At 38.4% G+C, this 57,671-nt stretch carries 37 protein-coding genes and 1 pseudogene (1 of these 38 running past the window's edge); 20 read left to right on the plus strand and 18 right to left on the minus strand.

Going from position 1 to position 57,671, the window contains the following annotated elements:
• Positions 1 to 386: 386 nt before the first annotated feature.
• The gene (locus VB733_RS14410) at positions 387 to 2,084 is read left to right on the plus strand and encodes a response regulator (RefSeq protein ID WP_323340751.1); all 1,698 of its coding nucleotides are present in this window, start codon (positions 387 to 389) and stop codon (positions 2,082 to 2,084) included.
• Between the two features lie 25 nt (positions 2,085 to 2,109).
• Here the strand turns inward: VB733_RS14410 and VB733_RS14415 are convergent, their stop codons facing one another.
• Together VB733_RS14415 and VB733_RS14420 are read right to left on the minus strand one after the other, a co-directional pair.
• On the minus strand, positions 2,110 to 3,381 hold the full coding sequence (locus VB733_RS14415; protein ID WP_323340752.1) for a tetratricopeptide repeat protein: 1,272 nt from the start codon (positions 3,379 to 3,381) through the stop codon (positions 2,110 to 2,112).
• A 381-nt stretch (positions 3,382 to 3,762) separates the two neighbouring features.
• A complete protein-coding gene (locus tag VB733_RS14420) occupies positions 3,763 to 4,491 on the minus strand; it encodes an AIM24 family protein (RefSeq protein ID WP_323340754.1) in 729 nt (242 codons plus the stop codon).
• A 215-nt stretch (positions 4,492 to 4,706) separates the two neighbouring features.
• On the opposite strand from VB733_RS14420, the gene sfsA reads away from it, so the two are divergent.
• The 8 genes from sfsA to VB733_RS14460 all read left to right on the plus strand — a co-directional run bounded on the left by sfsA (position 4,707) and on the right by VB733_RS14460 (position 13,276).
• Positions 4,707 to 5,447 carry a DNA/RNA nuclease SfsA gene (gene sfsA, locus VB733_RS14425; RefSeq protein WP_323340755.1) on the plus strand — a complete coding sequence of 247 codons (741 nt, stop codon included), beginning with the start codon at positions 4,707 to 4,709 and terminating at the stop codon, positions 5,445 to 5,447.
• Between the two features lie 227 nt (positions 5,448 to 5,674).
• Entirely contained in the window at positions 5,675 to 6,004 is a 330-nt protein-coding gene (locus tag VB733_RS14430; RefSeq protein ID WP_323340756.1) for a DUF433 domain-containing protein, read from the plus strand.
• Between the two features lie 3 nt (positions 6,005 to 6,007).
• Positions 6,008 to 6,349 carry a DUF5615 family PIN-like protein gene (locus VB733_RS14435; protein WP_323340757.1) on the plus strand — a complete coding sequence of 114 codons (342 nt, stop codon included), beginning with the start codon at positions 6,008 to 6,010 and terminating at the stop codon, positions 6,347 to 6,349.
• 131 nt (positions 6,350 to 6,480) lie between these two features.
• Positions 6,481 to 6,732 carry an acetyltransferase gene (locus VB733_RS14440; RefSeq protein WP_096611101.1) on the plus strand — a complete coding sequence of 84 codons (252 nt, stop codon included), beginning with the start codon at positions 6,481 to 6,483 and terminating at the stop codon, positions 6,730 to 6,732.
• Between the two features lie 233 nt (positions 6,733 to 6,965).
• The gene (leuC, locus tag VB733_RS14445; protein WP_323340758.1) at positions 6,966 to 8,381 is read left to right on the plus strand and encodes a 3-isopropylmalate dehydratase large subunit; all 1,416 of its coding nucleotides are present in this window, start codon (positions 6,966 to 6,968) and stop codon (positions 8,379 to 8,381) included.
• A gap of 130 nt (positions 8,382 to 8,511) precedes the next feature.
• Complete coding sequence (gene leuD, locus VB733_RS14450) at positions 8,512 to 9,120, plus strand: 3-isopropylmalate dehydratase small subunit (protein ID WP_323340759.1); 609 nt, start codon at positions 8,512 to 8,514, stop codon at positions 9,118 to 9,120.
• 350 nt (positions 9,121 to 9,470) lie between these two features.
• Positions 9,471 to 11,831, plus strand: a complete 2,361-nt coding sequence (locus VB733_RS14455) for an ATP-binding protein (protein WP_323340760.1) — start codon at positions 9,471 to 9,473, stop codon at positions 11,829 to 11,831.
• Between the two features lie 53 nt (positions 11,832 to 11,884).
• Positions 11,885 to 13,276, plus strand: coding sequence for a response regulator (locus VB733_RS14460; RefSeq protein WP_323340761.1), 1,392 nt, complete (start codon positions 11,885 to 11,887; stop codon positions 13,274 to 13,276).
• Between the two features lie 139 nt (positions 13,277 to 13,415).
• On the opposite strand, the gene VB733_RS14465 is transcribed toward VB733_RS14460, so the two are convergent.
• The 5 genes from VB733_RS14465 to VB733_RS14485 form a co-directional block, all read right to left on the minus strand.
• A complete protein-coding gene (locus VB733_RS14465; RefSeq protein WP_323340762.1) occupies positions 13,416 to 14,420 on the minus strand; it encodes a glycerophosphodiester phosphodiesterase in 1,005 nt (334 codons plus the stop codon).
• A gap of 124 nt (positions 14,421 to 14,544) precedes the next feature.
• Positions 14,545 to 15,429 carry a D-alanyl-D-alanine carboxypeptidase family protein gene (locus VB733_RS14470; RefSeq protein WP_323340763.1) on the minus strand — a complete coding sequence of 295 codons (885 nt, stop codon included), beginning with the start codon at positions 15,427 to 15,429 and terminating at the stop codon, positions 14,545 to 14,547.
• Between the two features lie 37 nt (positions 15,430 to 15,466).
• The gene (locus VB733_RS14475) at positions 15,467 to 15,751 is read right to left on the minus strand and encodes an XcyI family restriction endonuclease (RefSeq protein WP_323340764.1); all 285 of its coding nucleotides are present in this window, start codon (positions 15,749 to 15,751) and stop codon (positions 15,467 to 15,469) included.
• Positions 15,748 to 16,452, minus strand: a complete 705-nt coding sequence (locus VB733_RS14480) for an XcyI family restriction endonuclease (RefSeq protein ID WP_323340765.1) — start codon at positions 16,450 to 16,452, stop codon at positions 15,748 to 15,750. Before VB733_RS14480 ends, VB733_RS14475 begins: the two co-directional genes overlap by 4 nt.
• On the minus strand, positions 16,431 to 17,906 hold the full coding sequence (locus tag VB733_RS14485) for a site-specific DNA-methyltransferase (protein WP_323340766.1): 1,476 nt from the start codon (positions 17,904 to 17,906) through the stop codon (positions 16,431 to 16,433). The genes VB733_RS14480 and VB733_RS14485 overlap by 22 nt, the downstream gene beginning before the upstream one ends.
• A 252-nt stretch (positions 17,907 to 18,158) precedes the next feature.
• On the opposite strand from VB733_RS14485, the gene dacB reads away from it, so the two are divergent.
• Positions 18,159 to 19,643 (plus strand): D-alanyl-D-alanine carboxypeptidase/D-alanyl-D-alanine-endopeptidase, encoded by a 1,485-nt coding sequence (gene dacB, locus VB733_RS14490; protein ID WP_323340767.1) that lies wholly within the window; start codon positions 18,159 to 18,161, stop codon positions 19,641 to 19,643.
• Positions 19,644 to 19,659: 16 nt separating this feature from the next.
• Here dacB and VB733_RS14495 read toward each other — a convergent pair whose 3' ends face one another.
• Positions 19,660 to 19,815: a hypothetical protein gene (locus VB733_RS14495; RefSeq protein ID WP_323340768.1), complete on the minus strand. Its 156-nt coding sequence runs from the start codon at positions 19,813 to 19,815 to the stop codon at positions 19,660 to 19,662.
• A 43-nt stretch (positions 19,816 to 19,858) separates the two neighbouring features.
• Here VB733_RS14495 and VB733_RS14500 point away from each other — a divergent pair, with 43 nt between their 5' ends.
• The 4 genes from VB733_RS14500 to VB733_RS14515 all read left to right on the plus strand — a co-directional run bounded on the left by VB733_RS14500 (position 19,859) and on the right by VB733_RS14515 (position 26,499).
• Entirely contained in the window at positions 19,859 to 20,881 is a 1,023-nt protein-coding gene (locus VB733_RS14500) for a MoxR family ATPase (protein WP_323340769.1), read from the plus strand.
• Between the two features lie 60 nt (positions 20,882 to 20,941).
• Positions 20,942 to 22,090, plus strand: coding sequence for a DUF2201 family putative metallopeptidase (locus VB733_RS14505; RefSeq protein ID WP_323340770.1), 1,149 nt, complete (start codon positions 20,942 to 20,944; stop codon positions 22,088 to 22,090).
• A 421-nt stretch (positions 22,091 to 22,511) separates the two neighbouring features.
• Complete coding sequence (locus tag VB733_RS14510; protein WP_323340771.1) at positions 22,512 to 23,531, plus strand: HEAT repeat domain-containing protein; 1,020 nt, start codon at positions 22,512 to 22,514, stop codon at positions 23,529 to 23,531.
• 241 nt (positions 23,532 to 23,772) lie between these two features.
• Positions 23,773 to 26,499: a HEAT repeat domain-containing protein gene (locus tag VB733_RS14515; protein WP_323340772.1), complete on the plus strand. Its 2,727-nt coding sequence runs from the start codon at positions 23,773 to 23,775 to the stop codon at positions 26,497 to 26,499.
• A 221-nt stretch (positions 26,500 to 26,720) separates the two neighbouring features.
• Here VB733_RS14515 and VB733_RS14520 read toward each other — a convergent pair whose 3' ends face one another.
• Entirely contained in the window at positions 26,721 to 27,278 is a 558-nt protein-coding gene (locus VB733_RS14520; RefSeq protein WP_323340773.1) for a hypothetical protein, read from the minus strand.
• 331 nt (positions 27,279 to 27,609) lie between these two features.
• Here VB733_RS14520 and VB733_RS14525 point away from each other — a divergent pair, with 331 nt between their 5' ends.
• Together VB733_RS14525 and VB733_RS14530 are read left to right on the plus strand one after the other, a co-directional pair.
• Positions 27,610 to 28,740, plus strand: a complete 1,131-nt coding sequence (locus VB733_RS14525) for a ferrochelatase (RefSeq protein WP_323340774.1) — start codon at positions 27,610 to 27,612, stop codon at positions 28,738 to 28,740.
• Between the two features lie 175 nt (positions 28,741 to 28,915).
• Complete coding sequence (locus VB733_RS14530) at positions 28,916 to 29,134, plus strand: hypothetical protein (protein WP_323340775.1); 219 nt, start codon at positions 28,916 to 28,918, stop codon at positions 29,132 to 29,134.
• Positions 29,135 to 29,387: 253 nt separating this feature from the next.
• On the opposite strand, the gene VB733_RS14535 is transcribed toward VB733_RS14530, so the two are convergent.
• From VB733_RS14535 to VB733_RS14550, 4 genes are all read right to left on the minus strand, one after another.
• Positions 29,388 to 30,368 carry a hypothetical protein gene (locus tag VB733_RS14535; RefSeq protein WP_323340776.1) on the minus strand — a complete coding sequence of 327 codons (981 nt, stop codon included), beginning with the start codon at positions 30,366 to 30,368 and terminating at the stop codon, positions 29,388 to 29,390.
• Positions 30,369 to 31,257: 889 nt separating this feature from the next.
• Complete coding sequence (locus VB733_RS14540) at positions 31,258 to 32,817, minus strand: HlyD family efflux transporter periplasmic adaptor subunit (protein ID WP_323340777.1); 1,560 nt, start codon at positions 32,815 to 32,817, stop codon at positions 31,258 to 31,260.
• A 62-nt stretch (positions 32,818 to 32,879) separates the two neighbouring features.
• Entirely contained in the window at positions 32,880 to 35,912 is a 3,033-nt protein-coding gene (locus tag VB733_RS14545) for a peptidase domain-containing ABC transporter (protein ID WP_323340778.1), read from the minus strand.
• 49 nt (positions 35,913 to 35,961) lie between these two features.
• The gene (locus VB733_RS14550; protein ID WP_323340779.1) at positions 35,962 to 36,732 is read right to left on the minus strand and encodes a peptidylprolyl isomerase; all 771 of its coding nucleotides are present in this window, start codon (positions 36,730 to 36,732) and stop codon (positions 35,962 to 35,964) included.
• Between the two features lie 363 nt (positions 36,733 to 37,095).
• On the opposite strand from VB733_RS14550, the gene VB733_RS14555 reads away from it, so the two are divergent.
• A complete protein-coding gene (locus VB733_RS14555; RefSeq protein ID WP_323340780.1) occupies positions 37,096 to 37,695 on the plus strand; it encodes a TIGR02466 family protein in 600 nt (199 codons plus the stop codon).
• 156 nt (positions 37,696 to 37,851) lie between these two features.
• Here the strand turns inward: VB733_RS14555 and VB733_RS14560 are convergent, their stop codons facing one another.
• The 3 genes from VB733_RS14560 to VB733_RS14570 form a co-directional block, all read right to left on the minus strand.
• On the minus strand, positions 37,852 to 40,062 hold the full coding sequence (locus VB733_RS14560) for a hypothetical protein (RefSeq protein WP_323340781.1): 2,211 nt from the start codon (positions 40,060 to 40,062) through the stop codon (positions 37,852 to 37,854).
• 736 nt (positions 40,063 to 40,798) lie between these two features.
• Positions 40,799 to 44,221, minus strand: coding sequence for an alkaline phosphatase (locus VB733_RS14565; protein ID WP_323340782.1), 3,423 nt, complete (start codon positions 44,219 to 44,221; stop codon positions 40,799 to 40,801).
• 348 nt (positions 44,222 to 44,569) lie between these two features.
• The gene (locus tag VB733_RS14570; protein ID WP_323340783.1) at positions 44,570 to 48,400 is read right to left on the minus strand and encodes a choice-of-anchor I family protein; all 3,831 of its coding nucleotides are present in this window, start codon (positions 48,398 to 48,400) and stop codon (positions 44,570 to 44,572) included.
• Between the two features lie 1,213 nt (positions 48,401 to 49,613).
• Between VB733_RS14570 and VB733_RS14575 the strand changes: the two are divergent.
• Positions 49,614 to 50,648: pseudogene (locus tag VB733_RS14575) on the plus strand (AI-2E family transporter).
• Positions 50,649 to 50,908: 260 nt separating this feature from the next.
• On the opposite strand, the gene VB733_RS14580 reads toward VB733_RS14575, so the two are convergent.
• Positions 50,909 to 51,277, minus strand: coding sequence for a cyclic nucleotide-binding domain-containing protein (locus VB733_RS14580; protein ID WP_323340784.1), 369 nt, complete (start codon positions 51,275 to 51,277; stop codon positions 50,909 to 50,911).
• 1,166 nt (positions 51,278 to 52,443) lie between these two features.
• Here VB733_RS14580 and VB733_RS14585 point away from each other — a divergent pair.
• Both VB733_RS14585 and VB733_RS14590 read left to right on the plus strand, forming a co-directional pair.
• Positions 52,444 to 53,157, plus strand: a complete 714-nt coding sequence (locus tag VB733_RS14585; RefSeq protein ID WP_323340785.1) for a choice-of-anchor E domain-containing protein — start codon at positions 52,444 to 52,446, stop codon at positions 53,155 to 53,157.
• 419 nt (positions 53,158 to 53,576) lie between these two features.
• Positions 53,577 to 54,410 (plus strand): SDR family oxidoreductase, encoded by an 834-nt coding sequence (locus VB733_RS14590; RefSeq protein ID WP_323340786.1) that lies wholly within the window; start codon positions 53,577 to 53,579, stop codon positions 54,408 to 54,410.
• Positions 54,411 to 54,555: 145 nt separating this feature from the next.
• On the opposite strand, the gene VB733_RS14595 is transcribed toward VB733_RS14590, so the two are convergent.
• Positions 54,556 to 57,671, minus strand: partial view of a DUF2157 domain-containing protein gene (locus VB733_RS14595; RefSeq protein ID WP_323340787.1) — the 3' portion only. Its footprint extends 964 nt past the window's final position; 3,116 of the gene's 4,080 nt are visible here — the last part of the coding sequence; its start codon lies beyond the right edge, outside the window; its stop codon occupies positions 54,556 to 54,558.

Here is a 57,671-nt window from a genome sequence, read left to right on the forward strand (position 1 = left end):
TTTTCAAGTCAGGAGGGAAGAGAGTTTTGGGCAAATTCACTTTTCGTTACATACTACTCTGCGAGAAGCCGCTCCGCGTCGACTGTTTTTTGCACCGTTCTACTTAGTTTTAAATATTCGTCTTGAAGATACATTGTTTAATTAACAATATTAAGAAAAGTAAATTTTTATTGCTTTGTTTATTGAAAATCGGCTTTGATGATAATAAATATAAAATTTTTATTAAAATAATTGATGTTTACTAAGTTTTGTAATGTTTGAAGACTTTCTCATAACAAGTTGGGGACAGGATGTGACAGATAAGTCTGGAATTTGTAATCCCTTGCTATCCAATCCCTAATTGCCTTGCAAGGTTCGCACAAATTTAAGTGTGAGGACTGGTGAAGATGAACTCGAATAATTGCGATCGCAAATTTCTGGAATCCACATCTATTGATTATAAAACTATTTTGATTGTTGATGACCATCCCAGCAATTTACAGGTATTATTTACGTTCTTGGAAACTCAAGGATTTAGAGTCTTAGCTGCCCAAAATGGGGAAAATGCTTTGAAGATAGCGGTATCTAGTTTGCCTGACCTAATTTTACTAGATATTTTGATGCCAGGAATTGATGGTTTTGAAGTTTGTCGGCAGTTAAAAAACAATCTTCATACAGCAAATATCCCCATAATTTTTTTAACTGCTCTTTCGGATACTGTGAATAAAGTGAAGGGATTTGAATTGGGGGGGGTTGATTATGTGACTAAACCGATTGAGCAACAGGAACTTTTAGCGAGGATTCAAACACATTTGACGCTGAAAAAAATGCGCCAGCGTCTAGCATTACAAAATAAAGAATTACATCAGGAAATATACGCTCGCCAACAAGTTGAGGGGCAGCAAGATTTGGTAAAGCGAATTACCGAAAAAATTCGCGATAGTTTGGATGAAACTCAAATTTTGCAAATAGCAACTGAAGAATTAGCGAAAGTTTTGCAAACAAATAGCTGTCAAATTGAACTGTATAACTCATCGCAGACAATCGCGACTATTGTTTACGAATACAGTCATATATTTCCGAAATCGCAAGGAATGGTGAGAAAAATAGCTGATTTCCCCCAACTCTATCAACAGCTATTAGAAAAAGTTCCTTTACAGTTTGCCGAAATAATTCCCGAATTTAGTCCCAAAGGGATGCAATGTACCAGATTAGCTTGTCCGATTTATGAAAACGGTGGTAGCAAGGGAATTTTGGGAAACCTTTGGTTACTGAGGGCAAAAGAAGAAATATTTGCAGACTTTGAAGTGACTTTAGTACAACAAGTAGCTAGTCAATGTGCGATCGCTATTCGTCAGGCTCGATTATACGAAGCCTCACAACAGCAAGTCAAGGAGTTAGAAAGACTCAATCGCATCAAAGATGACTTTCTCAAAACCATATCGCATGAATTGCGATCGCCCATGAGTAGTATACAGCTTGCGGTGCAAACTTTAGAAAAGTTGCTGCAAACAGAATATCCTCATTCCATATCTCCCACATTTACGCGAGTTTTAAATATTTTTCGCCAAGCGAGTCAGCGACATAATAAATTAGTTGAAGATTTATTGACATTGTGCTATTTAGATGCTAAAGCAGATGCGATCGTTTCGGAATTAATTAATCTCCAAGTTTGGATTCCGGAAGTTATTCAACCATTTTTAGAGCGAACTCAATATCAACAACAACAATTAAAGATAGATATTCCTACAGAATTACCGTTGTTAAATTCTGATATTTCCACATTAGAGCGTATTTTAATTGAATTATTAAATAATGCTTGCAAATATACTCCCGCCGGAGAAATAATTACTGTCCAAGTTAGGGCTGATGAACAAACAGTAGAACTCAACGTGATTAATTCTGGTGTGGTGATTCCCAAGGAAGAACAAAATCGCGTATTTGACCAATTTTATCGTATTCCAAATAACGATCCTTGGCAATATGGGGGTACAGGTTTAGGACTAACATTAGTGAAGAAAATGGTGGAAGTATTAAAGGGAACAATTGATGTGGAAAGTCGCAAGGGAGAAACCAAATTCACAGTTAAAATACCTAATTTTTAATTTTAAAAATCCTGCCGAGGATATTTTAATTATTTCTATCCCTTTCAATATCATTAATGACTTTTTCCATATACCAATCTTCAGACATCCCAGGATAAGAATACTTAACTTCCTCTAATAATCGTTCGGCAATTTCCCAATATCCACCCACCAAACGTAGCAGTTTTTGACGTAAGAAAGTTGATTTTGGCTTTTGTAAATCACCACTAGGCACGGTAATTTTCTTCAAACTATCTAATACTTTTTGATAATTTTCCCAATCTTCTTGTTCACAAAAAATACTAGCTGCCTTCTGATAATCTGCAATCGCCTTTTGCATTTCTTCGATATGGGTATTTGCCAATCCACGATGATAATATGCTGGGGCATCATGAGGATTAAACTCTAATGCTTTTGTATAATCTTGGATTGCTTGCGTATAATTTCCTGTGGAACGATGTGCATTACCTCTAGCCACATAGATCATCGCATTTTCTGGTTCTAATTCAAGCGCCAAATTAAAATCAGCAATAGCCCCTTGATTATCCCCCATTTGTAGCCTCGCTTTACCACGATTCCGATAAACAATTGCATCGTGAAACTTGTATCTCAAGGCTTGATTAAAGTCAGAAATTGCCTCCGTAAATTGTCCCTGCTTACAACGGATAACACCCCGACAACAATAAGCCTTACCATCTTGAGAATCAACTTGCATCGCCCAACTTAAACTTTCCAAAGCTTCGCGAATATCGCCATTTTCAGCTTTCTCAATTAATTGTTTAAAATAATCTCCTTCCGAGATGATTTCTAGGGGTGGTGAAGTTGATTTGGAAATTGCCACTGGTTCAGCTTTCGGTTGTAGTTGTGTGATTTTCTCCATGCATAAACGACAACTTTCGGCATCTTTTTGTTGCAAGTATAACTCTGCCGCTTTCTTAAAGCTGGCAATAGCATTATGAATATCCCCTGACTTCCGTAGTAAAGTTCCCCGTAATTGATGTGCCGCAGCATAGGTATGGTTGAGGTAAATTGCTTTCTCAACATCATCCAAAGCACCTGGTATATTTTTCAACACCATTCGCGCCAGCGCTCGACTGTAATATGCTTGAATAAACTGTGAATCCAGCTTTAATGCTTCTGTATAATCTGCAACAGCATGTAATATTTGACCGGAATCATAATAAGCCAAACCTCGTTGTAGATAGACTTCCGCAAAATAAGGATTTGATTGCAACTCTTGGGTGAAATCCGCGATCGCACCAGCATAGTCTTTTTGTTTAGCCTTGAACAAGCCTTGATTGTAATATTCTTGAGTCATGGCTTTAGTGGTATTATGTGAAACACAACAAATCGAAGAACCTATTTCCAATTGTGCGATAATCCCTACAAACTCGCCACCTGTCTAAAAACGGGAATTTAATCACTTGCAATTAATCGAATATGAGATGGTGCGTTACGCTGCGCTAACAGCACCCTACTCTTAATACTTTATTGACTCCAAATTCCTTAAAGACTTGCAAATAAAACGATAGATATTTAGTATCATTATTGCAGCGTCATCCCAGTATTTATGCTCAAATTTAGCCGCCAATTTTCGCTTTTGTTTATTTTCCCCTGGACGTTGTTGCTGGTGATTTTCCTGGCTGCTCCCTGGGTAACTGCTAAGGAAGCTGAGAAAGAGAAACCTATATCCCAGCCTTCACCCAATTCCCATACTATCGGTTTCAGATACTAATAATCTACCTGCACCGTTATAAGTCCAAACGTAACCTTCACCGCCACCTTTGCCAAAATACCCTAATTTACAGTAATCTTCCTTAATCCCATTAGTAAAGCCTTTCACCATATCATAATCCGCAATCAAAACTTCTCCATTTCTCAATTGAATTATCTTGGCAGGGGCTAGGGTTCCAGTTACAAGTTGTGCTGTTTGATTGGGTAAAGATTTAATTACTATTCGGGAATTTCCATCAGTGGAACCAGCCATTTGTCTCCACTTTAATTTTTTAACACCCATGACAACATTATCTGAACAAAATTGGAATATGCCATCATCTAATTCCCATTGTTCGTTTTCATTAATCTCAATTTCTGTATAGTTCAAAAAATTACCTTTTTGTCTTGGTTCCAGTTTGACTACACCCGTACCTCGATAAACTGGAGCGTTATAATCGATTTCTGTCATCAAAGACACGAAAATATCTTTGAGACGATTGTCAGTTTTATATACTCCATAATTCAGTTTACCAAAGCAACTATGCAAGCTGCCCTTTTGGATGACAACTCCAGTATTTTCGAGTTTGATTTCTATTTGCTGTACAAAAGGAATACTTTTTGTGGGATGGTAGTATTTATTTGTTTCTTTATTGATATTATTTTGTAGATACCACAAATCTGTCGGTTCTAAGATGTTTACAGAATGTCGCATAATTTTATCTCGCCGAATTTTACTTAAATTGAGTTAATTCCAATTTGTCAGTAGCTGATATGTAACTACTCGCAAATGTATGCTGGCGTTCTATTTTATACAGTATATTTTCAAATATCAGAGGATAGTGAAATAAAATTTAATTGAAATTAAAATCTAAAACTTAGAATCTAAAACTTTCTACAACTCAAAATCTAAAACTCAAAATTGAATTAATGACAGAAGAATTACTCTATCGCTATCCCACTTTATACCCAGGTATTTTAGTCAAACGCTACAAACGTTTCTTTGCTGATGTAGAACTAACATCAGGAGAAATAGTCACCGCACATTGCCCAAATACAGGTCCCATGACTGGGGTTTCCACGCCTGGAAGTGCGGTGATGCTGTCGTTGAGTGATAATCCTAAGCGCAAATTAGCTTACACTTTGGAATTAATCCAAGTAAATGATAATGAACCAACTTGGACAGGTGTAAATACAGCTTTACCCAATCGAATTGTGAAATTAGCACTGGAAAAATATTTGTTTCCAGAGTTGGGAGATTACGCCAAAATTAAAGGTGAAGTGCCTTACGGACAAGATAAAAAAAGCCGCATCGATTTTTTATTAACAGGTAATGATACAGATAAACCAATTTATCTAGAGGTAAAAAATACAACTTGGGTAGATGGGAGATTCGCATTATTTCCGGATACAGAAACAACAAGGGGACAGAAACATTTACGCGAACTAATAGCTTTAATTCCTCACAGTCGAGCGGTAATGCTTTATTTTATTAATCGCGGAGACTGTACGGCATTTGCTCCTGGAGATAAAGCTGACCCCATATATGGTAGATTGTTGCGAGATGCGATCGCCTGCGGTGTTGAGGTTTTACCCTGTAGTTTTGATGTCACTCCCGTCGGTGTCCGCTATCGGGGTTTATTAACATGTGAATGTGCAGAATTAAATTAAATCTTATTTAATCCTCATTCTTAAGTATTCTGATAGAAAAGATTTAATATTTAATATTTTCTACTAACTTGCTGATATAGCTATTTGATAGGGGGAGAATCTCACTTTTACAAAAACATAGACCCCTCCTTCGGAACATTGCGATCGCGTTGGTGGATTGTGTGATTCCTTTATTGCTCATACCCAAATTGCTACAATAAAGATACTTTTTATCATCCGCGATCGCTATGACTCGTCAAGAAATCGAAGAGCAACTTCTGGGCTTATCGCTTGCTGATAAAGCAGAGATTATCCAAAGTCTGACCAAAAACCTTAGCACCAGTGGAAGGGGAATTACTAAAACTCCTGGTGTGTGCGGTGGTGAAGCTTGTATTGCGGGAACTCGAATTGCTGTTTGGCTTTTAGCGGAAGCACAACAACTTGGTATTAATGAAGCCCAATTATTGCAGGATTATCCTCATATTACCGCAGCCGATCTGGTCAATGCTTGGGCTTATGCTGATGCTCATCCCGAAGAAATTACTGCCGCAATTCGTGCTAATAATGAGGCAGCCTAATCAATGGCACGTTTGTATACCGATGAACAATTTCCCCGGATAGTCAGCGAACTGTTGCGGATAATGGGACATGATGTTTTAACTGTACAGGAAGCTGGTAACGATAATTTAGGCATTCCCGATGAAGAAGTATTAGCTTTTGCAATTAGAGACAATCGTGCAGTCATAACCCTCAATCGTCAAGATTTTGTCCGCTTGCATCGTGCTAATTCCGAGCATTTTGGTATTATTGTTTGTACAAACGATACTGACAGAAATCGAATGGCAATTCGTATTCATGAAGCTTTGGTATCTGAGGAATCTTTGGCAGCTAAGTTGATTCGGGTTGTACGTCCGGTGATTTAGATGATAACTATAAGGAATATATGCAGACAAATATTAAAGTAATTGAACTTTGCAAAGTATTGCAAATTGAAGTTATTTGCTTCAATTCGATCTAGTATTGATGTAGCTAGACTCGACATAGGAGAACAACTATGTTTTTAATGCATAAACCAACAAAAACTATCGTCGAGATTCTCACCCTTGATGCGCTTTTTAATCCCTCTGTAAATGAAGTTACAGCCAGAATGCACGCAGGTCAAGAACTTCAAGACCCTGATATTTATCTGAAATCAGAGATGATGTTCTTATCGGGTGAAGCATTACCCCTTTGCTGGCTCGATTTACACTATCGTGACACACTCGAAGCTAAAATGATTAAGGAGATGAGTCTCGTTACTAATTAATCTCAGTAGACAGGCGTTTAAAAAAGGTTTTTTCGATTGGAGCAAGTGAACAAGCTAATCGAACTGTAGAGACGACCCCTTTAGCAGAATTTGATTTGGGGTAGGCTTTTCAACCTGCCCCCTTTGCATATGGAATATTAGCCCCTCAAATTTTGCTTTTGACATATGTGATTCCACTCCATGCCCAATTTTTGCTACCATCATAGTTCCAAGGGCATTGAACGGATGAATGTATGAGCAAAGGCACGTTATTCGATAAAGTTTGGGACTTACACACGGTTTGTACATTGCCATCGGGGCAAACGCAACTATTTATAGGACTGCATCTAATCCATGAGGTTACCAGTCCCCAAGCCTTTGCCATGCTACGCGATCGCAAGTTAAAGGTTCTTTTTCCAGAACGCACCGTTGCTACAGTAGACCATATTGTACCTACCGAAAACCAAGCGCGTCCATTTGTCGATCCTCTCGCGGAAGAGATGATGCAAGCGTTGGAAAGTAGTGTGAAGGAACATAATATTCGCTTCTACAATATTGGTTCGGGAAGTCAGGGAATTGTTCACGTGATTGCACCAGAACAGGGACTTACCCAACCAGGAATGACAATCGCTTGCGGTGATAGTCACACTTCTACTCATGGAGCATTTGGAGCGATCGCATTTGGGATTGGGACGAGTCAGGTTCGGGATGTCCTGGCTTCGCAAACATTAGCACTATCTAAATTAAAAGTTAGAAAAATAGAAGTTAATGGGGCATTAAAACCGGGGGTATATGCCAAAGATGTTGTCCTTCACATCATTCGCACCCTGGGGGTAAAAGGTGGTGTTGGTTACGCTTACGAGTTTGCGGGAACCACCTTTGAGAATATGAATATGGAAGAACGGATGACTGTCTGCAATATGGCGATCGAAGGTGGTGCTAGATGCGGTTATGTCAATCCCGATCATGTTACTTACGAGTATTTAAAAGGACGTGACTTTGCTCCCAAAGATACAGAATGGGAGAAAGCTGTGGCTTGGTGGGAATCCCTGAGAAGCGGCGATGATGCTGAGTATGATGACGTTGTCGTCTTCAAAGCTGAAGATATTCCCCCCACCGTTACCTGGGGAATCACCCCCGGTCAAGGTATCGGAGTTGACCAACAAGTGCCATCTCCCGAACAACTCGCAGAAGATGACAGATTTGTGGCGAAAGAAGCCTACGAATATATGGATTTAGCCCCTGGACAAGCGATTAAAGGGACAAAAGTTGATGTCTGCTTTATCGGTAGCTGCACCAATGGACGCATCAGCGATTTGCGGGAAGCTGCAAAAATTGCCCAAGGGAAGCAGGTGGCGGAGGGAGTAAAAGCCTTTGTAGTACCAGGTTCCGAACGGGTAAAGAAAGAGGCGGAAGCCGAAGGACTCGATCGCATTTTTGTGGAAGCTGGGTTTGAATGGCGGGAAGCTGGATGTTCAATGTGTCTGGCAATGAACCCTGACAAACTCGAAGGACGACAAATCAGCGCCTCTTCCTCAAACCGCAATTTTAAGGGTAGACAAGGTTCGGCAAGCGGACGCACATTATTAATGAGTCCTGCAATGGTTGTAGCTGCGGCAATTAAAGGCGAAGTATCTGATGTTAGGGAATTAATCAGTATTGGTTCATAAATGCTAAATCATGAATGCTGAAGGGGAAAAGAAGAGAAGATGTTTTTTGTATATTTCCATATATTTAAACGTCTCCCCATCTCCCCATCTCCCCATCCCCCCATCCCCCCATCCCCCCAAAACAACAATTATGACTAGCGAAGTAAAATTAGTTTCCGGTTCTGCTATTCCCTTAGTTGGTAATGATATTGATACCGATCGCATTATTCCCGCGCGTTTTTTAAAATGCGTCACCTTCGACGGCTTAGGAGAACATGCTTTTGCAGATGATCGAAAAGCCCTCAATGGTGAACATCCTTTCGATTTACCCCAGTATCAAGGTGCAAAAATTTTAGTTGTCAATCGCAATTTTGGCTGTGGTTCTTCACGGGAACATGCACCCCAAGCGATCGCTAAGTGGGGTATTCAAGCCCTAATTGGTGAAAGTTTTGCAGAAATATTTTTCGGTAATTGCGTAGCTAATGGTGTGCCCTGTGTAACTGTCGATCAGACGACAGCGAAGAAGTTGCAGGAACTGATAGCAGCAAACCCAAAGGTAAATGTAACGCTAAATTTAGAAACAATGCAGGTACAAGTGGGTGATTTTTCTGCACCAATCTCCATCGGTGAAGGTGCAAGAAATATGTTTGTTTCTGGTTCTTGGGATGCTTGTGGACAGTTGGTAGCACAAGCAGAAAAGGTAAAAGCAACAGCAGCAAAATTAGCATATGTCAACTGGGGTATGACTGCTGCAAATTAATTATTAACTATTCTAGTTCGCAAAATGCGATCGCTGATACCTCATACTTCAAAAGCCGAATTCCCAACTTTATTCACGAAGTTGGGAATTTAGTTTTGGTTCATAATTATTTGTGGTGATTGTCAATTTTGTCTTCTAACTTGGGCAATATTAATTCAGAGGATACAACTCTTATTATGTTCAATAGCAAAAAAATGACTGATAGCCGATATCTGTCTGTTTTTATCACTATTGGGCTATATTTGCTTAGCATTATTATTGCTCACAGACAACCTAACTATTACTTATTAATAATAAACTATTTTTTGTCAAAATGTGTGTAATATTACTGAGAATATTAAATTTAACTTATGACTCATCAACCGAATGAAAATCTAACTACTGTATCTAATTCACAATTTTTGGAAAAGCTTACGGACACTTGGAAGAAACGCAAAAAGTTTCTCAACCAAATCAACCATAATATTCAGCGATTAAGTATTCAGGAAAAAATTAAATTTGGACAAATTGGGGCTGTAGCAATTGCCATATCTGGTAGTTTAACAGGAATTGCGATCGGAGATTATTGGCAAAATAAATTTAATGCAGAACGCATTATGATTCGTCGTGAACGCCAATTGCTAACTGATTTACGTAACGATGCTATCAAGCTCCAAGGGCTAGCAAATTTTCCAACTTCATTACACAATCCCAAGAATTTCCAGCAAGCACAAAAAACAAATATTCAAAGAATCACTAGAAGTAAAAGTATAATTAATCAATTAAATAATACGACTTCTTCTAATCAATCATTGCAATATTTATTTGATAGATATCAAGATTCTTACTTGCTTTTTCTAAAAAATTTGGAAATTTTACTAAAGAAAAATTCAGCACAATCATTAGATAAAAAGCAAATTTTCCAAATAAAAGAAGAATTTAATAAATTACTTGAAAGTGAAGATAGACAAGAGAATCAAGATTTTATAAATCAACTTGTTAATACAATTGGAATCACAACAAAACAAGAAGAAAAAATCGAGAATAAATTAGATAAAGTAGGAATATTGAGAATTATATTTATCTTATTTAGTATTAGCATAAGTATTACATTGGCTTATTTATTTATAATTTATATCAGTAGAAAAATTGCCCATCCTGTTAATGCGATCGCAAATGTGACTCAACAAGTAGTGAAAAAACAAGATTTATCTCTCCAGATACCTGTAGGTAATACTTATGAATTAATGATATTAGGAACTTCTCTAAATCAGATACTTGAGCAATTAAAAATACTGAGCGAAGCACAAAAAAAATCAGAAACCTCAACAGATGCTGCCAATCAAGCCAAAAGTAAGTTTTTGGCAAATATGAGTCACGAATTACGTACACCACTAAATGGTATTTTAGGTTATGCACAAATTCTTGCTCGTTCTGCTAATTTAACAGAAGAACAAAGACATGGTGTGAAAACAATCTATCAATGTGGTTTTCATTTGCTCGGTTTAATCAATGATATTTTAGATTTATCAAAGTTAGAATCTCAGAAAATAGAATTGCAAAATACAGATTTTCATTTTCCTTCCTTTCTCCAAGGAGTCGTAGAAGTATGTCGAGTCAGAGCCGAGCGTAAAGGTATCGATTTTGTTTACGAGCCACCGCCAAACTTACCAGTCGGCATCACATCTGATAAAAAAAGATTGCGCCAGGTATTAATTAATTTACTGAGTAATGCAATTAAATTTACAAATTCTGGTTGTGTCAAACTACAAATTACAGCTAGTAATAGTCAAGAGCCATCAAATGCAATTATCCATTTCACTATTGTTGATACAGGTGTGGGAATGACTAGGCAACAAATGGAAAATATATTTTTACCATTTGAACAAGTTGAAAATAGCAATCATCAATCAGAAGGCACTGGATTAGGATTAACAATTAGTCAGAAAATAGTTGAGGTAATGGGTAGTCAAATCCAAGTAAGAAGTCAGCTTGGAGTCGGTAGTTTATTTGAATTTGAGCTTGATTGTCGAGTGGCAGAAGATTGGACTGAGGCTAGTACAATTACCAGTCATGGTAAAATAATTGGTTATTCTGGTGTTCGGAAAAAAATATTAATTGTTGATGAATATTGGGAAAACCGTTCCCTATTTATTAGCTTATTAGAACCACTTGATTTTACTATTATCGAAGCGAGTAATGGTAGAGAAGGCATTGATAAAGCAAATAAATATAGACCTGATTTGATTATTTCTGATATTACAATGCCTGTCGTTGATGGTTGGAAAATGCTAGCGAAAATCCGTCAGTCTGAGTTATTAAAAAATACTATCGTGATTTTAGCTACATGTAATATTAGACAAATTGAGCATCGAAATACTGGGAATGTAACAGCCAATGCATTCCTGACACGCCCTGTACAGGTTGAAGAACTATATAACTTATTGGCAAAATACTTACAAATAAGTTGGATTTATGCAAGTCCTGCAATTACAGCAGATGATGAAATTACAGTTGAGACTAGCGAAATGTTAATACCACCTGTTTCCGATTTAAAGATGCTACTAGAATATGCTAGAAAAGGACAAATTAAAGGAATTAAACAAGAATTGGAAAAAATTGCTCGCCAGGACGAAAAATATCATATATTTGTGAGACAACTAAATAAATATGTAAAAAATCTCAATATCCAAAAAATTCGTGCTTTCATTCAGGAAAATATTCATATCTGAAGATTTTATTCACTAGTAAAATTAATTTTTAATTAGAAAATATCTCCAAAAATATGTCAGAAAATAATCACTTAGAAATTACAGAAACTAGCGAGCTAGAAGATACTTTTAACAAGATAGTTGAGACAATTTTAGTTATCGATGATAGCCCCACGAATCTAGAAGTGTTATATACAACTTTAGCTGATGCAGGTTATGAAGTATTAATCGAAATGGATGGGATAAGCGGTATTGAGCAAGTCCAGAGCAATCCACCAGATTTGATATTACTAGATATTATGATGCCTAACATTGATGGTTTTGAAACCTGCCAACGTTTGCAGACAAATCCATTAACAAAAGATATTCCCATTATTTTTATGACAGCACTAACGGATACTGTTGCCAAAGTCAAAGGATTGCGACTAGGAGCAGTTGACTATATTACCAAACCATTTCAACAAGATGAAGTCTTAGCACGCATCAAAGTGCAGTTGAAATTACGACGTTTGAATTTAGAATTAGATCAACAAAAACAAGAATTGGAAGAACGAGTGCGCGAAAGGACTGCGGAATTATCAGAAGCCTTGGCAGCACTCCAAAAAATACAACTACAATTAGTTCATACAGAAAAAATCTCTTCCCTAGGGCAATTAGTCGCAGGAGTAGCCCATGAAATTAATAATCCAATTGGTTTTATTTCGACAAACTTATATCATGCCGACAAATATAGCCAAGACTTAATTCACTTATTAAAGTTATATCAGCAGAAATTTCCCAATCCCGGTAGAGAGATAGAAGAAATTATTGAAATGGTGGATTTGGGACATATTTCTCACGACTTACCAAAGCTAATTTCCTCAATGAAATTAGGAAGCGATCGCATCCAAGGTATCATGCAATCATTACGTAATTTTTCCCGTGCGGATGGATTGGAAAAGAAAAAAGTAGATATTCATGAAGGAATTGAAACGACGCTCATGATTCTTCAGCATCGTCTTAAAGCCCAAACCTATCGTCCGGCAATTAAAGTCATCAAGGAATATGGTAACATACCACAACTCGCATGTTATCCAGGTCAACTTAATCAAGTATTTATGAATCTCATTGCTAATTCCATCGATGCGATTGATGAAGGTGTCCAAGATAGTAAATGGGAAAGTGAGAAAAGCAAATTTTTTAGCCCCAATAAGATTATTTCTACGCCATTAATTTGTATTGCTACCACAGTTGATCGAGAAAATGTTACCATTCACATCGGCGATAATGGTAAAGGAATGGAGGCAAAAATTCGTGATCAAATTTTCCATGCATACTATACAACTAAACCAGAAGGAAAAGGAACTGGTTTAGGATTATCCATCAGTTATCAAATTATTACTGAACAACATGCTGGAACCCTAGAATGTATTTCTTCCCCAGGTAAAGGGACAGAATTTATTATTCAAATTCCTCTGCAAGGATAATGCAAATGCAGGATTCTGGGAGTTTTGATTTTCTATTTTGACTAGAATAAATGTTGTGCTTTTAAATAAAATTCCGAAAAATTAGATTCAATTATAAAAATAAAAATTATTATTTCCTGATTTTATTAAAATTAACTATTTAATACTGATTTTCCTCTAATACTCTCAAAGCCAAGTCTGGATTATCACTAAATACCCCATCAATACCCAAATCAAAAAACAACTGATACTCTGCTGCTGGATTTCCCTGTAAATCCATCGGTAAAAAAACATCTTCACTACGAAAAGTCCAGACATGAATGAGTAATCCTGCTGCATGAGCATTTTCTGGCAAACTAGTTCGTGAGCAATTGTCAGAACTCGGTGATAGCCATTTCCCGGAAATATCTCTAGGTAATAATAAGTTTTTATTCACTCCAATTGCTTGTGCATAATTTGCAATTTTTTTTAATCCCTCAACAGTCACAAAATCTCGATAATTATATGTATTTCCCTTGAGAGTAAAATCGTAGGGTTGTCCATTATCGTTGAGCAATTGTACCAATGATAAATCCGTTTCTCTTGATAAAAATTGTAAATTCTCTACTTCAAATGATTGAATAAATACAGGTGCATCTCTCCCTGTATAACCATTCGCAGATAAAACTGCTAATAGTGGTGGTTCCAAAGCTAAATCAAGAGAACGAAAATAGGTAGGATGTTTAGTTTCTGGATAAATACCAATTTTGCGTCCAATTTCAACACTCCTATACTGTACTAAATCCAGAATTTCTGGGAACGTTGGTATTTCATATAATTCATCATAAGCAGTATTATGGGGGCGAATATTTGGGATTCTTTCTTTAGCGCGCAGTTTTTTGATTTCAGCTAATGTAAAGTCTTCAGAAAACCAGCCACTTTTTAACTCTCCATCAATTAACTTAGTAGTTTTTCTATCTCTAAATTCTGAATGATTTGCAACATTCGTAGTTTCAGATATTTCGTTTTCGTGCCGTGCAATTAGCACACCATCTTTAGTTATTACTAAATCTGGCTCAATAAAATCAGCACCCATCTCTATCGCTAAATTATACGCCGCTAATGTATGTTCTGGACGATATCCACTAGCACCTCGATGAGCGATAATTATTGGTAATTTTTGCATATAAAATTTAACCTTGATGAGACTTGCATTGTCGAGCAAATTACAGCTTATCAAACTTTATAAACTAGAAAAAATTATTCTTGCGATCGCATTTTTATTATGAGTTTTATTTAATCGCTAAAATCTATAAAGGAGTCAACCAATAAGGAACATTTCTGATTATTTTCTTCCGAAAACCCAACAGACTTAAACTCTCTTCTGGGACACCTAAATAAGTCCAGTGGGGAACATCACCTTCCACAGTTTGGAACCAACCATTTTGATTCAAAACTTCTCTTTGCTTGCTATTATAAACCCTTAAATCAACGGCTAAACCCCAGAGATGTTGTGATGTTCCTGGTGGCGCAACAACACTCAAAATACGAGTTTCCTTACCTTGTCTAACTTGTTCTAAAGTTTTATTACTGGCATACTTTCGCCAAAAACGTAAATTAGTGTCATAACTGCGAGTACAATCTCCGGCACCGTTTCCTGATTTTAGGGAAATATTGATTTGAGTTCGTGATTTGTTGAGTGCATCTGCGGCAACTTTTTGTAGATAACAATTATTCCCTATATTTACCTTCCCCATTGTGAGGTTAGCTTGATATTGTTTAGTTTCCTGGGTGTTGGTAAATAATACCTTTGGAGGTAGTTTAATTAAAGGATTTTTATTAACAAAAACAGCGCCATATTGGCGTAATAAAATATATTCAAATGTTCCTGTATCCGGGATTAATGGTAATGCATGATTAACTATAGATAGAAAACGTTCTTTTTCTGGCAAATTTGGATTATGTGTAGGAATCGGATTAGTTAAATTATCGGGATTAGTAATGAATGGTTGATATAGACAATGTTTATTTGACTCAGAAATATTGTCTATACTTCGTTGAATTAAACAATCTTCTGTAGATTGAACAGTATTCAGGCTAACTGAACGATGTGTAATACTACTACTGGCAACAATACCAGCAGAAAGAAAAATACAAGCACAAATAACAATTATCTTTCTGAAAACTCGATTCATAATCTTTTTTTAAACCAAATAATATAGTATTTGAATACTATATGTGATCAAATATTTCTTGAATAAGTTTGTTATACTCCTTTGAATTCTCGCTGAGTATTTCTGTCAAGTTAAAATAGTAAGAAATTTTATTATCATTCTGAATGCGACTACTTACCTCTGTGGTTATACAACTAGCGATGAGAATTGTTTTAACTGTTGGATGTCTACGACGAGCCTCTTCAAAAGATTTTATTGCTGCTCCATAACGCTCAAGCGCACCCGCAGGATCAGTTCCTCCTTTTATTTCAATGACACCAACTGTTTGACCTTGGTTGTTCAAAAGTGAAATATCAGGCTCGCTGGAAAAAAGTATTGAGGTTTTTCCACTTTATCAGGATTATATATTTCCACACCCGTATCTAAACGTGGAATAAAAGCAGCAAGAATATTTCTTTCTTTTGTTTCTTTAACAATAAGTCGCTGTACTACTTTTTCAGCCTCTTCTCCTATTGCATTACGCCAAGAACCATCTATTTGTGTTCCTGTTGATACTAGTAATAATGCATATAATTCTTCTTCATTCAAATTATTGATTGAACTATCAATAATCAAAGAAATATGTTCATTAAAAAGCTGTGAAAGAGTCGAAGCAGTATCTTCCGTAAGCGAATATCTACTTTCTTTATCAGCTTCAAACCTCTTTACATTTATTCCTACTAAATTAGTCACTGCTTTTTGTGATAAGGCAGCAATATTCCGATAGTAAGCTATGAGTTGAGGTTGTTCTCTAATTAATCTGGGATGACAAAATACCTGAATTAAATCAAGATCAGAATGTTGATTTATATAGTTATATGCATCTTCTCCAACACACCAGTTTAGCCTATCAGTCCAATCATATAGATTCTGAATAGGTAATAAAGATTCTATTTTTGATCGAAAGGATAATGTATTATATTCTTTGAGTTTGCGATAGAAAAAAGTTGAGCGTAATCTATAGTTAATACGATTTGATTCTGTCACAGTACTTTCTTTTCCCATACATAAATACACTTACGCAATTCAGAACGACCATGATGTCCCATTTGTTGACTGCTATTACCTTTTCCTCGTCCTAATGTCCAAATATGTCGTGTTGTCAAGCCAAAAGCTTCAGCAATATTAGATAAAATTAGATCAACAGGAACTTCCTCACCTGCATATTGAACATTATCATTTACCATAGCGATAATTCCACCAACTTTTAGAATACGAGCTAATTCATATATTACAAAGCACATTTCATAAAAATAATTATGCATCATTCGGACTATATTGACATTATTTAATTTATCTTCTTGTTTATATTTTTCCAAAATTTTTAATACTTCATTTAAAGCTTCTTGTTGATTAAATATTGAATCTATCTTCAAAAAATCTTCATAGCGTTCTATATCCAGATAATGTTTTTTTAATAAATCTCTTTTATCCCAGTTCTCCACTGTACACGAAAGCATTGCTTGACGCAAAAATTTAACTTCTTCTTCTTTACATCCTAAAAATGCCAGTTCTAAAGCATATGTACGAGTATAATCATATCTATTTGCGTATGGAGGAGATGTGATCACAAAATCAATACTATTTTCTTTTACAATAGGAAGAACTTCTAAACAAGACCCTTGATGAAGATGAATATTTGATATTGTATTCTTTGCCGGTTCATAATTATTATTAAATAATTCTAATTGAATCACATCTGGATTTGACAAATCGGCTATTATCTGATTCAGTTTTTTATTAATTGCATCTTTAAAAGTGAGAATTTCTCCTTTGTTAAATTGCTTTTTACTTCTAGAACGACCAGAACGACTATCCCAGCGTAAATATTGTCCATCTTTTCTGGTATAACTAATTTCTTCTAGAATACAAAAAGCTGCATATAAAAGTAGTTCTCGTAAATTATCATCTACAATATGACGATGACAGTAAGAAATATAGCCAACTAGTTGTTTTTCTTGCTCTTGAGGGAATGCACCACGGGTTATTGCTAAATGTTTGAAATCATAAGTTGGATCATAATAATCTGAAAATTTTAGAGATTTAAGGTTATATGCAAATGCATTGAGTTTTTCTACATAATTTTTGTCTGCCATCATTCTTGCTCGTGTGGCAAAAATACCAACTGGTAAAAGTTCAATTCCAATAGTTTGCCAACCTAAATCACTTGCTGAAAATAGTGATGAGCCTACACCAGAAAATGGGTCTAAAAGAACACCTGATTGTGGCTTTAAATTTTGAATTAAATATTTTACAAGACTATCTGAAAATCCTTCTCTATATTTAAACCAAGATGAGAATTGAGTTTTTTTATTTGCCTGAAAGCTGACGATAGTTCTATCTAAATCAAGATTGTGAATTATTCTTGAATGAAATTTTTTATAAAGAGCATCTCGCTTTGCTGAAGAATTAGAATAAATTTCGGAATCAGTTACTATTAAGCTGCTATCTTTTTTCATATTTTGTTTTGAATAATGTTTCTAATAACTATTGAGAAATAATGATGATGAAAGACGCAGAAATTTATTCATCGCCAAAATATAAACTAAATTTTTACACACTTAATAATCATAATATATATCAGAAAACATACATGAGTATATTGTCATGTACCGATTTACATATCCCAATATTCAGTAGCTATGTTTTAATGATTTCTTGAACAACTTGGGGATTCTACGGAAGTCCCGTTAATTTAGGTAATTTTAATAATGTCTACACAAACTCGTATAAGTTTACTCTTACTCTTACTTTCCACACAATTGGGTGTGACTCCGCTAGCTGCAACAGCCCAAACTGCCCCAACCGAAACACCCATACCGATCGCACCAACCCAACCAACTCAAACTATTTGTCCCGCACAATTAGGGAGTAGTATAGATGCGATCGCCAACCGTTCTCTCTTTACCCGTGTGCGTTGGGGTATCTTAGTAAAAAGCATAAATTCTGGGCAAACACTCTACAGTCGGGATGCCAATAAATATTTTATCCCCGCATCAAATACGAAATTACTCACCACCGCCGCCGCATTGCAACAACTCGGTGGCAATTTTCGCATTCGCACATCAATTTATCAACAAGAGCCGGGAGTCTTGAGGGTTGTAGGTCGGGGAGACCCCAGTATTACCGATGCTCAACTGGCAAATTTAGCCAAGCAACTGAAGGCAAAAGGAATTACCCAAATCAAAAAATTAATTGCTGATGATAGTTATGTTCAAGGCGATGTGGTACAACCAAGTTGGCAATGGGAAGACCTACAATCAGATTATGGCGCACCCGTCGGTAGTTTCATTGTTAACGAAAATATATTTACCATCAGACTCTCACCCCAAGGCGTTGGTAGACCGTTACAAATCTCCTGGGCTGACCCCAACGAAGCTCGTATTTGGCGTATTCTCAACCAATCTACAACCATAGCTAATGACAAAGAAACTGACCTGTCTGTAACTCGTGACTTATCAGGAAATATTCTCAAAATTCAGGGACAACTGAAAGCGAATTCTAACCCTTTTTCTGTGAGTTTACCTGTAGTTGACCCAAATTATTTTTTCCTACGTCGCTTCCGCGTCGCCCTGGCGAAGGAAGGTATAAATTTGGGAACAACGGCAGTAGCAACTGGTGGTAGTACGCAAAATGAAGTTGCCGCAATTCAGTCTCCACCGCTTGCAGAAATGATTAAAATCACCAATGTTGATAGTAATAACTTGTTTGCCGAGTCAGTATTAAATATGATGGCAGTCAAACAGATGAGAAAACCCAGACAAGCAAGTTCTGCTGTTGGTTTGGAAGTGTTGAAGGGGGCTTTAACCCAGATGGGGGTAAATACCACGAGTTATTTTATCGTTGATGGTTCGGGTTTGTCGCGCAAAAACTTGATTAGTCCAGAGGCGTTGGTACAACTTTTGCAGAGTATGGCAAAATCTCCGGCTGCGTCGGTGTTTCGGGCTTCCTTACCCGTGGGAGGAAGAACGGGGACGTTGAGAAATAGATTTCGCGGTACTCCTGCTGAGGGCATAGTGGTGGCAAAAACAGGTACAGTTGGTGGTGTTGTTTCGCTGTCGGGATATTTGAACGCGCCTAATTACGAACCCTTGGTTTTTAGTATTATTGTCAATCAAAGCGAACAACCAGCAAGGGTTTTGCGGCAGGCAGTTGATGAGATGGTGGTGACAATGACGCAGTTGCAAAAGTGTTGATTTGTAGCATTCAAAATTAGAAGTAGGCTGTAGTCGTACCGTAGATGCGACATTGCGAAAGTACGACTAGCCAATTAGATGATACTTCCAGATATTTTAGGATGTAGGTGTGCGATCGCTCAAAATGCGCGATCGCGTATTTTGACTGAAGGATAGGGAATACTAAAAGCAATCACTGTAATTACTAAAAATCCTTAATTTAAACCCTCAAATTGATGACTCCCAGCGAACTTAAAACCTATTTAAACCATTTAATTGCCAAAAATCTGCAAATTAGCACTATGATTTGGGGACCTCCTGGTATTGGCAAGTCCAGCATAGTTATGCAAATTACGCAAGAACAGGGAATCGATTTTGTCGATGTGCGCTTATCCCAGCTTGCTCCCACCGACTTGCGCGGTTTACCTGTCGCCGCAGATGGCATTTCTAAGTGGTTTCCACCCGAATTTCTGCCCCGTGCTGGCAAGGGAATTTTATTCCTCGATGAATTAAATATGGCACCACCAGCGATGCAGGGGGTGGCACAACAATTAATTTTAGATCGGCAAGTAGGAAGTTATACTGTCCCCCCAGGATGGTTTGTCTGGGCTGCTGGGAATCGCAAAGAAGATAGAGCCGCCGTATTCGATATGCCTGCACCTTTGGCAAATCGGTTTTTACACCTGGAAGTCCAATCGGATTTTGATAGCTTTAAAGTCTACGCCTTAGAAAAAGGTTTACACGAGCAAATTATCGCTTTTCTTTCTTTCCGTTCCACATTACTGCATAAAATTGACCCCCAACAACCTGCATTCCCCACACCCCGTTCTTGGGAAATGGCAAGTGCATTGCATTATGCTGGACTGGATATTACCCCGGCGGTAGGTATGGGTACAACTGCTGAATTTATTGCCTACTTGGAGGTATATCAAAGTCTACCCAATCTCGTATCAATTCTTGAAGGGAATGGGGGTAAAGTTACGTTTCCGACTGAACCTAGTTCCAGGTATGCGACGGTTATTGGTTTGACAGTGCGTGCAGCTAATGCAAATCAGGCGTATAACGCTTTTAAATGGTTAAATGATAAAACAACAACGGAATGGGTACAGTTTTTTATCCAGGATTTGCTGCCTGTCATGCGTAGTAAAGGACAATTAGGGTCTTTGGCTATACTAGCGAAAGCAGACGCGAACTTACAAAGTTTTTTGCAGGAAAACATCACTAATCTTCACAGCTATCATACGATAACACACAAATAAACCTCACAAACCCAGAATCATGCTGAATTTTCAATACTATTTCCTATCGTTCAACTCCTCATGACAGAAGATATTCAAAAAATTATTAGCGATTCACTCATCCGCTTGCGATTAAGATCGCCATTCTTCGCAACTTTAGCATTATTTGCCCGTTTTATTCCAGTTCAGCAATATGCAACTGCGGCAACTGATGGTAGAAATATTTACTTCAATTCGGAATTTTTACTCTCATTAACATCTGCACAACAAGATGGATTGCTGTTACATGAGGTTCTCCATGCGGCATTGCTCCATGTACCCAGGAGAGGTGTGCGAGATGCTCAGTTATGGAATTTTGCCGCAGATATTGTCACTAACGGTATTATCCTTCAGCAAGGGGCTGTTGAGTTACCTCAGGGTGGTTTACGCGACGAAGAACTCGAACATCTCAGCGTTGAGGAAATCTACGAAATTCTGTTAAAAGATGTCGAGAAATATAAGTGTTTGTGGGCAAGTTCCGGGAATGATGATTTAGTTGATGCACCGGGAAATTCTCTAGATGATGGCGATGATAGCTTATCGGAAACCCGTAAGGCTGCATTAGAGGCATATTGGCGGAATGCACTCCAACAAGCCGCAGTCATTGCCCGCACTGCTAAACAAGGTAAACTTCCCGCAGGTATAGAGCGTGAATTAGGTAAGGTGACATCCCCACAAATAGATTGGCGTGCTTACCTATGGCGATATTTAGTCCAGACTCCTACTGATTTTACTGGATTTGATCGTCGCTTTGTGGGGCGTGGTTTGTATTTGGAAACGCTGCAAGGTGAATCTGTGATGGTTTACGTTGCTATTGATACTAGTGGTTCAATTGATGCTGAGGAATTGCGGCTATTTTTGAGTGAAGTTAGCGGTATTTTGCGTTCATATCCCCATTTAAAATGTGAATTATATTATATAGATGCTGATGTCTATGGACCCTATGAAATTGATGCTGATAGCCCATTACCGAGTCCTCAAGGTGGTGGCGGGACATCATTTGTACCCTTCTTCAATCAGGTTCAGGAACGTTGGGATGGGCAAAGTCAAGCTGTGTGTGTCTATTTAACTGATGGGTACGGTGATTTCCCGGTTGTCACCCCAGAATTACCAACTTTGTGGGTAGTGACAGTTGGTGGTTTGGCGCTGGAGCAGTTCCCATTTGGGGAAACGGTACGGTTGTTAAGCTAATATTCAGGAATATTTACAGAAGTTTTGCAATTTACATCTGTTGTCGAGTAATTTTAACAAGTATTTGGGAATTATATAAATACCAGTTTCAATAGGTAAGCGGAATTAATTACGCAGGCATCATTGTACTCACAATGACAATATATACTTTTGTGTGCCTATTTATCGACTGGATATTGGAGCATTTCCAATTTGCAAAATATTGGGTAGCTCTCTTGATATTAATGTGAGGCATACAGCGTGCCTAAAGGACTTAGTTTGTAGGGAAGAACATTTCTCTATAAATTCTCGCACCACACAATTAAACAAGCGCATTTGCAAATTATTCGTGAAGGTAATATGCTCGACTTCTTTCAGAAATCGGCGATATGAACATCGATATATTTACGCAAATATATTTATATCTATATAAAACAAAATCATGAGTCCTAAAAATAATCTTCTTCTCGAAGAAGCTTTAGATGAAAATACGCCAACAGAACGTTTGCGGGAGATTGTACGTAAGGGTAACAAAACAATTCGCAATGCGGTTGCCCGAAATCCCAATACACCACCAGATATCTTGATAGAGTGTTTTTATGAATTTCCCAATCATGTTTTAAATAATCCAGCATTAGAATTAATTTTATTGGAAAATCCTCACTTTCTTAACGAACTAGTTAGTAATAATCCATTTGTTTTTAATGACGAATTACCGTTATTTTTTGTCGAGTGGGCATCTCGTCACCCCAAAGAATCAATTCGTGAATCTGTTGCTACTAGTATCCAAACACCATGTCATGTATTAGCTGATTTAGCAGCAGATGTAGATGAAGATGTGCGCTATAAAGTTGCAGAAAATCACAAAACACCAAGTTATTCTCTAGCCCAATTAGCAGTAGATAACAACTATAAGATTCGGATTGCTGTAGCTGAGAATATTACCACCACATCGGAAACTTTAGAAAAACTTGCCCAAGATGAAGATGAGAATGTTCGCAGTAAGGTAGCAGCTAATGAGCGTACTCCATTAGAGACTTTAGAGATGCTAGCCAGAGATAAATGTGGAATGGTGAGAATTGCGGCTGTTGAAAATCCTTGTCTTTCTTCTGAGACGCTAGAGACTATATTTAATAGTTTGATTGCACTGGATATGAATATTATTCAGCAAATTAAGTTACCTTTAGCATTTGTTGATTTGGCTGTGAATCATCCAGATGCAAATATTCGTCTTGCTGTTGCCACTAATCATTACACTCCTCAAAATTTTTTAGCAAAATTAGTTAGTGATGAAGTGACAGAAATTCGTTTAATAGTAGCGAAGAATCCTAATACTTCTAAAAGCACTTTAAAGATATTAATTAATGACACAAATGATGCGATCGCATTTATTGCGGCATTACAACTACGACAAAAGTTAGAAGATTATTATTTTGATGATGATGAAGAAAATCCTTTTTAGATAATATTTTTATCTTGACAAAGTCAAAATAAAAGATGCTGAATTTATCTTGATATTATGTAGTTTTATACCTCTATAATCGCCAAATAATTTGCAGATAACTAGTAAAATATACCCAAAACTTGCGAAAAAATTTATCTGCTTAAAAAGACAATTATTTCCGTGAAAATACAAAGGTGATTTCGATAAATATATGACACTTTAATAATAACTACTTGCCGTTATTCACCTTAATTTCGCTATGGTTAATTCTTCAACATTACTTACACTTGTGCAAGAAGCAGCAAGCGAAACCACCTCATCTCAACGTTTGCAAGAATTAGCCTGGATGAATGTCAAATTAGGGCGAATTGTGGCTGCAAATGTTTGTGCGAAACCAGAATTATTGCAAGAATTAAGCAATAGCCAGGATAGAGAAACACGTCAAGCAGTAGCTAGTAATCCCAATACTCCCACTGATGTCTTATTCCAATTAGGGGCAGAATTTCCACAAGAGTTATTAGAAAACCCAGTTTTTTCCCTACTGCTGTTGGAAAATCCCAATCTATTAGCAGATATGCCCGAAGAAACACAAGCTAGTTTACTGAAATTGCCAACTATACCTGATGCTTTTGTGCAATGGGGTTTAACTAGCCGACGTGTCAGTATTCTCTATGCTTTAGCGATGAATCCGCAAGTGAATCAGTGGGATTTACAAAGATTGGTGGATGAAGCAAGTAAACATTGGATAACTTCCCGTGTACCCCATGTGGCAAAGTTACATGTCAACTGGGCAGGGGAAATGACGACAGGATGGGATGATTTTGTCTCCTCAATTCTCCACAAACGTCAACTTTTCAAAGATTGCATCCATGAAGAACAGTTTTACGAAACCAGTTTGTGGCAAATGGGTATCATCCCAGATAGTTTTCTACCATCTCTCCATCGTCATAGTTTAGCCCAGATTGCTCGTCATCCAGATACTCCAGCCCATGTTATCGAAGCAATGTTAAAAAATCCCAAGACTGCAATTAGAAAAATTCTGATTGCGGTGGCGAGCAATATCAATACACCCGTACATATATTAGAAAAACTTGCAGGAGATAAGGATGCTTGGGTTCGTCGCACAGTTTTTCAAAACCCCAGCACACCTAATTCTATATTCCAATTATTTCACGAATATCAAGCCGCGATCGCTAATCCCCAAACTTCCGCAACAAAATTAAGCGAAATTGCGACTAGGGAATGGGAACATACCCTTCTCGGTGTGGCAAGTCATCCCCATACACCACCGGAGGTGTTAGCTAAACTCGCCACTAAAAAAGCTTGGGAAATTCGGGCGATGGTTGCCGAAAATCCCCATGTGCCGATGCAGGTATTGGAAGAGCTGGCACAGGATAAACGTTTGGGAGTACGCATTGCGGTTGCGAAAAATCCGCAAACACCTGCATCTTTGTTGGTGCGGTTGTTACAAGATAAAAAGACAGATTTGCGTCGAGATTTACGTCGCGAAATTGCCAAACACCCAAATATAACCTCGGCGATTTTAGAATTATTGGTACGCGATGCTGATTATTATGTGCGTGTGGGGGTGGCACAAAATCCGCAAACACCTGTAGAAATCTTGGCACATTTGGCAAATGATAAGGATGCTTATGTGCGTAAGCATGTGGCACAAAATCCGAGAATAACGGCAGCGATATTGTTACAATTGGCAGCCGATGCCGATAGTAGTGTGCGTCAGCATATTGTTTGCAATCCAAGTACGCCAATTTATATATTAACTAAGTTAGCTTTTGATGAAGTTAGTCGAGTGCGTTATTCAGTCGCTGAAAATTACAGCACTCCCGATAATATTTTGGGATATTTGCAAACAGATAAGTTGACTTATGTGGGTATACAAGCTGCTAAAACTCTTGAACAAAAGCATCTGTTGAATTCGTTACCGCCGAAAAATAATTTTGCTTCGCAAGCTGCAAATAATGAAAAATCTCTAGCAAGTAATCCAGAAACACCTATCGAAGTTTTAATTGAATTAGCTTTACAAGATGGTTATGAAATTCCGCAGTTAGCCTCAGTAAATTTAGCTCAACAGCTAGCTATAAACACCAATATTCCTGATTTTTTATTGGAAAAGTGTGCCGAAATTACTAAACTTGATATCCGGATTGCATTAGCACGACATCCGCATCTTCCCATATCAGTTTTACGGAAGTTTGCTGCTAGTGCTTCGTTTCGCTTACGCCGTTTATTATCACAACATCCAAATTTGGATGCCAGTTTGTTTGAGAAGCTATTGCAGGATAAAAATCAGGAAGTTAGATTGGTGGCTTTGGCGAATCTACTGCTAACTGTCAAGCAGAGGGAAAATAATGCCTTGGGGGAATTTTTGCAGCAATGGCAGGCTGTGCAAAATCCTGATATTCCAGCCGAAAAATTGCTGGAATTAAGTACAAGTCAATGGGTTTTGATTCGTGAAAGCGTGGCTTTGCATCCCCAAGCGGCAATGCTGTTGGATGGTAAGAAGGTGATTAATTCTATTAGTAAAAATACAGATAAAATAGCAATAAAATATACGCCAGTAACATTATTAGAAAAATTGGCTAACGACAAGCATCAGGCTGTAAAGCTTGCAGTAGCTAGAAATTTAGATACACCTATGAATATATTAGAGGAATTTATCAGAAATAATACTTGGAGTAATCCAATACATGTTGCTGCAATGAAAACTGCGATCGCACGTTATCCGGAGAAAGCTAGTTTGTATTTGGGACAGTATCTTCACCAATACCAATCCTTATCTCGCTTCTTTGTATTATTATATCCTTTGACATCTGCTGAATTACTGGCAGAGTATTTTCGTTCGTCGTCTTGGTTGGAAAGATATGCGGTGGCGAAAAATCCTCATACTCCATCCTCCATTCGCAAGTATTTACAGGAAGATGCAAATCGAATTGTGCGGGCGGCAGCGAGAAATTTTGTGGAGTAAATACCTCAATCATGACGATAAAATTGACGCGGAGAGGGGGAGATAGGGGAACGCACAGAAAAATTAATAATATATTAATCAGCCGAAATTGATATGAAAAGCCGCTTGATTCAAAAGTAAACAATACATTTACATTTGGTTTATAGATAAAAAATTAGAAAAATATAGTTCATATAAAACATTTCTCAATTATATTTGCCAATATTTTCAGCTTCATAATTTTAATTTTGTAAAATCAAATGTAAAAAATCACTAGCTTTTAAATAGGTTTTTTCTGGTATTTTTGAGTAATTAATCTGATAACCTTTCACCATTTTGAAATTTTCCCAGAGTTCCAAGTGACTTACCGGAGGCTCTGCATAAAAATTACTTTCACCTCCACCTAGTAATAAAGAACTCCAATGAGTAAAATAATCATGACTCAGGCGATAAATGGGAAAATTAGCAAATAAAGGTACACCCCATCCATCCATAGCAATAAACGCCCTAATTTTGCCTCCTTCTAATTCCCACAAACAGGCTGCCATAAACGCTCCAATCACCCCAGCGCTAAAGCTAATCAATGTAATCGGTTCGTTGAAATTATCACCAATATTTTGATTTTGGTGCAAAAATTCTAAAAGATGCAAACCTGATATTGGCAAAATCCCACCACTAGGGAAAACAATTATCTTTACATCATTACCCAAATGGGAATTTTTATCTGTCTCCAATAATTGGGAGACAAACCTCTGGGTTAAGGTAGGTGCATGAATACCGGGACAAATAATAATAGTCATCCGCTTTTGGATTCTGGATTCACAGCATCGAGATTACTTACCAATAACCAAAAATAATAACCCTTTCCCGACCCCTCATCTGAACCCGATTGTCTACTTCAACACAAATCTACTTATAACTTAACGTTGCGATCGCAATCTCGCAATCTCAAAAAATACATCTATCTTGCGGCTTACAGGGAATTTGGCAATAGTATATCTTTAGAAATATTGTTATTACTTAACTAGTCATCCTATCCCCCTGGATAGGATAATAATTTATAGTAAAGAAAAAAGAATCCACGAAAAAAAAACTAAATTTATAACTCTAGGTTGCATTGAGGAAATAATTGTGGTTGCGACACCAGATAAGTTACATCATACACATGAGCATTTACCAAACCAGGAAAGCAATCAGCAGCGAGTTGCTGTGTTGTTAATGGGTTATGGGGAAGTCGAAAGTTACGAAGATTTTGCCAACTATAACGAACAAGCTTTAAATCTGCTGACAGCTAAATTTGCACCTGTGCCAACTTGGATTTATCCTCCTTTAGCCAAGTTGTTGGCACTGTTTGACAGACATGAATGGGGACATACCCATCACGACTTTATTTCACCCCATAATGCTATTTTTGAACAGCAAAGAGCCGGAATAGAACAACACTTACAAGCCAAGTGGGGTAGTGGAGTTCAAGTATTTAAAGCCTTCAATTTCTGCGCTCCCTTCCTTCCCAATCAAGTCTTGGCAGAAATTAAAAGCCAGGGATTTGATAAAATTTTAATCTACCCTTTGCTAGTGGTGGATTCCATTTTCACGAGTGGTATTGCCATAGAACAAGTAAATAAAGCTTTAGCAGAGCTTGCTGATGAAAACGAACATTGGTTAAAAGGACTGCGCTACATTCCCTCTTTCTATAACGAACCTGAATATATTGATTTGATGGTGCGTATCGTTGAAGATAAAATTCGCACCGAGTTAAATGGGGCTTATTTACCTTCGGAAATTGGTATCATCTTAATGAACCATGGTTGCCCCCACAAAGCCAAAGGTTTCACTTCCGGGATTGTCGAAAGTCAAGCACTGTACGACTTAGTTCGAGATAAATTAATCAACCGTTACCCGTTAATTTCTGTTGGTTGGTTAAACCACGACACACCTTTGATTGAATGGACACAACCAAACGCTGAACAAGCAGCAAAAAACTTGATTCAACTAGGCGCAAAAGCAATAATGTTTATGCCTATCGGTTTTGCAACTGAAAACCACGAGACATTACTGGATGTCCATCACATTATTCATGGATTGGACAAGAAACATCCTCACGTTAATTATATCCAGATGGCTTGTGTGAACGATAATGCAGACTTCTTAGCAACAGCAGCACATTGGGCTGATACTCATATTGCTGAGTTGTTATCTGCGGAGGCTGTGAATGTAAACCCGCAATTAGCTACACATCACCATCACCATCACCACCATTAATATGACATTGCATGATTGCGGGTAGGGTGTTGACTGTAGACTGGTTCTCCAGGCTCTGCCTGGGAACCGATTGCCAACAACTTGAGCCGATGCGTTAGCCCGTTTGCTTGAGCGAGCGTGCAAATGCAAACTCAAGACTCTAAAATAGGCATAACCCAAATAAACCAAACAACTTATGCCTCTCACCGAACTTGTACCGCACCTCAAAGAACTATCTTATTCTGATAAGCTCCTGCTATTGCACTTCTTGATAGCTGAGTTATTAAAGGAATCGGGTTTAGTGCCATTGGATACCCAAGGTAAAGTAGCCAGTCAGGGGTTATATGATTCTTTTGAAGCGGCGGCTGTGTTAGCGAAAGCATTGACAGAGGAAAAAGCAACGACGCATGGTTGATAAAGTTAGATTTGCCATATGGACGCTGCTGCTGTTATTGCTGCTCCGACAACCCCACCAATAATTGCAGCAACTGTAGGATTTTCATACCAATTCATCTATTGGATTACTCCTCATTACGTGACCATGATGTCCAGATAACGGTTCTGATCAGCGGTTGTCATTCTCTCTCTTTTCAACCCAAGGAACTTAAACCAATCCGCTGCAACCAAAGTTGTTATGGGTCGCGTTATTGTCCTCTTCATAAGACTGCCTAAAAGGGGAATTCATCTTCCTCAGTAACATTAGCTTCAGAAGTTGCTCCCTCTGGAAGTGGTAAATTTGTCACAACATAAAGATTCAGAATATCCTCCCTATCCATGAAGAGGATTTGACTACGTTTCGAGGCATCAAGCTGATTTCCCAACCAGTTTCTTGCAGGTTTTGTGATTTCTCCTCCAGCAACAATAAAAGCATGATCCACAAGAACTCGTTTTCCAATTTCAGGATCAAAAATCTCATGCCCAAGCATCATCATGACTTGGTTGTGAATCTCAGCTACATTAGCATTACCTGATTTGGTCACACCCGAAGAATCAAGCTTCCCTTTTTTAGCTTGAAGACCAAAGTAGAGAACGTGTTGTGTCGGGAGGATAAATTTCATCCATACATCCTTACCGTATTCAAGTGCTTTGTCTTTATGCCCTGCTGCCGTAACTCGGTGATAGCCCAACTGTCGAAATAACGGAAGCAAAATTTCTTCAATTAGTTCATCTTCAGAGCATTTGTCCAAATAATCAACAAGTTTTTCCCTTTTCTCAATCTCCTTCGGTGTGAATGGCCGGTGAGGATTAAGAGCCGTAGATATAGTTTTTGTCCCAATGTGACGTATATACAGTAGGTCATCCTCACCATAGAAGGCTTCGTAACCCTCTCGCGATAGCGGTTTGTTCAGCGCTTCAAGCGCGAGTGAACGCTCTGGGTCGTCTTCCTCTGCATCGGATTTATGCATCAATACTCGCAGCACATGCACGAAGCGCTCTGGTAAGGCATGAGCATTCGGCTGTGGCTCTTGCAGCAATTCTGACAGTCTTTCTTGAGTCCACCACCATCGAGTTGAAACATCATGAACAAAGTCCAAGTCGCATTCTTCAAAAAACTGAGTGATATAACTACTAGAACGATATGGAAAATATTGGACATTACCTATTATCATTTCCGCTATCGCACGCAAGTTTCTGTCCTTAAATTTCATGTCAGTGGTATCGGTCAAAATACGATGCGTTCATCAAACTCACTCTCAATTTAAGCTTATGCTGCATAACGGCTGAGTTCACCCGCAATCTTAGCCCATTTCCCAGCATTAGTCGCTTTTTATGGGTCGGGTGCAATGATTTGTTATACCCCGATCGCCTCTCGCTATTATCCATCCGGTGATCGCCATTAGCTTTCTGAGACTGATAAACGAAGCTAATTATCTGGTATTAATTGACTTTGGGCGAAAACGGATCACTTTGGGATACGATCACTTGTCGGTATAACTATTTATTATACCGGATATTTCCTTACAATACCTTCGCCAAAAATATGATTGGCAAAAATGCTTTTGCCGTCAAGGTTTCCACTTAAATAAAATATTGAATCTGTCTGCTAGACGTTGAGCCTAGAGTCTTTATACATCAAGGGTTTTAATCTAAAAACCTGGTGTGGAATAACGGGACAGAGTTTTTAATTAGTTTGGAAATTATAGCGCTTGTTTCTCTTATACGAAAAAACCTTAATTCTACAAGCGTTTATACTACGTTCTGACTCAGAAATCTGGCGAAGGTATTGTCCTTATAAACAACCTTTTTAAGTGGGTTATACGGAAAATATTCCGTATAAATCCCCATACAGGGTTATTCAAAAGAACTATTCCGTATAAACCCCCTATTTGCTTGGTTAAACAGAATTTTCAGTACACCCTAGGTAGAGCCTCCAATTCTGTATTCCTTGCCAGAGACAAGGAACAAGTTGTACCACAGTTTTTGTATGAACTTTTATTGACGAAAAAGGCATAGAGTCAACAGGCTAGATTGGGGGATGATTTGGGAATTTTTGAGAACTAATCATCTCATGATTTTGCAATACTCCAAGCTTAATATCTAGCGCATTTGTTCCAGGCTTTCTACTTGATTTGTGAAAAGTTCAGTAAACAAACTCATGACTGTACGTTCTTCACGTACTTTGATATTAGCGGTAATAGACATACCTGATTGTAGAGAAATATTTTTACCTCTGGCATTGAGATTTTGACGGTTCAAGCGAATTTTGGCAGGGAAACGATAGAATTGATGTGTTTCATCGGGAGGTAAAGCATCGGAACCTATCCAAGTTAATTCTCCTTTGATATCACCAAATTCACTAAAAGGGAAGGAGTCAATTCTCACATCTACTTTCATTCCTTCCCGCACAAAACCTATATCTTTATTGGTTACAAAGATTTCTGCAATTAAGTTCTCATTGGGAACTATTTTGAGAATTTCTTCGCTGGGATTGGCAACAAAACCGGGATTACCTGCTTTTAAATCAAAAACTGCTCCAGCGACGGGAGCGCGTAATTCTTGATATTTAACGTTGACTTTTGTTTGAGCAATTCTGCTATTAATTTCGGCTAGGCGCTTGTCATTTTCGAGGAGAACTTTGGATAACTGACTATCAATTTCAGCGATACGTTGTTTATTTTCAGCTATTTTATCATAAACGTTTTTGCTAGTTACAGAAATAGTAGTAGTTAATTCTTCCTTTCCTTGTTGAATATCATATTGCAGACGCTTTTGTTCTTCTTCTAATTGCAAAATTTGGGCTTTGAGACTTTGAACTTTTTGCTGTTGCTGTAGATATTGAAGTTGCGCGATCGCACCATTTTTAACTAAGTTTTCTAATTTGACTAAAACCTGTTGTTCAATATTTAAATTGGCTTTGCCATCGTCAATTTTGATGGTATTTTGAGATAGCTGTTTTTTAATTTGTTCAACTTCTAAATTTGCGGAAGCAGTACGAGATGCTAATTCTTTTTTAGATATTTGTAAACGCTGTTGTTCTTCGTTATTTAGATTTGCTGTGGTAGTATTTCCAATTTGAGTTTGGAGGTAGTTAATTTCATTGATTAATGATGCACGATTTTTGAGGAGAGATGCTGTTTCTGGTTGCAAATTTCCCTGCAAAAATGCCATATCTGCGGCAACAATGGAATTGGAGTTAATTAGAGTGCGATACATTTGACTTTCTTGAATGATGGCATCGCGAATTTTATTTAAGGATGCTAATTCAACTTTATTGACTTCAGTATCGAAGACGAGTAGCAAATCTCCTGATTTAACTTGTTGTCCATCTTTAATATAAACCTGTTTGACTATTCCACTCATAGGTGCTTGGACTTTTTTCACAGCAGCTTCTGGTTTTAATTGTCCTGCTGCTGGCACTACTTGCTCAATCTTGGCAATGCTTGCCCAAGTAATTCCAAAGCCTGCTAATGCTACCAAGGTAATCATGATAGCACGAGACCACATTGGAGATTGTCGGAGAATTACGGATTGGGGTTGTTGCAATTGGTAGGCTTTTAAGTCAGCTTTTGATTGGTTAGGGATGGAGCGTTCAGCTAACAATATGCGTGTGTCTTGTTTGCTATTACCGTTATTACCGTTTAAGGATTTTCCATTCATGGGAATTTTGGGGTTGGGTTTGATGAATTTAACTTATGCAGAGAAGAGGAGTTTTTAAGCAATTACAAATTTACTTCTTGTTGGTTATACAAATAAAAATAATGACCTTTTTTCCGCATTAATTCTTGATGATTACCTTGTTCAATTAATCTACCTCCATCCATGACTAAAATGATGTCTGCATGACTAACTGTGTTGAGACGGTGAGTAATGAAAAAGACTGTATTACCTTGAAACGCATTGGCTAGGTTAATACAAACTTGGCGTTCGGTAGGATAATCTAAAGCACTAGTAGCTTCATCTAAAACTAGTAATTGTGGTCTTTGTAAAACAGAACGTGCGATCGCAATTCTTTGTCTTTGTCCTCCAGAAAGCCCTGCTCCCCGTTCCCCAACGCGGGTATTATAACCATTGGGCAAATCCATAATAAAGTCATGGGCTGCTGCGATTTTGGCTGCGGCAATGATTTCTGCGGTTGTGGCATCGGGGTTGGTTAAGGCAATATTTTCTTGCACGCTACCATCAAATAACAAACTTTCTTGAGGAACTACACCCAATTGTCGTCTTAATGAATAAAGTTCGACTTTCGCAATATCATAATTATCAATTAAAATTCTGCCTGATTCGGGTTCGTAAAGTCGTAGCAGTAATTTCATAATTGTACTTTTTCCCGAACCACTTTGTCCGACAATTCCCACGAATTTACCAGCCGGAATTTCCAGATTTACATTACATACTTGTAATGGTCCACTTGTGGCAAATCGGAAGGAAACATTCTCATATTTGACTGCTCCTGCGACTTCCGGTAGAGGAATATTATAACGGTCTTTTTCTGCTTCCTGGGGAGTATCAACAATATCACTTAATCTTTCTAATGATAAAGCTGTTTCTTGGAAACTTTGCCATAATTGCGCTAAACGTAAAATGGGACTAGTGACATAACCAGAAATAATCCGAAAGGCAATTAATTCTCCTAATGTTAATTCTCCTTTGAGAACTAAATAGGAACCAACCCATAATACTAATAAACTGCTAAGTTGATTTAGAAATTGGCTAGCGGAATTGGCAAATGTCGAGGTAATAACTGTCTTAAAACCTTCCCCAACATAACGCGCATACTTTTCTTGCCACGAGAAACGCGATCGCAATTCAATATTTTGGGCTTTGACTGTTTGAATCCCCGACATTACCTCAACTAAATAAGATTGAGTTTCGGCATTACGTTCAGCTTTGCTACGTAACTGTTTGCGAATAACAGGAGAGGCAATAAATGTGATGAGAATAAATACGGGAATTGTTGCTAATCCAACTAGTGTAAGTTGCCAGCTATAAAACAGCATGACGACGATATACACTACTGAAAATAGAGCATCTAAACCAACTGTTAATGCAGTTCCAGTTAAAAATTGGCGAATATTTTCTAATTCGTTAATTCGGGTGGATAATTCACCAACTGGACGACGTTCAAAATAGCGTAATGGTAATCTTAATAAGTGGTCGATAATTTCCGAACCCAGTCCCATATCAATACGGTTCGTTGTATCCACAAATAAATATGTTCTTAATGCCCCCAATACAGCTTCAAATAGCCCCACTGCTAGCAGTAATACCCCTAAAATATTCAGAGTAGTAATACTATTTTGAACAATCACCTTATCAATAATTAATTGAATAACTAATGGATTTGCTAAAGCCGCTAATTGAACAAAGAATGAGGCAATAAAGACTTCTATCAATACTTGACGATGGCGCGACAAATACGGTAGAAACCAGCTCAAACCAAAACGTTGTTGAGGTGTTTCCTTAGTCGGAGAAAGCAATAATATTTGTAATTGTGGTGGAAAACTATTCTCCCCCACATCCAACTTAGCTATTAATTCACCTGGTTTACAATATTGAATTCCCTGCGATGGTACACCTAAAACAATCATGCGATCGCTCGCTTCATAGACTACGGCAAAGTCATTTCCATAGCGAATTAAAGCTGGAGTAGGAATGCGTGTTAAATTAGTTGTCGGTAAATCAATTAGTTGGGGTTTCAAACCAATTAGTTCTGATAAGTAAGCACAAACTTGAAAAGATATTGTTTCTTGTCGGCGAAATTGTTCGTTTAAAATCCGTCGTACTACTTCCCGGCGAAATGGTATTTTTAGATGCTGGCATAGCATTTGCAAACAAGCTGAGGTGGCATTTATTTCTCCTTTGCCACTCACAAAGGGATACTTTTGTTTTTTGTATTTGTTTGTGGAAATATTTACTGGTTGTTCTTTCTCTGGGGCGTAGGGAATATTGACAAGATTTAATTCATCTTCACCAGTTAATAATTCACCGTTGACTGAGTTATCGATGATTTGATTATCGACTTGATGAGCTAAATTATTGTTGTTTACACTTAAAAAAGAGAAATCTCCAGGATTAAAACCAATTAATCTTGCAGAATGTTCACCTTTAACTTCAATTATTTCTCCATCACAAAATTGCAAAGGGGAATTAGGAGCATAGTTTGTCACCCCATTTCCACTAACAAACCAAATTTTTTCCGTTTCTAATTGGTGAGTATAAATTTTTCCTGGTGGAATATATTGAATAATTGCATTCTCTGCGGCTGCTTCCGTTAATTCTTTGAGATTGAATCCAGCATTAGCTTGTTGTTCCAATTGTAAACCCACAATTTCAAACACTTCCGCCAAATGCACTTGATTTTGACGAATTTGAGCAAAATTAGAAAACGTAGCCAATAAACTGAGAAAATCAGCCGTAGCAATCGATAAAATGATAACTTCCGTAGATGCGATCGCAGTTTCGCAAGGGACTTGGCGCAATAAACTAATTTCACCCACAAAATCCCCAGGTTCAAGAATTTTTAAAGTAATTGGGACTTGGGTACGTGGGTCATAACCTAATAATCTGACTTTCCCTTCATAAATAATACCTATATGGTCAGGGATTGCTTCTTTACCAATAATTTTTTGACCAATTCGGAATCGCCAAGCTTGGAATTTTGGTAATATTTTCGTGATTAATTCTGTTGGTAATTCTTCAAAACCTGTGAGAGTTCTAATAAAATCTTGAAAATTTGTTTTGATATAAGTCATTGAGTTTTCAGCCTGAGATATTGACTTTGTGAATGATGATTATCAACCATTATGAGTAACTGATACTTAATGGCTGTAACACCTCAATTTCTGGTGTCATAACTTGCCATTTTTGCTCTTGCATTTGTGTTTGTAACCACACCTGAAAGCGCTCGTTTAATAATCGCTGACGCATTGAATTATCCAACTTAGCAGGCAGCAACTTTTCCAAACGAATTAATACTACCCAATCTCCAACTTGTGTTGGTGGAACTAACTGTTGTGGTTGAATATTAGACAAAACCTTGACCATCACTGGATGGATTGATTGCAATTCAACTGGTCCAATTAAACCATCTGTTTCTACTTCTAATCCTTGGGAATATTCCTGTGCTAACCGAGCAAAAGAATCTTCTCCCTCAGAAATCCGAAAATACAATTCTTGAGCTAGAGCCATATCATTTGTACGCAACAAAGAATAGATTACTCTATCCAGTTGAGGCTTGCGTTGGCGAAAATATGTTTCTAAATCTTCTCCCCAATTGGTTTGTTTAAATTTTTCTAGCTTTAATTGCCGAATTGCGATCGCATCTAACTGCTCTGATGTCAAATTATTTTGCTGCAACCACATTTGACGTTTTGCTTCCGAATCCAACTGGTATTGTTGAGAAATTTGTGCAATCGCTATTTTTTCTTCTTCTTGGTTACACTTTATTTGCGCGATCGCATCATCTATTACCAACTCTTTTACCAGTTGCGGCAACATTTGGTACTCTCCCAACAGTTGCATAATTGCTTCTGGTATTAACCTGCGATCGCCTACTTGCAGAACAGGGAACATATACTGGTTTTAAAGCTATATTTCTCAAGATTGTCTCAGAAAAACACTTAGAGAAAGTTACGAAAAGGTTATGAATGGGTTTATTTTAGATTAAGCAATGCATTTTGGATTTGCAGTCGGGGTAGAAAAAACGAATCATAAATGCTATAAACAAAATTGATTTACACTTGATAGCACTATTTCCTGGCAGTTCCAATATCAAGCATTTTTATTCCTGACTCCTTACTTTTACAATTTAATCAAACCTCTACCTTGTTTATTTCTATTTTTTCTAATTTGCCATTTATGCTATTTACGAATAATGCATTGGCAATCAATCTATGATGATGATACCTTTATTTATTAATAAATAATTCTCTCTGTATGTCTAGTTCCAGAAATGATTGGTTTCCTACTCCTGTTTGGCATTTTAGCATTGATAACTATCAACAATTAAATTCAATTTTGCTGTCAGAAATTCATGCAGAACAGCAACGCGATCGCCAAGGAGAAAAATGGTCAAATGTACTAGGATGGCATAGCGTCAATAATTTACATGAGCGCGATCGCTTCTATGAATTCACACAAATTATTCATAAAAATGTTCTAGAAGTTGCCAATTTTTTGCGTTGGGATTTACAAAAATTTTCTCTCAACATCACAACCTGTTGGGCAATGGTTAATGGTAAGCTCGCATCAAACTCTGTACACAATCATCCCAATTCGATATTAAGCGGGGTTTATTATCTCAAGGCTCCTGAAAACTGCGGGGGCATATTTTTTTCCGATCCCCGTCCAGCTTCACAGATGTTAATTCCCCCAGTCCTAGAGTTTAACTTATGGACTCTTCCAAAGGTCAGCTATAAACCTTATGAGGGAACAATGTTATTATTTCCCAGTTGGCTTTTACATGGCGTAGAAATGAATCTGAGCGAAGAAACTCGGATTAGTCTGAGTTTCAACATCGGTATGTCTCCTAAATAGTCAGTAATCTAATGATTCGCCAAGCTAATATTGACGGCTTGAGATGGACTCAAAGAGATGCAAAGTTGCTTTGGTAGACTATTGAGACAAGGATGAGCAGAACGAATTTCCGCCCATCCTCAACCTATTAATTACTGGTATTCTGCTAATTCCTATTTAGATGAAAGCAAAGTTAGCTGCGGTTAAACTAGCAGTGTCAACTCCAGTTAATATGGCGATCGCATTACCATTAAGTGAAATGTTGTTGCCAGTGAGAGTTAACTGTCCAAAGCCGACACCTGCGCCTGCACCAATGAAGCCAAGGACATCAGTACCAACTTGGAAATCAATTACGGTATTAGCACTAGATGGAGCTTCAGCATTAAATATCCAAAATTGGTCAGCACCAGCGCCACCAGATATCAAGTTGCCGCCACCATTACCAACAAAGAAGCGATCATTGCCATCACCACCCAAGGCGCGACCATTAGCACCCAGGAAGAAGTCATCATTACCAGCACCACCGGAAGCGTGGTAGCGACTAGCCTCACTCGCTTCGATGATATCGTCGCCACTTCCAGCAAATACACGATCTTTGTTAGCTACAAAAATAGTGTCATTGCCACTACCAGTATCAATCCGGTTGCCACTGGCTAAAACTCCACCAATGACGCTATCAACTGTGTCGTTACCAGCACCAGTAAAGACGATGTCATTAACACCATCAAAACCTTCGGTGAAACCAGCTTCAAAAATATCATCACCAGAAGTAGCACCGGGAACTAAGGAAGAGCTTTGAATCAATTTGGCGTTAGGAGCAATTAAGAATGATAGCTGACCACCACGAACCAGGTTTTCGTCAGATGTAGCAGTTCCATTGCCGTTACCATCAATGTTGGTGGCGGTGATGATTGTGCCATTGTTGAGGGTTCCAGCTTGTACGTCAAAAATGAATAATTCGCCAGGCTTATTCCCAAACAATGTGGAGACATCAAGGATACCAGAAGTTTCCCAGTTACCCAGGTCAGTAGGGTTAGAATCAACTTGACCAGAAGGAATTCCTGAGCGATCTACTTGTCCAATACGGGTGAGGGTTTCTGAAGGGTTAGGTGCTGAAGGATCAAGTCTCCAGAGCGAAGTTTCTTCCTTAGAAGTTGCACCAAACAGACTTGCAGGAATTGCGCGATCTTCTTGCAGATAGATTTTGCCATCATCAGCCCAATCAAGGTTGTCAGGGCTACGCAGACCGAAATCTCTCTTATCAGCTTCGTTGCCATCATAAAGAATGGTAGCGTCAGCATTAATGACACCAGAAGCAATACCGCTAAAGTCCACATCAATCTTGTAAGTTGTTCCCCAAGTGTCAGCACCGCCAAAAATTGTGTCGCGACCCGTAGAAGCTAATACAGCTTGTGTTCCATCTTGAGGATTGGTGGCAACATCTTCAGGACGAGAGAACAAGAATGCTTTGACATCTGCGGCTAATTTATCTTGCTGGGCTTGGGTTGCAAAACCTTGAGAATCATAGCCAAGTTCGGTTTGAGCAATAGGTGCTTGACTAGCCAGGTCAGGGCGGTAATAATCAATTTTAACGAACTGACCTTTGGCGCTATTGTTCGTACCAGCAAATTCACGGGGATCGGCTTCGATCGCATCGGTGGCATCAGTTGAATCGTCAGCAACCCATACAAATAGTTCGCCACCTGTAAGACCGTTGCGTTCTAGGAAATTACCAGAAGCATTTTTTGTCCCCACATAAAGAATTAGAGGTGCAGGTCCGCGATCGTCTCCAACTAATATGGCAACTTTATCAGTTGTTCCTGTATCTAATTCAGTGACGTTTTCCCATGCCGCACGACCTAGCCAAGGCAAGGCGTACAAAGTATTAGTTGCAGTGTCCAAAGCAAATTCTGAACCGCCATCATTTTCTTCACCAGTAAAGAAAATGCGATCGGCAAAGCCTTTGCCTGCGCCAAAGCTATTAGCTTCAAATAGAGCGGCGGAACAGAATCTAGCAAGACCAGCAAAATCTAAATCAGAGGCTTCATCAACTACTTCACCTTTGCGGTTGATGATGGTGTCATAGGCTAGTCCAGAATTAGTGATTTGAAATGTGCGCTTGTCAACATCAAAGAAGCTCACTCTTGCGCCAGGGAGTTGAGTACCATTTTTCAAGGTATATTTGTAACCAACTGTATTTCCTAACTCATGGTTAACAAGCAGACGCACAGTGGTGTCATTGATTGAGAAAGCACCAATACCATCAAGAATACCAGGAGGAACATAGTCGCCAATTTTGTCACCAACAGTAAAGATTGGATCAACTGTGTAACCATTTAGCCCTTTAACTTGTGAAGGCTGAGTTGTGTCAAATGGTGTATTGGACATGAAATACCTCAAGTTTGATTACAATGTTTGCTTAGTCAATCTGCTCAAAACTAACTCTGAAAAATCTATCTCATGTAAAGCAGAGAGACTTTTAATGTCGGCTTTGAAGGCTATATTTACCTAGACATTTTCACATCCTGTGGAAAAACATATTGAAATTACCAGTTTTCAACTACTAAGAAAACTAGTTTTAACGTTGACTAAAGCTGACGTTTTTTGGCTATTGAATTCGTTATTTATAGGACTCTAATTTGGTTTTTGACAATATACTGAGACTAAAAATCCTGTAAGATAAAGTTTTTGTCTAAAATTACGTTCATAAACCAAATATAATTCCTACAACAGCAAGATTAATAACCTGACAATATACAGCTAGTAATTACTATTTACTGAAAATTACTGAGTGATATTACATACAATACCATTCCTAAATTAAGAGAAGTTTATTTAATATTTAATAAAAACTTTGATGATAAATTTGATAATCAAAATTATTTCATGTACGTACATTACTTTTGTCAAAATTAGCTAACAGCAGTTGAAATTAGGGATGCACTAACTAAATTTGGTCAGTATTTCCACATTGATTTCCAAAAATCACAAATTAAAAGATACAACCATGTGTTTTTTTAAATTTTTTTGTAGGAGCTAATCTAACTAAGATTAGTTCCTACATGATTTTGGCAGCAAAATGAATTATTTGTAGAAAGGCGTGAAATTAATCAATTAACCTAAATTAAGCAAAAGCGAATTGGTTCACATTACTTAGATTTAAGCTGCTAGTTTGAATTCCGGTGAGAACAGCCAAAGTGTTACCACCAAAGATAACTTGTGTATCACCACCAACTTGATTAAGATTCAGAGTTGATGCAGAAATTCCCAGACTTGCACTACCAAGAATACCAATTACATCAGTACCAACTTGGAAATCAAGGATTGTATTTGCAGCTTGTGGTAATTCTCCGCTAACAATCCAGAATTGATCAGCCCCTGCACCACCAGAAATGAGGTTGCCACCACCAGACTGGACGAAGAATTTATCATTGCCATCGCCACCTAAAGCGCGATCGCCACTTCCAAGGAAAAAGATATCATCTCCTGCACCGCCGGACATGCGATTTCCACCTTTAGCGTCGGTAGCATCAAAAATATCATTGCCAGCACCGCCAAAAACGCGATCACCTTTGCTGACAAAGACGATATCATCACCATTCCCTAAATTGACACGGTTACTACCAGCGATAGGAGAAGACGCAGTTTGTAAATCAACTTCGTCATTACCTGCACCAGTAAACACAGTATCATTGATTCCATCCAAGCTACTACCGGGAGCATTGGCAATTAATTCATCAGTTCCCTGAGTTCCAGCAACTAACTGAGTTTCCTGTTGAGTAGCTACGAATTGGGGAGTAACACCAAATAATGTCTCATACATCAAATCGTAGATTTTGGTGTTATCTAAGGTGCTGGGAAGTTTATCTGCATTCATCCCGTAGGTTTTGGAAACAATACTACCGGGGAAGTCAGGAGTACCAACCCAAGCAATCCCAAAGTTACCCATTGGTCCATCGATACTATCCTGAGCCGCAAATGGTTTCCAAGGAGCCTCTGGAGTTCCTGTACTGCCATTAATCCCATCTAGTACAGCGCGGTTAGTATTGGTAGTTGTTGGATTAACACCAATAAAAGGTGCTTGGGGTTCACTATCTGCAAGTTCTGGAGTATTGGGGGTAAAATTCCCAGAGGGACGGTTATAGGGTTTATATTGGAACACCTGCAAACCACCAGCATCGCTATCTGCGGCAGTAACTACTAAGGTGTTGGGGTCTTGGGTATTCACATAATCCATCGCCACGCCAATTGCTGCATCTGCCCGGCGTATTGCTTCAATTGTGCCTGGAGCATTATTATTGTTAGCAAAGTTATCAGTACCTTCTTCTTCAACTACAACAAAGAAGCCATCCGGGTCTTGATTGAGTATTTTCAAAGATGCATCCAACATCTCTGCAACGGTGGGGGCTGTAGCAACATACAGAGGTAGCGGGCTATCGCTGTTAAGACCCAGTGCTTCTTCTGTGCGATCGTCAAAGGTATTTCTGGCGGCAAATACACCTAGAAGCTTTTGTGGTAGATTCGCACTATTGACCACCTGGTTCATTTCCTCTTCGGTATAAACCACGGTGTAACCCAAAGACTTTGCCAAATCAATCAAGTTGATGCTGGGACGACGCTCGGAACGGGTTTCTGCTGCATCTAATTCCGCAGTGACGTGGAACCCTGTAGTACCTTGCGGTAACATATACAGCTCACCACCACCCATAATCACATCAGTTCCAGAGCGAATTACCTGCTCAATAATTTCCGCATACTTATCCCGCGCTCGTAAGTCATTACCATCACGGTTAGTAGTTTCCGCCGCAAATGCAGCAGTTCCCGGTTCTGCCAAATGACCTGATTGAATCAGAGCAGTTGCTTTTCCGGCTTCAATAGCTTCTTCAAGAATTGTGTAACCCTTTTTACCAGATGCGGGAGTGACACGAGAATTATCTTCTTCCAAGCCAAAGGATTCATTAAATACCTTCACCCCATTGGCATGGGTGACTGCACCAGCATTGGAAGTTCCCGTTAACTGGTTTTCCATATGTCCCAGGTAGACACCCGCATTCGACATCTTATCCCAGTTGAGGCGACCATCGGGACCTTGGTCGATGTTACGCAACGCCATGTAATGGGAAGGACTGGTACCATCAGGGTGAATAAAAATGACGTTTCCAGTATCTTTTGTGGCTTTAGGTGCTGGTGTTGGTGCGGGGTTACGGGATTCAAGTTCAGTATTGAATAGAGTCTCATACATCAACTCATATATTCCCGTGTTGTCCACTGTCGCTGGTAACTTATCAGCATTCAAACCATGGGCTTTGGAAACAATAGAACCACTGAAATCAGGTGAACCAGCCCAAGCGATCGCAAAATTGAAAACATCCCCATTCGTATCCGGTGCAGTCACAAAGGGTAAAGTATTCGACCCTGTTTGCCCATCCATCGGCACGTTACGGGCGGAGGTGGTGGGGTTGTTATTAATATTACCTACAGGTTCACCAGCAGTTATAGGGTCACGAACTTGTAAACCACCAGCATCGCTATCAGCCGCAGTTAATAACAGGGTATTAGGATGCTTCTCAACAAAAGCCATTGCCACCCCAATTGCGGCATCAGAACGACGCAAAGCTTCCAGGGTTCCAGGAGTATTGTTGTTATTACCAAAGTTATCGGTTCCTTCTTCTTCAACGATCGCAATCGAACCATTGTTGAAGTTAGGGTGTTTTTCCATCAACTTTTGGGTGACATCCAACATCTGTGCGATGGTAGGTGCTGTCTCCAAATATAGTGATAGTCCCCGTTCTGCTAAGACTTCCTCTGGGCGATCGTTGAAGGTGTGGATGGGAGCGAATACACCTAAGACTTTGGTTGGTGGTGTGGGAGTTTTTGCCGGGTCGAGTAGATCATTCAGTTGTTGCTCTGTGTAAACAACTGTATAACCATTGCTTTTTGCTAATTCAATCAGGTTCTCACTGGGTCGTTGCAGGGGGTTAGTGCTGAGGGCATCATATTCAGCAGCAGTACCATGAAAACCAGCAGTACCAATGGGTACCATGTTTAGTTCACCGCCACCGAGAATGAAATTCACCCCAGAGAGGATAACTTCTTTAGTAATTTCTGCGGAACGTTGACGAGGGGGAACTCGGTTGCCATTGGCATCTACTGTTTCACCGACTTGGGAGACAAAGGCGGCAGTGCCAGGCTCATAGGCAGCGCCAGACTGAACTAGAGCAGTGACTTTTTTGGCTGCGATCGCTTCTTGGATGATTGTCTTACCCGTGTTTCCAGATAGGGGGGTAACTGGCGAACCATCTCCATTTAATCCAAAAGATTCTGCGTAGACCTTAGCACCTGTAGCATGAGTCACAGCACCAGCATTGGAAGTACCTCCGAGTTGGTCTTCCATATGACCCAGGTAAACCGCAGAATTGGACATCATGTCCCAATTCAAACGTCCGTCAGGACCTTTATCAACAAATCGAGCAAATGCAAAGTGAGATGGACTGGTTCCATCTGGGTGGAGGAAAATTACGTGATTACCAGAGGTAGAGCTTGCCATGTTGTTAATTTCCCAAAAATTGCTTATGCTGACCGAAATAGTTAATTAGTTAATCAATGGTTGACACAATTTTTATCTGATGCTGCACAAAATTTAGTTGCGACATAATTATGCAACTTCACGCTAAATTTGGTATTACTACTAATTCGCGATCGAATTAATAACTCTTGCTTCTGTAAATTCACTGATTAACTAATATCCATAATGCATTTCCTAGATTAAGAACAGTCTATATACTGTTTAAAAAACTTTGACAATTTTTTTATTTGATTGAGGTTTGATTGTTTTGACTATCCAAACAGAGACGTAGAATGACTACGTCTCTAGAGGTTGAATTTTAATGTTTAATTACACTGTCAATTTCATTTGCAAAACGATATCATTGTAATCTTTATCACCACCAAGGGGTAAATCTTCAAAGCCCCAGGTGTTATTTCCCAGTAAGCGAATATGGTCTACTTGTCCTGGATTGGCACCAAGAAATGGGAAGTAAACCGCAGGGTCGTTATTTGAATTACTATCTAAAATTGCTGCGGGTCTGCCATTAGCAATAATAAATGGTGCTAGTAATGAACCACCAACAATAGTGCTGTTAAAGGTCGCTTTCCCTTGGTTACTAACAGTTAAATCAACTCCGGGAAGACGTTGATTAATTGCGGCTTGAATATAACCAGCTTGACCAGGAAGAATATCTGCAATTCCATCATTATTGGTGTCAATTCCGCCATTCTCATTGGCAATTTTATAGAAACCAACCAAGTTATCAAATCCAGCTTCTCGATACAGGGTAAACTCAGCTTTGAGATTACCAGAAATGCCTCGCAAATCTAGTAATTCCGCTTGACTATTTCCTTGTAATCTGCTACCCAAAGGTAACTGCTGATTGGTGAATTCAACCTTGACTTCTAAATCTTTAAAATCGGAAATATTGCCAGTTCCATCTTCCCATGACAAAGTGAACGCATTATTTCCCACGAAAGTAATTTTTTGCGTTGTCTCACTGGAAAATAAAACATCACTCAAGGAAGTTTTCCCTAGTTTCACAGCATCAATACTGCTATTTTTAACTAGGAGAAAACGGAAATTTCCCCCCGATTCAAATTCCAACAGGCGGTTCAATTCATTCCGATTGAAACCATTAGGATTATTAGCGATCGCACTCCAAACTACTTTGGCTCGTTCTAATGCGGCTTCTGTATACCCAGTTTGCCCTGGAGAAATCCCGTTGATCCTGCCTTGGCTATCATCGACAGCAAATATACACAACTCATTCACAAAAGTAGAATTGCTCCCAATTAGGGATACTTGCAATCTAGGTATGCCCACACCACCGGAAATGTTAAAGACATCATTGCTACTATTCTTGGTTAAGCCAGTTTGAGCAACAGGTAAGTCGTTGAGTAATTCCAGAATACCGAGTTTGGCTGGTGTGTTGGTTCCAGTAACATCGAAGTCATTATCATTAATCAGCGCCAGGGTATTTGGGGCAACTAATGCCAAACCTTCTAATTTTTCTACCCCGGTATAACCCAATTGAGCAGCATTGGCAATCAGACTCTTACTTACAGGCTTAATGTTGGCTGCTGTGAGTTCAAGGGTGGAAAGTTGTTCGATGGTTTTACCTGTGGGTAAGGTAAAGTTGGCAGGGTTATTGATATTTGTTGCTTCAGCCAAGTCAATTTGATAAATTAACTTGTTGGACGCAGTGGTAGATAAATCATCTCGCTCCACAACTGCGAATTTACCATTACCCAGAGCAACTGCATCGCCGATTTTATCTGTTTTGGCGTTACCGCTCGCTGTAATATCGTCGAGAAGATATAGATACTCTCCAGTCACCTGCTTACTGACAATATCAAATTCCAGAATTCTCAGATTCCGGGAAGCTCTAGATACAGTGTCGCCACCATTATCGGGATTATCGATCGCACTTTGGATAAAGGCATAAAGTTTTCTACCTTCTAAGGCAACTGCTTCAAAACCGCGATTGGCACGTCGTTGGGCATAAACAGCAGGTATAACTGGTGTACCAAAGGAAGTTCCACCATTTTTACCCTCGTCGGTTGCATCCCCAAGCGGAATAAAGCGGTCAATTAATTTACCATTACTATCAAAGTGGTAAATTGCTGGACGGTATTCGTCAACCATCCAAAAATCACCATTTTCCGCGACAACAATCCCTTCTAAGTCTGCTCCCAAGGTATCATTCGGGAGAATATTACCGTTTAAATCGACACCAACTTCATCCGTATAAGCAGTATTCGCTGCCCCAGGTTGCAAGTTCGGTAAACCAGTTAGGGGTGTGGTTCCATCTTGACGAAATAATCCAGTTCGCTTGGTGATGGTAATTTCACTGGTGGAACGGTTGACTTCAAAGCTAACTACTTCTGGCTGGAAATTGGGTAACAGAAATGGTCTTTTCTCAGCAGTTGGTTCTCCATTTGGTCCCCTGTCGGTGTGGGTGACAAATTTGAGATTACCGTTTGCAGCTATGCCTTGGAAATATAAACCGGAGAAACCACCTAAGAGAATATCTTGACCTGTGGAGGTTGTACCTAATTTGGGCAGGTTGTTGAAGGTGTAGTTAGTAATTTGAGTCGAGTTTGGAGTCTCAATTGCGTAAAGTGTCGTAGTTTTACTGACTTCATTAGCAACTGCGAGTAATGGTTTACCATTGGGGCTGTCAGCAGCAGAAATAAATTTTAAACCCTCTGGGCTAATATCACCCTCAGTGCGAATATATTGGACAAACTTAGGGTTTGTGGGGTTGCTAAGGTCATAAACCATGACACCACCACCAGCACGTTCTAAACCGATAAATGCATAGGCTTTGCCGTTAACGTAACCGATAGTTACTGCTTCTGGTTCTGGTCCCTTATTATCGGAACGGGTATCAAACTGACTGGCAACTCCATCGTTGGCATTAAATAGAGTCGGTGTTTGGGCTGCGGTAATTTGCTCAAATTGATCGCCACTATCAAAAACTAATTTACCTGTATCATCCCAAATAGAGAAAGAACGAGCGCCGTAAGCATATAACTTATCGTAGTCTCCATCCCCATCGGTATCCCCCAGGGTGTTAGTGATGGTTAAACGACCGAGATTAGCGTTATTTTTTAACTCCGTAGCATTAGGGAAAGCCGTCGGGTCTAAAACTACTGCATCATTCCCAATTCTGACTTCTTCGTTGAAAATACTTCCTTCTGTATCATTAGGAGCAGGTAAGATGTCATCTTCTGTAGGACGAATACGAGAATCCCCTTCATTGGCAGTCACATAATAGGTTTTACCACCAGATTCAAAAGAAGCGATCGCATCTGGTTGGTACATCCCGAAAATGGGATAATTTTTAATATTGATGCCACCATTAATATTACTATCGCGATCGCTCGCGTCAATTCCATTCCCTGGTAAGCTATGGTCTTTGAAGCCTAATGGTAAAATATCGGTGACAGTGGCAGTGGCAATATCAACTTTTGCGAAAGCATTATTGTCTTGTAGTGTCACAAAAGCAGTTTTACTATCGCCAGAAAATGCAATATATTCTGGTTCTAGGTCTTGGGCAACTGTGGAATTTGTACCATTTGCTAGTTTGCCAAAAATTCTGACACCCTGCTGTTTTAAACTCGCCTCCTGAGCATTAAAGGCGGTGAAAGTTGCAGTGGCAACCTTTGTATTATCTAAAGCGCCAATATTACCAGAAACATCAATAATGCTAATTGAACCTTCTGGGTCTATTGTATAGTCTTCACTTGGCTCCCCTTCATTTGCAACTAAAAGTTTTGTCCCATCGGGGGAAAAGGTGAGCATATCAGGTAAAGCACCCACAGCCACCTGAGCCAGTGGAATGGGGTTAGTAATATCAACCGTGGCATCAAAAAATACGACTTTGCCCGGTTCAGTTATATTTGCGGCAGAAATTGCCACCGCAACAATACTATTACCTGTTGTTCCTTTTCTGACAGCTACACTTTGAATTCCAGCACCAAAAGTAGAGAGATCAGTATTACCGATTTTAGTTGGGTTGCTAGGATCAGAAATATCCACTACCTGAAGAACTGGCTTATCAGCAACTTCTCCTGTTAGGAACAGACGTTTAGTTTTGGGATCAAAATCGGAAATTTCTGCCCCATCTAAAGTGATAGTGCCAGCAAATTTAAGTTGAATTTGATTACTCATTTTTGTTGCCTTTTGATTGAATTATGTTGGCTTAATATTTAACTAAAAACTATACAAATCGTTTGATCAAAATAAGTTTATAAGTCATGATTAAGCATTTTTTATTTCTACGTTTAAGTAGGTCGGTGTTAAAAATTGTCGTTATGACAAGGCAGAGGGCAGAGGGCAGAGGGCAGAAGGCAGAAGGCAGAAGGGAAGAGGGTTTTATACCAATTCGCAATTCGCAATTCGCAATGCTTCCTTCGGAAGAGCTTCGCTAACGCAATTAAAAAACTTAGATGCAGCAAAGCTTTCAGGATTTACATCTGTATCAGATTTTTCGTGAAATGGTATTAGGTAACTTTACTTTTCGTTATATACTACTCTGCGAGAAGCCGCTCCGCGTCTACGGTTTATTTGCACCGTTCTACTTACTGATTGGAAATGACTTTTATCTGAAAATCATTGAACACAAAATGACTATCAATATCGTTTAGATAAGATAATTCATTTACTTGAAGTCTGCTCCAAAGTGCTGATAGAAACAATCTAACAGCCGCAATCGAGTATACTATTCAGACTATATATTCGGCAATCCAATAACATTAATTAGACTGAGCACTACCAACTTATACTAGCAAGATTAAAATCTTATTATTTAAAGGTTAAAGAATACTTTTAAAAGTATTGAATACTTAACTTAAGGGATTGCTACAAAATCATGAATCATCTCCTTCCTCAAAATCTGCCCCTTTTTTCCCTGCTGCATGTTGGCGGGTGCGGAACAAGTTTGACATCGATAAATCACAGGGATGTCGAGTAATTATGTGCGGTGGTGAGTTTAGGAATATGGAATATGTGAAGATTTTTGTCCAATTCACTTTTGAGTCACATTTGCTTGTCAAGCTCACAATAGAAAAAAGTGCCTAATAACTGAAGTTATGCAGCAGTGATATCAGGTTCGCCTGAATAATTACGATAAAACCGACGCGGAGAAACATTTAATGATAACTGATTAGTCGAACTTGATATGAAACAAAAATAACCCTTGGATAGTGTAAGGAATCATATAAAAATAAGTAGTGCAAGCATCTCGCTTGCTATTGCCCAAAAGTGAGCAAGACTTCAGCGAGGGCTCAGTCGAATGCTGCCCAAACTACTTGTTCAATTTATTTGTACACGAATACTAATCAGCATCTTGTGAATTATAGAGATTAAAACTAATTAAACGACGATGAGTAAATTAAGATTAAATAATTTTTTAACACAAGTAAGTACCAACAAATTATTTCACTACTTGCTACTATTTACTTTTGGATGGGTAATAGTCCAAGTGTTGGCATATTTTTCAACAGTAATTGTAATTTTTACTTTAGCAGCAGTTGTAGCATTTCTACTCAATTATCCTGTGCAATGGTTGCAGCGTTTTTTGCCGCACACATTAGCAGTTACTTTAGTGTTTTTAGTCAGTCTTTTAATCCTGGTTATTTTTACATTCACAATTGGTTTTGCAGCGTTATCTCAGGGACAAGAATGAATCAATCAATTTCCAGAGTTTGTTAATTTTATCATATCGTTATTAGAACGAATAGAAGCTTTTCTAAAACAGTGGAATCTGCAAGTAGATTTAAGCGAGCTTGAGAAAGAACTACGAAACCAAGCTTTTGCAGGTATCGGTTTTGGTTTGGGTACAGTTCAAAGATTAATTGCCAGCTTTCTGGATATAGTTTTAATTGCCGTTGTCGCTTTTTTTATGTTGCTAAATGGTGAACGTCTCTGGCATTTTGTGCTGAAACTTTTTCCTGAACATCTACGTAACGGGATAACTACTGCTATCCAAAGTAACTTTCTAGGATTTTTTTGGGGAAGGTTAATTTTATCGGTATTCTTTGGAATTTCTGTGTTTGTTGTATTTTTGATTTTGCAAGTGCCTTATGCCTTAATTTTAGCTGCCATTGCCGGAGTTTTTGATTTGATTCCAGGGATTGGAGCCACATTAGGAATTAGTATTATCGCGTTAATTGTTTTACCTCAAGGGATTTTCCTAAGTATCAAAGTCCTAGTAGTTTGTATTTTAATTCAACAAATAGAAGAAAATTTGCTGATGCCGCGCATTATGCAAGGTTCACTGAATATTAATCCGGTTGTGATGTTTTTCGCCTTGTTAATAGGCGCTAGAGTTGCAGGGCTACTGGGAGTTTTTCTTGCTGTTCCCATTGCTGGAGTAATTATTAGTTTATTTGAAATGGATGAGTTGAAGGCAGAGTAAAACTTATCTATGTAGTGAGCATTTGGCTACGATATAACGTCAAGCGATCGCATGATTCGCGAATCATACTAAAATATGTGGAAGTAGAGTCTGTTTATTTATCTAACTAAGCCTTTCAAGATGGGCAAGGATTAACGTTAAAAACCGGGTTTCCTTAATTGCTTTCGACAGAAGCTCGGTTTCTCAATCTCACGAAAAATTTGAACGTTAAATCAAACTTTTTCCTCAGCACCTTGAAAGGGCTAATTTTTATAATTTTTTTATAAATTATGCTCCAAACGACTCAAGCGTTGGGAATAGCTTCGCATAACTTTCAACGCAAACATCGGTGTTTCTTGAACCGCAAACAAAAAGCGTTGCTCATCAAGGAAAGCTAACTTGCAGTCAGTTTTAGCTGTGGCTGTATAAGTTCTATTATTGATGCCGACGAGGGCACCAGTGCCAAAGATATCTCCGGTTGTAATCGTCTCGGTAATTTTGCCATTGACGGAGATGTTAACTTCTCCTTCCAGAACACCGTACATCACATCTCCAGGTTGTCCTTCTGCAAAAATGACTTGGTTAGGTATAAATACTTTTGGTTCGGGTTGCTTTTGGAAGATGCTTATGGTTTGTACAGCACTTAACATGAATTTGTTGCTCTAACTACAAAGGAAAGTTTAGGACTTAATCTCAACTTCAGCATTAAAAGTAGATTTAGAAATGGCTAAGATTTGGTTAAAAATATTCTCAACTTTCCAAGTTCCCGTTTCCTAACTATGGCTGACGAGAAATTTTAAGTATGAATCATCTTGACATAACATTTTTTATTTTGATATGATTTCTAGCTCTAATTTTGTGCTATAGTAGGAGGAGATTCTAACTGTTAAGCGAGTTAAGCGTAGCAGTATCTTTGTCTTTATAGTTAAGCTAATTTATTCACAAGGTTGAGTAAAAATTGAAAATTAAAGCGTTGGATATCAAGGCTGGTGATCGGATTGTTGCCTACTGTAAGAACAAAAGGCAAATCTGTAAAGTCAAGCAAATTTTAGACCCAGGTCAGACCAAGATCACGCTTTCAGTATTTACAACTGAATACTACCGTGGCTGCTTAGTCTCATGTGTTGTTCGTTTTCAATGGGATGCTTTAGTTGAGTTAGTCACCTAAAAAGCGAATTTGAGGAAATCAAAGTTTAAATTTTATTCTAGTTCTGTTCCCTCAATAATTTACATCCCAATTACTTTAATGTTGGGTTTAATATTTGGGCAAAGTCACGGTGAACTTTGTTCCTCTATATCTCTGCGTTGAATCTGTAATACATCGGCTTCTGTTTCCGACAGCAACAAAGTATCTTGAACAATTTCCGCAGTCCGTTTAGGTGATTTGCGAAAAAGAAATTACCCATCTTGTTGTTGGTGTAGCGGGCTTTCCGGCTCCAGGTTTTCCGTGAAGAATATCTCCCCGGAAACTCCTCTCCGCACTACAGTAATTTGACGGGATTTTTTGTAGTGATGCTCTCTAGCCCGCTTCCTGGAGATTAGGGAGCTTTCCGGCTCCCACTACAAATTTTATTTTTGCAAAATTAGGGAACATCCCAATTTTTTATAAAGAAATCATGAGCAATATTTAAAAACTTTATTTTTATCTATTGATATTCGTTGATATTTAATTATTTATAAATGTTAAATCTAATTAATAAAGATTTAATCAAGATACTGTCAATGATATTGCGTAAGTAGATAGATTAAGCGTAATCTCTTAGCAAAGAGTGTGTGAAAACAAAAACTAAAATATATCAAAATATAAGGGATTAAAATGCATCGCCATCTACCTCAACTGCAAATGGCAATATTTGCGATCGCAACATATGCCGTATCTATGCATTCAGCCGTCGCCGCATCTTTAAAATATGAGAGTTCTGTCACTGTACAAAGAACTAACTATTTTGATAAATCTGTCACTTTACCAAAGTTTAATCCCGAATTAGGAGATTTAACCAGTGTAAAACTAACATTAATAGGAGCAGTTCAAGGCTCAATTGAATTAGAGAGTCGTGATGCATCTGTAACTAATGTCACGGCTGATTTAGCAGCAGAAGTTAGACTACTCAAACCAGATAAAAGTCTTTTGTTAGCAACTTTACCGACTGCATCTATCTCCAAGCAATTTACAGCGTTTGATGGGATAAAAGACTTTGGAGGAACTTCTGGAGCAACTTTCAACAATTTATCTAGTCAAGAAACTGATTCTACTGAACTAACTAGCGGATTTGATTTATTTTTGGGATTGGGAGAGTTAGTTTTACCTGTCACAGCAGAAGCAAAATCTCGGAGTACAGGTGCAGGAAATTTATCACAAGAGTTCAATACATTTGCTGGTGCAAATGTTGAAATTATCTATGATTATGTTGTGAGAATACCCAAAGCAGAACCAAAAAGAAAGGTTCCTGAATCACAAATCTCTTTAGGGATATTAGCAGCAGTGGGAGTTTGCACTTTACTGAAAAGTAAATATCCTCATTTAGTATAAAACCGTAATTATCTAGATTTTAGAAGTCAGTTGCGTAAATCCAAATGACAGCAATTTGTGAGTAAATAAACTACAGTCTGAAGTCTTAAAATCCAACATGTAAGACTCTTTGACTCCTCACGAATATATGCTTACTTATCCAAAGTTGACGGGATACAAATAGATATCTTTGTCTCTAGCTCCCGTCAATATTTACTTCAGAAACTTTTGAACACAACTCAGTAAGCCAACTCTGACTAAAATTGTAATTTTAATTCTTTAGAATGCTTATAAATAAACATACTATATTCAATCTATTAGATATGATAAGGCGATGTCAATGCTGACTGATAAAGTTATTAGCTCAAGAGTAGAAATACTGGATGAGTTGGCATTGGTATTTGCTTGATTGTTAATGCCAAATTTTAGTTTTAAGTAATATGTTCCCCAAGAAAATCGATCACAAACAACCGAAAAAAACCGCTTTGATTACTGGAGCGGCAGCAGGCATTGGTTACGAATTAGCAAGTATTTTTGCTCGTGATGGTTATAATTTAGTATTAGTCGATAAGAATGAGCAACAATTAGCTAATGTTACTAATGAATTAAAATCGAAATTTGGTAGTTTGATTACAATGATTACCAAAGACTTATCTTTGCCAACATCATCTTTAGAAATATATTCCCAACTACAAGCAGCATCAATAAATGTTGATTTTTTAGTCAATAATGCTGGATTTGGTCATTATGGTTTTTTTGCCGATACCGACCTCACATCGGAATTGGATATGCTACAAGTTAACTTGGTGACTCTAACTCACATGACGAAACTTTTTGTGAGGGATATGGCAAAACGTGGTCAAGGAAAAGTATTAAATGTTGCTTCAACTGCGGCATTTCAACCTGGACCCTTGATGGCAGTATATTTTGCCACTAAAGCATACGTGTTATCCTTTTCACAGGCGATCGCAAATGAGTTAGAAGGTACGGGTGTCACAGTAACTGTACTATGCCCTGGTCCAACTGAGTCAGCTTTCCACGTAACAACGGGGATGGCGGAGACGGAATTAGTCAAAGGCAAAAAAATGATGGATGCAGCAACTGTTGCGAGAGTTGGTTATCGGGGATTGATGGCAAATAAAACTGTAGTTATCCCTGGTGTCAAAAATCGTATACTTGCAGAAACTGTGAGATTTATTCCCCGTAGTCTCGTCACGAAGTTTGTGCGTAATATGCAAGAATTACCCAGTATAGATGAGGGCGCGAGTATTTAATTTTTTTCTGAAAACCAGTACAATAAACTTCAGAAATTAGTCATATCATGTTCGGCTAATCACTTACAATTAAAATTTCTCCGCGCCCCCGCGTCTCTTAGTCTCCGTGTCAGTCTTAATAATAAGTATTCAACCGGACATGATATTACTCCCATTCTTGAAATTCATCACTAGTATTCCTAAACAAAGAATTTAACTGTTCTCGTCGGGTTTCAAAGTTTGCGGCAATGGAAATAAAAATAATCCCAACGCATAAACTAATAATCCATTTGACGAAGGAATAACGCAAGCTGAGAATGACTAATTGATAAATTGAAGTCATTAAAAATGCACCTGTGCCCACATACAGAAATGCCCGAATTCGCAAACTTAACCCGGCAAAAATAGTCAGAATACTGATAATTATCGGGATGAGAACGGTATCTTGGTGAAACAACACAGCCGAAGTGCAAATCATGCCGCTACCTAATAACCGCAAATAGTGGCGCTTATCTTTCTGTGGGGTTAATTTTAATTCTGGATCAAATTGAGCAATATAAAGTAAAGATAACCCAATCGTTGCCACATACCACAATTCACTAGTTAGATGTAAATTATAAAACCATTTGCATAGTGCCCAATCGATCAAGCCAATACTAAGATACGTCAAACGAAAATTCTGATTGAGCTTTGCCAGAAAAGCATAAAAGGCAGCCGTAATTAATAAAGTAGTTGGATAAATTTGTAACCAGGTGATGCCAACAATTACTAATGGCAAAACGTAGGCAGTATTTTGCCAAGGTGTTTTCGACCATCCCCAACGCTCCCACGGTAGAATATAGAGGAAATATGCCACAATACAAGCGATCGCCCCATTCCAAGGCAATAATTGCTGGGTAAATACTTGTCCGATTGGTAAATCTCGCAACAAAATGGCGATCATTAAGGTTTCGATAAAACCCAGATAAACCCAAAAATCCCGTGCTGGGACACCCGTATTTAAGGAGTTTTCAGCATTCGCTGGATAATCTTCTGGGTAATTAGACATTCTGCCTTGGAAGATGGCGTAGCGGACTAAAAATGTACCTGTTCCTAAGCCAATAAAGCGATTAATTTCCACGGGCGAGACAATCGCCAATAATAATAAACAGCTACTCCACCCCCAATGGAAATGGGCAACTGCTTCGATTTCTTGTCTGCTCAAGCGTAAATATTGAACCAGCCAAGGAGAAAGGATGCGATAAACATACATAATAATCGCACCCAATGCAGACATGGCAATTAACCCATCACCATATGCGCCTCCCTGCACCTGTAACATTTGGTAAAAGAGAAATTCGTAGGCAGAAATTGAAACCCCGATTAATCCCAGGTATAACAAAGGTTTTAATGCTTGTCTGCGTCTACCCACACCAATGATAATTAATGCCACGCCCAGGGTATATAATCCCGTCCAACTGGTAAAAGTATCAAAACGTAGCACGACACTAAATAAAGCATAGATAATTGGCAAGATATGGAAACTATTGGGTAATTCCTGCAAGCTGTGTCTGCGTTTCCACCATTCGCCAAAAAGCTGGCTTGCTAAACCTAGAGCAATATTTGCGATCGCAATTTTAACAGTTGTTCTGCCACCAAATGCTAATGCCTCAGCCGCGAGTAATTCCAAACACCAACCAATACCATAAAATGCCCAGTTAGTTGGTTCATGCCAACTACGAAAAATTACAGATAATAAAGTGATAAAGGCGGCAAGTATATAGAAAGTATCGGTGGTGAAATTACCCTGATAGACTCCAACTGCATGTAAAGTTAAGGCGAGTAATTCGACAGTCAATAATATACAAGCCCATTTATTTGTTGCTTCTATATAAATTATTGAGAGTAGGTGTTGACTATTAGTTGAATTCTGAAGATTACGAGTCAGTAAATATTTGCGCGTCACCCATAAAGCCAAAATTGCCATACTAGTAACCACAAACCAACCTGATATGGATAGTAAGGGGAAACTAGGTATACCTTCACCGAAGATGACAGCAATAAAAGTCAAAATAAATGCAACTGTAATTAATGCAAAGTCCTGGGTTTTTAAATAGCTGGTATTGAAAAACATCAACAGCACGCCTACACCTAAACCAATTAATCTTGTTCTGGCTAAGGGTAAAGTGAGTAATTGAGCCATTCCCAAAGTAATGACACTCGATACACTATTAATTTTGCCGTGGATTCCCACACTCCGACTAGCAATAACAGTCAACGTTACTGGAGTTACTAACCAAATTACAGCCCAAGGATAACTTTTGACGCGAGTAAAATTAGTATAAACAAAATTACCCTCAACATTAACTAGTAATAAATAAAAACTAACAGCAGCTAATCCAAAACCAAGATACCATGCACTATGTCGCCAGTGGACACCAAAACTATTACCGAAAATGCCAATAATACTAAATAACCATTCAGCCACCATTAATACAAGTAATATACTTACCCAATATTCAGAACGAAGTGTTGGCATTCCCCAATTAATACAGGAACAAAATGACAGAATTGCCGTAATGTGAGTCAGGTAAATTAGAGTTGGGAGATGGAAAGAGAAGGAAGAGGTATCACTATCTTTTTCTTGTTGTCTTCTTTGTCTCCCATAGGTAATAACTGCAAGGGTGACGGTTGATAAAACAAGATTTAAAGAACGTAATGCTGGATTTACTAAAGCATTAAAAGTTAAAGCTAAACCAAAAAGCAAACAAATTTGTTCGCCAAATTTAGATATATATCTAGATGTCTGAGATTTTTCGAGTTTTTCTTCAAATCTGGATAAATACTCAGTGAAAACTACCGTGGCAATTAAATAAGGAAATAAACCCAAACTCCATAATGCCCAAGATTGATGTTGGGAATTTGTAATTTGCACTGCAACTTTGGCGATTTGCAGTTGTAACTCAACAGGTACTAAACGCCAGATTAACCAATTAGCTTGTAAGCCAATAATAAATATTGCTGCAAAATCTGATTCCCACTTCAATAATTGCAAACGTTGAGCAAAAATCCATAAACCTAAAGCACTTACAGCCAGCGCTTGTCCTGGATGTGTGGCAACAGTAACAGCCCAACCAATAAAGACTAAAATACCACCAAGAAATTGCCAGGGAAAAACCAGGGATGGAGAAGACGCTGAGAAACTTGTGTCTAGATTTTGTGGCTGTATTTCTAATTTTTCATCTTTTCCTAACCAATTTATTAACCAACCACAAATTGCGATCGCTAATCCTAATTGAGTAA

The organism is Calothrix sp. UHCC 0171, from assembly GCF_034931845.1.
In the GTDB taxonomy this organism is placed as follows: Bacteria; Cyanobacteriota; Cyanobacteriia; order Cyanobacteriales; family Nostocaceae; genus Brunnivagina.

Bases quoted from the DNA above. Each gene is read 5' to 3' on its own strand.
- VB733_RS14410 (WP_323340751.1), top strand. From the start codon at position 387: ATGAACTCGAATAATTGCGATCGCAAATTTCTGGAATCCACATCTATT.
- VB733_RS14415 (WP_323340752.1), bottom strand. From the start codon at position 3,381: ATGACTCAAGAATATTACAATCAAGGCTTGTTCAAGGCTAAACAAAAA.
- VB733_RS14420 (WP_323340754.1), bottom strand. From the start codon at position 4,491: ATGCGACATTCTGTAAACATCTTAGAACCGACAGATTTGTGGTATCTA.
- sfsA (WP_323340755.1), top strand. From the start codon at position 4,707: ATGACAGAAGAATTACTCTATCGCTATCCCACTTTATACCCAGGTATT.
- VB733_RS14430 (WP_323340756.1), top strand. From the start codon at position 5,675: ATGACTCGTCAAGAAATCGAAGAGCAACTTCTGGGCTTATCGCTTGCT.
- VB733_RS14435 (WP_323340757.1), top strand. From the start codon at position 6,008: ATGGCACGTTTGTATACCGATGAACAATTTCCCCGGATAGTCAGCGAA.
- VB733_RS14440 (WP_096611101.1), top strand. From the start codon at position 6,481: ATGTTTTTAATGCATAAACCAACAAAAACTATCGTCGAGATTCTCACC.
- leuC (WP_323340758.1), top strand. From the start codon at position 6,966: ATGAGCAAAGGCACGTTATTCGATAAAGTTTGGGACTTACACACGGTT.
- leuD (WP_323340759.1), top strand. From the start codon at position 8,512: ATGACTAGCGAAGTAAAATTAGTTTCCGGTTCTGCTATTCCCTTAGTT.
- VB733_RS14455 (WP_323340760.1), top strand. From the start codon at position 9,471: ATGACTCATCAACCGAATGAAAATCTAACTACTGTATCTAATTCACAA.
- VB733_RS14460 (WP_323340761.1), top strand. From the start codon at position 11,885: ATGTCAGAAAATAATCACTTAGAAATTACAGAAACTAGCGAGCTAGAA.
- VB733_RS14465 (WP_323340762.1), bottom strand. From the start codon at position 14,420: ATGCAAAAATTACCAATAATTATCGCTCATCGAGGTGCTAGTGGATAT.
- VB733_RS14470 (WP_323340763.1), bottom strand. From the start codon at position 15,429: ATGAATCGAGTTTTCAGAAAGATAATTGTTATTTGTGCTTGTATTTTT.
- VB733_RS14480 (WP_323340765.1), bottom strand. From the start codon at position 16,452: ATGGGAAAAGAAAGTACTGTGACAGAATCAAATCGTATTAACTATAGA.
- VB733_RS14485 (WP_323340766.1), bottom strand. From the start codon at position 17,906: ATGAAAAAAGATAGCAGCTTAATAGTAACTGATTCCGAAATTTATTCT.
- dacB (WP_323340767.1), top strand. From the start codon at position 18,159: ATGTCTACACAAACTCGTATAAGTTTACTCTTACTCTTACTTTCCACA.
- VB733_RS14500 (WP_323340769.1), top strand. From the start codon at position 19,859: ATGACTCCCAGCGAACTTAAAACCTATTTAAACCATTTAATTGCCAAA.
- VB733_RS14505 (WP_323340770.1), top strand. From the start codon at position 20,942: ATGACAGAAGATATTCAAAAAATTATTAGCGATTCACTCATCCGCTTG.
- VB733_RS14510 (WP_323340771.1), top strand. From the start codon at position 22,512: ATGAGTCCTAAAAATAATCTTCTTCTCGAAGAAGCTTTAGATGAAAAT.
- VB733_RS14515 (WP_323340772.1), top strand. From the start codon at position 23,773: ATGGTTAATTCTTCAACATTACTTACACTTGTGCAAGAAGCAGCAAGC.
- VB733_RS14520 (WP_323340773.1), bottom strand. From the start codon at position 27,278: ATGACTATTATTATTTGTCCCGGTATTCATGCACCTACCTTAACCCAG.
- VB733_RS14530 (WP_323340775.1), top strand. From the start codon at position 28,916: ATGCCTCTCACCGAACTTGTACCGCACCTCAAAGAACTATCTTATTCT.
- VB733_RS14535 (WP_323340776.1), bottom strand. From the start codon at position 30,368: ATGAAATTTAAGGACAGAAACTTGCGTGCGATAGCGGAAATGATAATA.
- VB733_RS14540 (WP_323340777.1), bottom strand. From the start codon at position 32,817: ATGAATGGAAAATCCTTAAACGGTAATAACGGTAATAGCAAACAAGAC.
- VB733_RS14545 (WP_323340778.1), bottom strand. From the start codon at position 35,912: ATGACTTATATCAAAACAAATTTTCAAGATTTTATTAGAACTCTCACA.
- VB733_RS14550 (WP_323340779.1), bottom strand. From the start codon at position 36,732: ATGTTCCCTGTTCTGCAAGTAGGCGATCGCAGGTTAATACCAGAAGCA.
- VB733_RS14555 (WP_323340780.1), top strand. From the start codon at position 37,096: ATGTCTAGTTCCAGAAATGATTGGTTTCCTACTCCTGTTTGGCATTTT.
- VB733_RS14560 (WP_323340781.1), bottom strand. From the start codon at position 40,062: ATGTCCAATACACCATTTGACACAACTCAGCCTTCACAAGTTAAAGGG.
- VB733_RS14565 (WP_323340782.1), bottom strand. From the start codon at position 44,221: ATGGCAAGCTCTACCTCTGGTAATCACGTAATTTTCCTCCACCCAGAT.
- VB733_RS14570 (WP_323340783.1), bottom strand. From the start codon at position 48,400: ATGAGTAATCAAATTCAACTTAAATTTGCTGGCACTATCACTTTAGAT.
- VB733_RS14580 (WP_323340784.1), bottom strand. From the start codon at position 51,277: ATGTTAAGTGCTGTACAAACCATAAGCATCTTCCAAAAGCAACCCGAA.
- VB733_RS14585 (WP_323340785.1), top strand. From the start codon at position 52,444: ATGCATCGCCATCTACCTCAACTGCAAATGGCAATATTTGCGATCGCA.
- VB733_RS14590 (WP_323340786.1), top strand. From the start codon at position 53,577: ATGTTCCCCAAGAAAATCGATCACAAACAACCGAAAAAAACCGCTTTG.